General features: G+C 65.2%; 58 protein-coding genes, 1 tRNA gene and 1 pseudogene (2 of these 60 only partly in view). 36 read left to right on the forward strand and 24 right to left on the reverse strand.

The genetic code is table 11. From position 1 onward, the window contains the following. The 9 genes from CIHUM_RS01080 to CIHUM_RS01120 all read left to right on the forward strand — a co-directional run. Positions 1-1573, forward strand: the 3' portion of a protein-coding gene (locus tag CIHUM_RS01080; protein ID WP_034997025.1) for a hypothetical protein. 1298 nt of this gene lie to the left of the window's left edge; 1573 of the gene's 2871 nt are visible here — the last part of the coding sequence; its start codon lies off the left edge, out of view; it ends in the stop codon at positions 1571-1573. Between the two features lie 97 nt (positions 1574-1670). Next, positions 1671-2021 carry a hypothetical protein gene (locus CIHUM_RS01085; RefSeq protein ID WP_034997026.1) on the forward strand — a complete coding sequence of 117 codons (351 nt, stop codon included), beginning with the start codon at positions 1671-1673 and terminating at the stop codon, positions 2019-2021. A 21-nt stretch (positions 2022-2042) separates the two neighbouring features. Further along, entirely contained in the window at positions 2043-2423 is a 381-nt protein-coding gene (locus CIHUM_RS01090) for a hypothetical protein (RefSeq protein WP_034997028.1), read from the forward strand. A gap of 16 nt (positions 2424-2439) precedes the next feature. Beyond that, on the forward strand, positions 2440-2793 hold the full coding sequence (locus tag CIHUM_RS01095) for a hypothetical protein (RefSeq protein WP_034997029.1): 354 nt from the start codon (positions 2440-2442) through the stop codon (positions 2791-2793). 41 nt (positions 2794-2834) lie between these two features. Further along, positions 2835-3512 carry a hypothetical protein gene (locus CIHUM_RS01100; protein ID WP_034997031.1) on the forward strand — a complete coding sequence of 226 codons (678 nt, stop codon included), beginning with the start codon at positions 2835-2837 and terminating at the stop codon, positions 3510-3512. Between the two features lie 68 nt (positions 3513-3580). Then, a complete protein-coding gene (locus tag CIHUM_RS01105) occupies positions 3581-5020 on the forward strand; it encodes a peptidoglycan DD-metalloendopeptidase family protein (protein ID WP_074431960.1) in 1440 nt (479 codons plus the stop codon). A 2-nt stretch (positions 5021-5022) separates the two neighbouring features. Beyond that, the gene (locus CIHUM_RS01110; RefSeq protein ID WP_034997032.1) at positions 5023-5367 is read left to right on the forward strand and encodes a hypothetical protein; all 345 of its coding nucleotides are present in this window, start codon (positions 5023-5025) and stop codon (positions 5365-5367) included. Between the two features lie 22 nt (positions 5368-5389). Beyond that, a complete protein-coding gene (locus tag CIHUM_RS01115) occupies positions 5390-5809 on the forward strand; it encodes a hypothetical protein (RefSeq protein WP_051106238.1) in 420 nt (139 codons plus the stop codon). Next, positions 5799-6203: a hypothetical protein gene (locus CIHUM_RS01120; RefSeq protein WP_034997034.1), complete on the forward strand. Its 405-nt coding sequence runs from the start codon at positions 5799-5801 to the stop codon at positions 6201-6203. The genes CIHUM_RS01115 and CIHUM_RS01120 overlap by 11 nt, the downstream gene beginning before the upstream one ends. 60 nt (positions 6204-6263) lie before the next feature. Here the strand turns inward: CIHUM_RS01120 and CIHUM_RS01125 are convergent, their stop codons facing one another. Then, positions 6264-6755 carry a hypothetical protein gene (locus CIHUM_RS01125; RefSeq protein WP_034997036.1) on the reverse strand — a complete coding sequence of 164 codons (492 nt, stop codon included), beginning with the start codon at positions 6753-6755 and terminating at the stop codon, positions 6264-6266. Positions 6756-6800: 45 nt separating this feature from the next. After that, on the reverse strand, positions 6801-7229 hold the full coding sequence (locus tag CIHUM_RS01130) for a hypothetical protein (RefSeq protein WP_034997037.1): 429 nt from the start codon (positions 7227-7229) through the stop codon (positions 6801-6803). 263 nt (positions 7230-7492) lie between these two features. On the opposite strand from CIHUM_RS01130, the gene CIHUM_RS01135 reads away from it, so the two are divergent. Next, positions 7493-7592: transfer RNA gene (locus CIHUM_RS01135), tRNA-Thr, on the forward strand. Here CIHUM_RS01135 and CIHUM_RS01140 read toward each other — a convergent pair. Next, positions 7592-9217, reverse strand: a complete 1626-nt coding sequence (locus tag CIHUM_RS01140; RefSeq protein ID WP_051106239.1) for an AMP-binding protein — start codon at positions 9215-9217, stop codon at positions 7592-7594. The genes CIHUM_RS01135 and CIHUM_RS01140 overlap by 1 nt on opposite strands. A 53-nt stretch (positions 9218-9270) precedes the next feature. Here CIHUM_RS01140 and CIHUM_RS01145 point away from each other — a divergent pair, with 53 nt between their 5' ends. From CIHUM_RS01145 to CIHUM_RS01155, 3 genes are read left to right on the forward strand one after another with little or no spacing between them, the layout of a single operon-like run. Further along, positions 9271-10095, forward strand: coding sequence for a GDSL-type esterase/lipase family protein (locus tag CIHUM_RS01145; protein WP_034997039.1), 825 nt, complete (start codon positions 9271-9273; stop codon positions 10093-10095). Between the two features lie 10 nt (positions 10096-10105). Next, the gene (locus tag CIHUM_RS01150; RefSeq protein WP_034997040.1) at positions 10106-11200 is read left to right on the forward strand and encodes an S-(hydroxymethyl)mycothiol dehydrogenase; all 1095 of its coding nucleotides are present in this window, start codon (positions 10106-10108) and stop codon (positions 11198-11200) included. Next, the gene (locus CIHUM_RS01155) at positions 11201-11821 is read left to right on the forward strand and encodes an MBL fold metallo-hydrolase (protein ID WP_034997042.1); all 621 of its coding nucleotides are present in this window, start codon (positions 11201-11203) and stop codon (positions 11819-11821) included. Here the strand turns inward: CIHUM_RS01155 and CIHUM_RS01160 are convergent. From CIHUM_RS01160 to CIHUM_RS01210, 11 genes are all read right to left on the reverse strand, one after another. Continuing rightward, entirely contained in the window at positions 11818-12162 is a 345-nt protein-coding gene (locus CIHUM_RS01160; RefSeq protein WP_034997044.1) for a DUF2304 domain-containing protein, read from the reverse strand. The genes CIHUM_RS01155 and CIHUM_RS01160 overlap by 4 nt on opposite strands. Next, the gene (locus CIHUM_RS01165) at positions 12159-12848 is read right to left on the reverse strand and encodes a glycosyltransferase family 2 protein (protein ID WP_034997046.1); all 690 of its coding nucleotides are present in this window, start codon (positions 12846-12848) and stop codon (positions 12159-12161) included. Before CIHUM_RS01165 ends, CIHUM_RS01160 begins: the two co-directional genes overlap by 4 nt. A gap of 14 nt (positions 12849-12862) precedes the next feature. Next, the gene (locus tag CIHUM_RS01170; RefSeq protein WP_034997047.1) at positions 12863-13660 is read right to left on the reverse strand and encodes a glycosyltransferase; all 798 of its coding nucleotides are present in this window, start codon (positions 13658-13660) and stop codon (positions 12863-12865) included. Continuing rightward, a complete protein-coding gene (gene rfbA / locus CIHUM_RS01175; protein ID WP_034997049.1) occupies positions 13660-14526 on the reverse strand; it encodes a glucose-1-phosphate thymidylyltransferase RfbA in 867 nt (288 codons plus the stop codon). Before rfbA ends, CIHUM_RS01170 begins: the two co-directional genes overlap by 1 nt. 15 nt (positions 14527-14541) lie before the next feature. Then, complete coding sequence (locus tag CIHUM_RS01180) at positions 14542-15870, reverse strand: sugar nucleotide-binding protein (protein WP_034997051.1); 1329 nt, start codon at positions 15868-15870, stop codon at positions 14542-14544. Between the two features lies 1 nt (position 15871). After that, entirely contained in the window at positions 15872-16855 is a 984-nt protein-coding gene (gene rfbB, locus CIHUM_RS01185) for a dTDP-glucose 4,6-dehydratase (RefSeq protein WP_034997053.1), read from the reverse strand. 6 nt (positions 16856-16861) lie between these two features. Continuing rightward, complete coding sequence (locus CIHUM_RS01190; RefSeq protein ID WP_034997054.1) at positions 16862-18040, reverse strand: hypothetical protein; 1179 nt, start codon at positions 18038-18040, stop codon at positions 16862-16864. Continuing rightward, positions 18037-19284, reverse strand: a complete 1248-nt coding sequence (locus tag CIHUM_RS01195) for a M1 family metallopeptidase (protein WP_034997056.1) — start codon at positions 19282-19284, stop codon at positions 18037-18039. The genes CIHUM_RS01190 and CIHUM_RS01195 overlap by 4 nt, the downstream gene beginning before the upstream one ends. A gap of 13 nt (positions 19285-19297) precedes the next feature. Next, the gene (locus tag CIHUM_RS01200; RefSeq protein ID WP_081634354.1) at positions 19298-21265 is read right to left on the reverse strand and encodes a prolyl oligopeptidase family serine peptidase; all 1968 of its coding nucleotides are present in this window, start codon (positions 21263-21265) and stop codon (positions 19298-19300) included. Position 21266: 1 nt separating this feature from the next. Further along, positions 21267-22388: an alpha/beta hydrolase gene (locus tag CIHUM_RS01205; protein WP_034997058.1), complete on the reverse strand. Its 1122-nt coding sequence runs from the start codon at positions 22386-22388 to the stop codon at positions 21267-21269. Between the two features lie 346 nt (positions 22389-22734). Next, positions 22735-24171, reverse strand: a complete 1437-nt coding sequence (locus CIHUM_RS01210; protein ID WP_051106240.1) for an alpha/beta hydrolase — start codon at positions 24169-24171, stop codon at positions 22735-22737. A gap of 80 nt (positions 24172-24251) precedes the next feature. Here CIHUM_RS01210 and lpdA point away from each other — a divergent pair, with 80 nt between their 5' ends. Beyond that, entirely contained in the window at positions 24252-25664 is a 1413-nt protein-coding gene (gene lpdA, locus CIHUM_RS01215) for a dihydrolipoyl dehydrogenase (protein WP_034997060.1), read from the forward strand. A 407-nt stretch (positions 25665-26071) separates the two neighbouring features. Here the strand turns inward: lpdA and CIHUM_RS01220 are convergent, their stop codons facing one another. Then, positions 26072-26536: an SRPBCC family protein gene (locus tag CIHUM_RS01220; RefSeq protein ID WP_034997061.1), complete on the reverse strand. Its 465-nt coding sequence runs from the start codon at positions 26534-26536 to the stop codon at positions 26072-26074. A gap of 265 nt (positions 26537-26801) precedes the next feature. On the opposite strand from CIHUM_RS01220, the gene CIHUM_RS01225 reads away from it, so the two are divergent. The 7 genes from CIHUM_RS01225 to CIHUM_RS01255 all read left to right on the forward strand — a co-directional run bounded on the left by CIHUM_RS01225 (position 26802) and on the right by CIHUM_RS01255 (position 33126). Next, positions 26802-27575: a succinate dehydrogenase cytochrome b subunit gene (locus tag CIHUM_RS01225; RefSeq protein WP_034997063.1), complete on the forward strand. Its 774-nt coding sequence runs from the start codon at positions 26802-26804 to the stop codon at positions 27573-27575. 21 nt (positions 27576-27596) lie between these two features. Further along, on the forward strand, positions 27597-29675 hold the full coding sequence (locus CIHUM_RS01230; RefSeq protein ID WP_034997065.1) for a fumarate reductase/succinate dehydrogenase flavoprotein subunit: 2079 nt from the start codon (positions 27597-27599) through the stop codon (positions 29673-29675). Beyond that, on the forward strand, positions 29675-30424 hold the full coding sequence (locus CIHUM_RS01235) for a succinate dehydrogenase/fumarate reductase iron-sulfur subunit (RefSeq protein WP_034997066.1): 750 nt from the start codon (positions 29675-29677) through the stop codon (positions 30422-30424). The genes CIHUM_RS01230 and CIHUM_RS01235 overlap by 1 nt, the downstream gene beginning before the upstream one ends. 100 nt (positions 30425-30524) lie before the next feature. After that, positions 30525-30893 carry a hypothetical protein gene (locus CIHUM_RS01240; RefSeq protein WP_034997068.1) on the forward strand — a complete coding sequence of 123 codons (369 nt, stop codon included), beginning with the start codon at positions 30525-30527 and terminating at the stop codon, positions 30891-30893. A gap of 84 nt (positions 30894-30977) precedes the next feature. Next, positions 30978-32261, forward strand: coding sequence for a DUF445 domain-containing protein (locus CIHUM_RS01245; RefSeq protein ID WP_034997812.1), 1284 nt, complete (start codon positions 30978-30980; stop codon positions 32259-32261). A 14-nt stretch (positions 32262-32275) separates the two neighbouring features. After that, complete coding sequence (locus CIHUM_RS01250; RefSeq protein WP_034997070.1) at positions 32276-32806, forward strand: CGLAU_01105 family protein; 531 nt, start codon at positions 32276-32278, stop codon at positions 32804-32806. Between the two features lie 59 nt (positions 32807-32865). Then, positions 32866-33126 carry a DUF2516 family protein gene (locus CIHUM_RS01255; protein ID WP_034997814.1) on the forward strand — a complete coding sequence of 87 codons (261 nt, stop codon included), beginning with the start codon at positions 32866-32868 and terminating at the stop codon, positions 33124-33126. Here CIHUM_RS01255 and CIHUM_RS01260 read toward each other — a convergent pair. The 3 genes and pseudogenes from CIHUM_RS01260 to CIHUM_RS01270 form a co-directional block, all read right to left on the reverse strand. Beyond that, positions 33114-33881, reverse strand: a complete 768-nt coding sequence (locus CIHUM_RS01260; protein WP_034997071.1) for an LmeA family phospholipid-binding protein — start codon at positions 33879-33881, stop codon at positions 33114-33116. The two genes, CIHUM_RS01255 and CIHUM_RS01260, sit on opposite strands and share 13 nt — an antisense overlap. Positions 33882-33890: 9 nt before the next feature. Continuing rightward, positions 33891-34696, reverse strand: a pseudogene (locus CIHUM_RS01265) (class I SAM-dependent methyltransferase). Further along, positions 34696-35187, reverse strand: coding sequence for a DUF2505 domain-containing protein (locus CIHUM_RS01270; RefSeq protein ID WP_034997073.1), 492 nt, complete (start codon positions 35185-35187; stop codon positions 34696-34698). Before CIHUM_RS01270 ends, CIHUM_RS01265 begins: the two are co-directional and overlap by 1 nt. A gap of 18 nt (positions 35188-35205) precedes the next feature. On the opposite strand from CIHUM_RS01270, the gene CIHUM_RS01275 reads away from it, so the two are divergent. Then, entirely contained in the window at positions 35206-36213 is a 1008-nt protein-coding gene (locus tag CIHUM_RS01275) for a UDP-N-acetylmuramate dehydrogenase (RefSeq protein ID WP_034997075.1), read from the forward strand. Between the two features lie 303 nt (positions 36214-36516). Here CIHUM_RS01275 and CIHUM_RS01280 read toward each other — a convergent pair whose 3' ends face one another. Further along, positions 36517-38253 (reverse strand): long-chain-fatty-acid--CoA ligase, encoded by a 1737-nt coding sequence (locus tag CIHUM_RS01280; RefSeq protein WP_034997076.1) that lies wholly within the window; start codon positions 38251-38253, stop codon positions 36517-36519. A gap of 33 nt (positions 38254-38286) precedes the next feature. Beyond that, the gene (locus tag CIHUM_RS01285) at positions 38287-39981 is read right to left on the reverse strand and encodes a long-chain-fatty-acid--CoA ligase (RefSeq protein ID WP_034997078.1); all 1695 of its coding nucleotides are present in this window, start codon (positions 39979-39981) and stop codon (positions 38287-38289) included. A 142-nt stretch (positions 39982-40123) separates the two neighbouring features. Between CIHUM_RS01285 and CIHUM_RS01290 the strand changes: the two genes are divergently transcribed. The 4 genes from CIHUM_RS01290 to mshA all read left to right on the forward strand — a co-directional run bounded on the left by CIHUM_RS01290 (position 40124) and on the right by mshA (position 44342). After that, the gene (locus CIHUM_RS01290) at positions 40124-41110 is read left to right on the forward strand and encodes a MinD/ParA family ATP-binding protein (protein ID WP_126857397.1); all 987 of its coding nucleotides are present in this window, start codon (positions 40124-40126) and stop codon (positions 41108-41110) included. A gap of 165 nt (positions 41111-41275) precedes the next feature. Next, positions 41276-41962, forward strand: coding sequence for a hypothetical protein (locus CIHUM_RS01295; RefSeq protein WP_148363865.1), 687 nt, complete (start codon positions 41276-41278; stop codon positions 41960-41962). A gap of 71 nt (positions 41963-42033) precedes the next feature. Next, positions 42034-42954, forward strand: a complete 921-nt coding sequence (locus tag CIHUM_RS01300; protein WP_187370399.1) for a DDE-type integrase/transposase/recombinase — start codon at positions 42034-42036, stop codon at positions 42952-42954. 125 nt (positions 42955-43079) lie between these two features. Then, positions 43080-44342: a D-inositol-3-phosphate glycosyltransferase gene (gene mshA, locus CIHUM_RS01305; RefSeq protein ID WP_034997080.1), complete on the forward strand. Its 1263-nt coding sequence runs from the start codon at positions 43080-43082 to the stop codon at positions 44340-44342. On the opposite strand, the gene CIHUM_RS01310 is transcribed toward mshA, so the two are convergent. Both CIHUM_RS01310 and CIHUM_RS01315 read right to left on the reverse strand, forming a co-directional pair. Then, on the reverse strand, positions 44343-45440 hold the full coding sequence (locus tag CIHUM_RS01310; protein WP_051106242.1) for a chymotrypsin family serine protease: 1098 nt from the start codon (positions 45438-45440) through the stop codon (positions 44343-44345). It lies immediately after the preceding gene. A 232-nt stretch (positions 45441-45672) separates the two neighbouring features. Next, entirely contained in the window at positions 45673-46785 is a 1113-nt protein-coding gene (locus CIHUM_RS01315; RefSeq protein ID WP_051106243.1) for a hypothetical protein, read from the reverse strand. Between the two features lie 199 nt (positions 46786-46984). Between CIHUM_RS01315 and CIHUM_RS01320 the strand changes: the two genes are divergently transcribed. From CIHUM_RS01320 to CIHUM_RS01330, 3 genes are read left to right on the forward strand one after another with little or no spacing between them, the layout of a single operon-like run. Then, entirely contained in the window at positions 46985-47731 is a 747-nt protein-coding gene (locus CIHUM_RS01320) for a phosphoglyceromutase (RefSeq protein WP_034997081.1), read from the forward strand. Between the two features lie 12 nt (positions 47732-47743). Further along, positions 47744-48925: a sensor histidine kinase gene (locus CIHUM_RS01325; RefSeq protein ID WP_034997083.1), complete on the forward strand. Its 1182-nt coding sequence runs from the start codon at positions 47744-47746 to the stop codon at positions 48923-48925. A gap of 1 nt (position 48926) precedes the next feature. After that, a complete protein-coding gene (locus tag CIHUM_RS01330; protein ID WP_034997084.1) occupies positions 48927-49616 on the forward strand; it encodes a response regulator transcription factor in 690 nt (229 codons plus the stop codon). A gap of 16 nt (positions 49617-49632) precedes the next feature. Here the strand turns inward: CIHUM_RS01330 and CIHUM_RS01335 are convergent, their stop codons facing one another. Then, positions 49633-50547, reverse strand: a complete 915-nt coding sequence (locus CIHUM_RS01335; RefSeq protein WP_034997086.1) for a DUF3109 family protein — start codon at positions 50545-50547, stop codon at positions 49633-49635. A 33-nt stretch (positions 50548-50580) separates the two neighbouring features. Here CIHUM_RS01335 and CIHUM_RS01340 point away from each other — a divergent pair, with 33 nt between their 5' ends. The 5 genes from CIHUM_RS01340 to CIHUM_RS01360 all read left to right on the forward strand — a co-directional run bounded on the left by CIHUM_RS01340 (position 50581) and on the right by CIHUM_RS01360 (position 53953). Then, a complete protein-coding gene (locus CIHUM_RS01340) occupies positions 50581-51546 on the forward strand; it encodes a Ppx/GppA family phosphatase (protein WP_034997823.1) in 966 nt (321 codons plus the stop codon). Then, positions 51546-52430 carry a hypothetical protein gene (locus CIHUM_RS01345; protein ID WP_034997088.1) on the forward strand — a complete coding sequence of 295 codons (885 nt, stop codon included), beginning with the start codon at positions 51546-51548 and terminating at the stop codon, positions 52428-52430. The genes CIHUM_RS01340 and CIHUM_RS01345 overlap by 1 nt, the downstream gene beginning before the upstream one ends. Next, complete coding sequence (gene proC, locus CIHUM_RS01350; RefSeq protein WP_262360348.1) at positions 52402-53271, forward strand: pyrroline-5-carboxylate reductase; 870 nt, start codon at positions 52402-52404, stop codon at positions 53269-53271. The genes CIHUM_RS01345 and proC overlap by 29 nt, the downstream gene beginning before the upstream one ends. 178 nt (positions 53272-53449) lie before the next feature. After that, positions 53450-53641 carry a helix-turn-helix domain-containing protein gene (locus tag CIHUM_RS01355; RefSeq protein ID WP_034997092.1) on the forward strand — a complete coding sequence of 64 codons (192 nt, stop codon included), beginning with the start codon at positions 53450-53452 and terminating at the stop codon, positions 53639-53641. A 210-nt stretch (positions 53642-53851) separates the two neighbouring features. Then, positions 53852-53953: a 30S ribosomal protein bS22 gene (locus tag CIHUM_RS01360; RefSeq protein ID WP_003855542.1), complete on the forward strand. Its 102-nt coding sequence runs from the start codon at positions 53852-53854 to the stop codon at positions 53951-53953. A 151-nt stretch (positions 53954-54104) separates the two neighbouring features. Here the strand turns inward: CIHUM_RS01360 and CIHUM_RS01365 are convergent, their stop codons facing one another. Then, a complete protein-coding gene (locus CIHUM_RS01365) occupies positions 54105-55112 on the reverse strand; it encodes an HAD family hydrolase (RefSeq protein ID WP_034997093.1) in 1008 nt (335 codons plus the stop codon). Between the two features lie 84 nt (positions 55113-55196). Between CIHUM_RS01365 and CIHUM_RS01370 the strand changes: the two genes are divergently transcribed. Both CIHUM_RS01370 and CIHUM_RS01375 read left to right on the forward strand, forming a co-directional pair. Next, positions 55197-55433 carry a glutaredoxin family protein gene (locus CIHUM_RS01370; protein WP_034997095.1) on the forward strand — a complete coding sequence of 79 codons (237 nt, stop codon included), beginning with the start codon at positions 55197-55199 and terminating at the stop codon, positions 55431-55433. A 46-nt stretch (positions 55434-55479) separates the two neighbouring features. Then, a protein-coding gene (locus tag CIHUM_RS01375) for a glutamyl-tRNA reductase (RefSeq protein WP_074431962.1) crosses the window boundary here: on the forward strand, positions 55480-55850 show its 5' portion. It continues 955 nt past the right edge of the window; only the first 371 of its 1326 coding nucleotides appear in the window; it begins with the start codon at positions 55480-55482; its stop codon lies off the right edge, out of view.

Genomic DNA, 55850 nt, shown 5'->3' on the forward strand with positions numbered 1-55850 from the left:
CGAGCAGTCGCACGAGTTTTCCGAGCTGTCGCATCAGTATTCGTTGGATTCGCAGGACCATAGCCAGAAAGCGAAAGACCATTCGGATCGGTCCGTCACGGCGTCGGACGCGTCCTCGTCGGCGTCGAAGCGGTCGCAGGACGCCTCGGCGAAAGCCGTTGAAGCGCAGGGCTTCTCGGAGGGTGCTGCGCGCGAAGCTGAGATTGCGCGTAGCGAAGCCGAGGGGCTTCGTGATGATGCGGAGCAGGCCCGCAAGGACGCAGAGATAGCCCGCAAGGATGCAGAAACGGCACGGTCGAAAGCAGAAGGGGCGCGTGACCGGGCGGAGGGCGCTCGCGACGATGCGGAGACTGCACGTAGCAAGGCCGAAGGCGAGCGCGACAAAGCGGAGAAAGCCCGTGACCGTGCTGAGGGCGCTCGCGACGATGCGGAGCAGGCCCGTGCTGACGCGGAGTCTGCCCGCGCCGAAGCCGAGGGCAAGCGTGACGAGGCGGAAACGTCACGCCGGAGGAGCTTCTCGGCGATGGCCGCGTCGCATGCCAGCATGTCGATGGCGGAGCAGGAGCGCGCCCTGGCCGAGGCTGCGCGTGATCGGGCTGAGCAGTCCCGTGCGGACGCGGAGGATGCGCGCCTGGCCGCGGAGACCGACCGCGACAAGGCCGAGAAAGCTCGTGATGCTGCGGAGCGGCACCGCAATGATGCGGAGCGTGGCCGCGACGAGGCGGAGACGTCGCGCCGCAGGTCGTTTTCTGCGATGGCCGCAAGCCACGCCAGCATGTCGATGGCGGAGCAGGAACGCGCTGCCGCGGAGTCTGCCCGCAACGAGGCCGAGCTGAAACGTGCTGCCGCGGAGGATTGGCGCGCCAAAGCCGAGGAGGACCGCAAAATTGCGGATACCGCCCGCCAAAAGGCGGAGGAAGCGCGCCAAGAAGCATTCGAAGCACGGAATGAAACACTGACGGTGCAGCAGTTCTACACCGGCGAGCAGGCTTTGCTCACGCAGGGCATGGTGCATTGGACTCGTGAGCAACGCACCCGCGTGTACAACCACCCGGGGGCTGGCACAAAAACGCATGAGGGTGGGCTGCTGAAAACGTGGGACTACAACAGTCAGCGCGGGTTGTCATTCCAGGCGCTCGGGAACTGGTGGGGCAAGGTGACGTTCCAGGTCGAGTTCAAGGGTGGCACGGATTCGGCGGTTGACCTGCACACCTACAACGTCGGCTTCGATAAGCGCAGCGACACCTTCAAGCAGGGCGCTATTCACATGGCGTTTATGAATGCGCAGATGCAGGTTGAGGTGTGGAAGCCGAATAACGCGGTGTTTTACCTGCCTGTGGATACGGAAACGGGGAAGGTGACCAGTGTGTCTTCCTACGAAACACCGATTGGTAACCCGTTTTTGCTGCATTCGGATGGCAGTTTCAGTGTGTCGGGGATTAAGGCGAGCATTTTCGATGTCGGTAAGAAAACTGTCAACGGTATGGAGCGGTTCTACCCGAAGAAACGCAGGATTCCAGGCACGAAAATCTCTGTGTGGCCCGCGTTTATTGAGGTACGCGAGGTCGCGTAATTCCTTTGTGACCGTCGTGAGATGGCCACACACCAACCATCAATAAGGAGGAAACAATATGTCGATAATCAGTATCCATGCGGGGGGGGCTTTGTAAATGAGCTCACCCGTCAACATCGACCTGGACGCATTGCCGGAGATCAAGTCGTACGCGGCCACCACCAGCACAGCAGGCAGTGTGAACCTGACCGACTCGGGCAGCTCGTACGAGAAGCTGCCGGTGGGTGTGTCCACCATTTCGGTCTCCTCAAAACAGTCCAAGCTGTACGTGTACCTCACGACGGACATGGGCGCGGCGTACCGCTATGTCACCAAGGAACCCGAGGCGGGGGAGACGGTCGTGATTTCGAATGTGGCGGTGCCGAAAGGCGAAAAACGCTACCTGCAGATTCGCTGCGACAACCCGTGCGATGTGGGCGTAACCATCATCACCTACCCACTCGCGTAGCTGCGGGGGGGGGTGCGCTAAATGACCACCCCGAACATCGAACTGATCATGCCCACCACAACCCTGTTCACCGGAAGGGAGGGCAGTGGGCAGTACCTCAGAATCGACGGAGGTCTGAACTACGTGTATCTGCCGATGGGTGCGAGTCTGGTGCAGATCGTTGCTACGGGCATGAAGGATGCGCGGATTCGCATCGATTTGGTGAAGTCTGGGGGCAACTCTACCGCGCTCAAGCTGCATACTGTCGCTGCGGAGACGGAGCGCATATTCACCGACACATTCGCAAACGCCAACTCCCAATCTTCCGGCATGTGGATCAGGATGTGGTGCTACGGACTCACGGCAGACCAGGCAGCAACCGGCACCGTCGGTGTGACCATCACGCCGCTGCAGTTCGAGTAGCGCAGGGGGTGGCCGCATGACCACCCCAAACATTGACGTGGACCTTGGTGCGCTGCCGGAGCTTCGCTCATACGCGGCAACATCGTCCAGCGCGGGTGTTTTCCTAACGGGAGGCTCCATCTACACGCAGCTTCCCGAGGGCGTTTCGATGATCACCGCCACCATCCAGGAAGGCGGCGGGACGGTGTACCTGGCGAAAGAGCCCAGCTACAGGGATCGCTACGTCACCCGCGCTGCAGAAGCAGGGGTGCCCGTCTCGCTCTCCAACGTCGCAGTCGCCAAGGGCGAATCGCGGTATCTCAATATCGCAGCCGACAAGGAGGGCGTGGACGTGGGCGTAACCATCATCACCTGGCCGCTGACAACCTAACCCCGCATGGTCGCGGGGCAACCCATTGAAAGGACAACACAGTGGAACAATTCACCGCAGCGCTCGACGCGCTCACCCCCGACCAATACCCAGAAGCAGCACGCGAAATCGTCATGCGTCTCACCGACCGCGAACTGCGCGACCACCGCCTCTACTGCTCCGACGAGGAACCGAAGCGGCGCCAACGCGAGCAGGATAAGGCCGAAGCGCAGGCGGAGCTGGTGGCGGAGCTGCAGGAGCAGCACCCGGAGCTGGCCCCCAAGTACGCTACCCAATTGGACGAAGTGGGTACGCTCGAAGATTTGTTCGCCAAGCTGCCCGACTGGGTGCAACCCACCAGCAAGGCCAGCTCCTACCCGCCCATGTCGCTGGTGAAACACCAGGAGAAGGCCTACCGGGCGCGCAGACTCACCGACAAGGAACCGGACACGCCGTTCTCCGGCTGGGAGGATGTGACCGCCGACTTCCTACGCCCTGAGCCTATCGCGGACGGCAACGCCGACGAGGTAGGCGCGGACGCGCCAGGGCTAATCACCGAGCCAGAAGAGCCGGAAAACATCACCCCCGCCCCGCAGGTGGAGGAGTGGAAGGCAGGCGAACTCGTCACCAAGGGCACCACCCGACTCCACGACGGCGCGCTCTACGTCAGCCGGCGCCTCCACACCACCACCCAAGACAAGGCGCCCGGCAACGAGACGTACTGGCAGAAACTCGACTAACCCCCAACCACTCCGAAGCCCCACGCGCATTGTGTGGGGCTTTTCTCATGCCCAAAAGGAGGCACACGATGGCCAATCGCTGCTGGCCACTACCCAAGAACAAGATCAGAATCACCAGCCGGTTCGCCGGACGCATCAACCCCGTCACTGGCAGGCGCGAGACACACTCCGGCACGGACTTCGGCGCGCCGGACGGCACACCGTTCTACGCCGTGGCCGACGGCACCGTGCAGCACGTCGGGCCCGCCAGCGGCTACGGCCACATGATCGTAATTGACCACCCGGCGGAGGTCGGCGGTGGCTGCTCCGAGTACGGACACATGTGGAACGCCTACGCCACCGGCCTGAAAGTCGGCGACAAGGTACACAAGGGGCAGCTGATCGGCTACGTCGGCTCCAACGGCCAATCCACCGGCCCACACCTGCACCTAACCATCTACGAGCTCGGCTACCGCTCGAAACGAGTGGACCCCGAAACATGGCTCGCCGGGGCGGACTACCCCGACGAGAACAGCGCACCAGCGAAGCCGTGGGCACCACCGGAGGTACCGGGCACCATCTTCGGCATCGACATTTCCAGCTGGCAAAAGGACTACCCCATGTCCCGTGTGAAGGCGGATGGCATGGAGTTCGTGATCATCCGCCTGTGCGACGGCACCTACGCCGATCCGCTTTTCACATCGCACCTGGCGGACGCGGAAGCGCAAGGCCTGCTGGTGTCCACCTACTGGTATCTGCGCGCCCCCTCGGAGGGCACCACCATCGCCCAGCAGGTCGACGTGATCGACAAGCAGCTCGGCGGGCGTAAAGACCTCGGCGTGTGGATCGACGTCGAATCCGTCGGCCCCGGAGATGTAAAGCTGCTCACCAAGGACGATGTGTGGGCGGCGAAGCGCGAGCTCGAAGCCCGCGGCTACCACGTCGCCGGCATCTACTCAGGCGCGTGGTACTGGGAAAACATGCCCGGCGGCGAACCATCCATGGACGGCCTGGGGCACCTGTGGGTGTCGAACTACGGGAGCAATAGCAAGGGCGACCCCCGCGACACCTACCTCGCCGACGGCGGCGATCAGCACCGCGGCTGGACATACCCCCTGGGCGACCGTAAGCCCGACATTCTCCAGTTCGGCTCCGAGGGCGTGGTGGGGGACAAGTACCCCATCGACGTCAACGCGTTCCGCGGAACCCGCGCCGAACTTGCCCACATCTTCCACCCCAACCATGCCCCGAAGGAGGAACCAGTGAGCTCCACCGCAATCACCCAATCGTGGCCGGACGGGCCCGAAGCACTCAACGACGCCAAGAACGCGGCCCAGGCCAACCAGGCCGTGCTCACCGAGCCGATCACCTCACTGATCGACGACACCAAGCGCTTCGAGCCGCGCACCATGATCGCGCTCATCGACGCCGCGACATGGCGTCAAAACGTGCTCATGGAAGCAATCTGCCGCAAGGTCGGCCTCGACCCGGAGCAGATCATCGCCGACGCCACGAACGGAGGAAAATAACCATGACCAACAAGCAAACCCCGCGTGCCGTGATCGGCACCTCCTGGTTCATCCGCAAGGCCATCTACCTCGTCGTTACCGTCGTCGGCCTGGTCGCTGTCGTCCTCGGCTGGGTAACCCCCGGCGACGTGGACATGTGGCTGTCCCAGGTTGGCTCACTCGCCGCCGTGGTCGGCGGTGGTATGGCCGCGATGAACACCGGCCGCGCCTCGGACAAGTCGCCCGCGGAGGAAATCGCCGACAACGCCGCGGCCACCACACCCGCATACGCGGTGTCCCAGCCCCAGCGGGTAGGTGAGACCTACCAGGACATTCGCGAGAGGGTGGCGATTCACAATGCGGAGTAGCTGGTCTTGGGGGCGCATTAGCGTGTGGGTGCAGTGTTACCTGCCGCGTTTCCTCGCCGTCGCCTGGGCCGCATTCGCAGCTGCCACCGCCGCCGCTTACATCGGTGTTGTTCCGCCGCAGCTCGAAGCGGTGGACGGTGCGCTCTCCGCCCCGATGTGGCTACTGTGGGCTGTCGCCGCGACAGCACTGCTTTTCGGGTCGCTCGTGCCGTCCGGCGCGCCGGAACGCGCCCGCGATGTGGCCCGCTGGTCGCGCATTATCGGCATGGGCATCATCGCTGCCGAGCTGTCGATATGGACCATCGCGTTTTTCGTTGACCAACCCCGCGGGTGGGTGACCGGCAAAAACTACCTCATGCTCCTAGTCAGCGCTTTGTTCTGCACGTGGACTGTCGCCCAGACAAAGGCGCGGGGGAAGCGGGTGGTGCCCGGTGGCGACTGAAATCATCGTCGGCATAATCGCAGGTATTGCGGGTGTTGCCGGGGCGATAGTCGGGTTTCTTGGTAAGCGTGACGAGACGAAGCAGTCCGCGACGGAGGCGTTGATTAATGGGCAGGCAACCCGTATCGACCGGCTGGAAAACCGCCAGGACACGACTGAAGCTGCGCTGCGGGAAACGCGCCAGGAGTTGCAGGATACCCGCAACCAGTTGAACGAGATACAATCCCACGCGGGCGACCTCCGGGACGCGCTCCGGCGTGCCCTCACATGGATAGGTGAAGTGCTCGAACACCTCGCGTCGCCGGACACTATAGCCCCACCACCGGCACCTGATGTGGAGGCGTGGCAGCAGCTCGTGGACACCCCACCGAGGGCACGCAACCCGCCGACCTGACCCCCAACAACACTTGACCCCCATCTTGGCTACGGCCAGGGTGGGGGTCTTTTCTCATGCCTACTTCACGATTCGCTTGATAGTCGGCTGGGAAAAGCCAGTCGCCTTGGCGAGCTTGTACATTGTCACGCCCTGCTTGTGCGCGGCACGGATAGCATCGTCAAGCTTGCCGCGCTGGATGCGAGCTCTCCTCTCTGCCTCCTGCAGCTGCATATTCTGAGAACGCACGTCTTGGAGTGCGTGCTTAGCCTCGTACTCCCAGGCACTAGAGAAGTCCACCAGGCGCTCTGCCAGCTCGTCCCACCCGTGGCCGTCGTCCAGTGGGACGGTAAGGGTCTCTCCGTCGGGGCGGATAGCGACCGCCTTGCCCGGGTGCCCTGAAATAGGCGCGTCCCACATTGGCGTTCCATCTCCGCGTGTGCACCATTCGAGCGTGAGTTTCAGCGGTGGCAGCTCGCATTCGATGGTGGTGGAGGTAGCCCCGTCGAGGGCGGCGCGGATGGCTGGCTCGACGTGTTCGACCTCAAGGTCTGGTATTTGTGTGTCTCTCATAGCGTCTCCTAGAGGGGGCTGGTCTGCGCCTGCCCCGGGTTGTGGCTAGTGCTGGTCTTCGGCGATAGCGCGCTCCTCAGCGGCGCGCAGCTTCTCGTATTTGGCGACTGCCTCCTTGACCTTGCTGTCGATGAGCTCGCGCAGGGTGCCGTCATTGAGCACCTTGAGGAAGGCCTGTTCCTGCTCTTCGATCCATTCTCCAGTGCGAAGCTCGGCGCGGGTGGTGGGCTTTTCGTAAATGCCGGACAGGATCTCTTCCCACGCGCCTAGGGCGATGCCATCTGCGAGGCTGTTGCCGATGAGCATGCGGTGGGTCTCGGCTGCGCCGGTAGCCTGATGGAAGGCGCTGCGCCAGATCTTTTCAAGGCCTGCGCTTTCATAGGGATTGGCGCCCGTGTTGTCTTCGATGGTGAAGGCGAAGTTGCTTGCTTGAGCGGTGATGATGGCTTCGATGCGGTGGGCGATGGGGTTCATTGTGGTCTCCTTGCGTGTTGCCCTCTTGCTTACACCCCTATAGTAACACGTCGTTAGTAGTAATGTAACTTTAGTACCGTTAGCGAGTATCGCCCACAGTTTCGCCACGACAGGCCACCTACGACTGGGACGGTGACGACCTGCGCTCCGAATGGCGCTACCCCCTCAGTGGCCGCCGACCTGACCTGCTGCAGGAGAATGTGCAGCCGTTGGGAAACGTGACCCCATTCGGCGCGCCGGGCGGGCCGGTTCAATCTTCGTCGGCGCACACAGAGCGCACACACACCTAGAAAACGCTGGTCATCGACGTTTAGCACCTCACTCGTAATGAGAAGGTCGCGAGTTCGATTCTCGCTGGTGGCTCAATTTTTTTGCCCTAAACCGGGAAGAAACCGCGGCACGACCTTGCCAACAGCGTTGCGCGGCAGCTCGTCCACGAAGTGCACGTCCCGGGGGATCGAGTGGTCGGCCAGGTGGGCGCGCACCCAGTCGCGCACCGCATCGGCGGTGAGGTCGGCGCTTTTTACCACCCACACGGCGATGCGTTTGAACATCTCGTCGTCGTCGACGCCGTGCGCGTACACCTCGCCGACTCCCGGCATGTCCTCGAGCGCTTCCACCACGGATTGCGGGTGGACGTTTTCGCCGCCGACGATGATCATGTCGTCGTTGCGTGACTGCACGTGCAGGTACCCTCGGTCGTCGAGGTAGCCGAGGTCGCCCATTTCCACCAGGCCGTCGATCTCCACCATTTCGGTCGCCGGGTTGGTGTAGCCACGCAGCGCAGTTTCGTTGTGCAGGAAGATTCGGCCGGTTTGGCCGGGGCGGACTTCGTTGCCGTGGTCGTCGTAAAGCTTGAGCACCGTGCCGGGCGGGATTTTGCCCACGGTGGTGGGGTCGGCCTGCATCTGTTCGGGCGAGGCGGCCGCGGCGAGGGCGAGTTCGGTGGAGCCGTAGATGTTGGCCAGAATCGGGCCGAAGCGCTCGGTGGTGCGGCGCAGCAGCGACGGGGTGACGGCGTTGCCGGCGGAGGCGAGGTAGCGCAGCGTGGACGTGTCGTAGCTTTCCTCCAGGTCCAGCATCTGTTTGAAGAAGATGGGTGAGGAAATCAGCCCGTCGCAGCGGTATTTCTGGATGTCGCGGAAGCAGGCTTCCGGGTCGAAGATGCGGCGGGTGACGATGGTGGAGCGCGTCGCCAGCGCCACCTGGAGGGCGGACCAGCCCCAGGTGTGGAAGATCGACGCGGTTAGTTGCACGGTGTCGCCGGCGCGCCACGGGATGGCTTCGAGGTAGCCGGCGACCACGAACGGCATGCGCGGTTCGGGCCGCACGATGCCTTTGGGGATGCCGGTGGTGCCGGAGCTCATCAGGACAAGGTTGCCGTGTTGCGGCCAGCGGGGCAGTTGCCTATCGACGTCCATCCGGACCACCTGCCCAATAGAGAGCCCGGCGCCGCCGTCCTCGTGTGCGCGCACGATGGTGATGCCGGCGGTGTTAGCGGGGAGGCGGTCGGCGAACTCGTCGTCGATGAACAGGACGTTGATGTCGTTTTCGGCGAAGATGCCGGCGAGCTGTTCGGGCGAGGAGCCGATGTTGAGCAGGAAGATGTGCGCCCCGGCGTAGCCTTTGGCGGCCAGCGGCAGGATGATGCCGCGGCCGTTGCGGGCCATCACACCGATGCGCAGCTCGTCCAGGCCGCGTTCTTCCTGCACGTCGAGGAGCCATGCGGCCAGGGTGCGTGAGTCGTCGCGGAGTTGGCGGTAGGTGGTCACGCCCGTGTCGTCGATAAGCGCGATGCGCTCCGGTGCGGCGGCGGCGCCCTGTTCGACTTCGCGGGCGGTGGTGAACCAGTAGCGCGCGAGGTTGGGGGTGAGTGCGAGGGCCGCGCGGGGGCCGCCTTCGGCGCTGACGATGCCGGCGCGTGTAACGGCGGGCACGAAGCGGGCGAAAGACTTGAGTAAGAACAGCGGACGGTGAGTGGGTCGCATGTGGATAATGTAGCCTACTGTTACGCAAGAAACCTCTGTGAAAGGATTTCGCCGTGTCATTTTCCCGCCGCCTTGCCGCTATTTTCGTTGCGGCGGCCGCGCTTGTCGCCCCGCTCGCCACGGCGGCGCAGGCGCAGGACCGCAACATGGTCATCTTCGGCGACTCTGTCATCTCCGACCCGAACATGGGCCAGTGGGCCGCCGGCAAGCTGGGGCTGGACCCGCGCGGGCGCTCGGATAACGGCACATGGTGCCCGACCTCCCCCACGAACTGGGGCAAGCGCTCCGCCGCCAAGCTCGGCCTGGCTGCGCGCGACTACTCCTGCACCGGCGTGGTGACCATCTCCAAGGGACCTGGTTTCTTCCAGCAGGTGGACCGCGCGATCGCGGACCGCGGCCTGTCGCCGGCGACGGCGCGCGTGATCATCTCCGCAGGCTTCAACGACACGTACAACAACAACTCGCGCCCGGACGGCGACATCCGCCGCGACTTCACCCGCTACATGGTCCCGCAGATCAACCGCATCCGCGCCGCCGCGCCGAACGCGCGCATCCAGATCGTGGGCTACCCCAAGATCACCGCCGGCGACCGCGTGTGCCTGTTCCACATCGCCCCGAACGTCGCAGACGCCACCCGGTTGGTGGAGGCGCAGCGCTGGGAGAACCTCGCGCAGTGGATGCAGGTCGACGCCGCCCGCGCCGCTGGCGTGGAGTTTTTGGACCTGAAACCCTCCACCTGGCACAACAATATGTGCGCCCCGGACAACAAGCGCATGTGGGCCGGGCTGGTGGACTTCTACGGCGGCCCGGGCAACCTTCCTATCCACGTCAACCAGCGCGGCCACGAGCACGTGGCAAACGTCATTGCCCGCTCCTAGTCTTGGGGGCATGACACAGACTGTTCAAGGAGTAATCGCCCGTTCCAAGGGCGCCCCGGTCGAGGTCGTGGACATTGTGATCCCGGAACCCGGCCCCAACGATGTGGTGGTCAAGGTCCAGGCCACCGGCGTGTGCCACACGGACCTGGCCTACCGCGACGGCGACATCGAGGACGCCTACCCGTTCCTCCTCGGCCACGAAACTGCCGGCATTGTGGACCAGGTCGGCGAGGACGTCACCCACGTTCAGGAGGGCGATTTCGTGGTGCTGAACTGGCGCGCGGTGTGCGGCGAGTGCCGCGCCTGCCGCAAGGGCGACACGAAGAACTGCTTCAACACCCACAACGCCTCGCAGAGCATGACGCTTGACGACGGCACTCCGCTCACCCCCGCACTCGGCATCGGCTCCTTCGCGGAGAAGACCCTCGTGCACGAAAAGCAGTGCACGAAGGTCGACCCGGACGCCGACCCGGCGGCGGCGGGCCTGCTCGGCTGCGGCATCATGGCCGGCCTGGGCGCCGCGGTGAACACCGGTGACGTGCAGCGCGGCGAGTCCGTGGTCGTGTTCGGCCTCGGCGGCGTGGGGCTTGCGGCTGTGGCCGGTGCCGCGTTGGCGGGGGCGACAACGGTGGTGGCTGTAGACGTCGATAAGCGAAAGTGCGACGCCGCTGCCAAGTTTGGCGCCACCGACGCCATTTGCGCCAAGGACATGAGCGAGGACGAGGTGATCGAGGCCGTGCGCGAGCTCACCGGCGGCTTCGGCGCCGACGTGGCCATCGACGCGGTGGGCATCCAGCCCACCTGGCGCCAGGCGTTCTACTCGCGCGACTTCGCCGGCCGCATGGTCATGGTCGGCGTGCCCAACCAGACCGACCACGTGGACATCCCCGCGATCGATCTCTACGCACGCGGCGGCTCCATCAAGCCGGCCTGGTACGGCGACTGCCTGCCGGAGCGCGACTTCCCCGCGTACGTCCAGCTGTACAAGCAGGGCCGTTTCCCGCTGGGCGAGTTCGTCTCCGAGCGCATCGGCGTCGGTGACATCGAGGAATCCTTTGAAAAAATGAAGCACGGAGACGTGCTGCGAAGCGTGGTGGAGTTCTAAATGCGCATCGACAATGTAGTCACATCCGGCCTGTTCAAACTCGACGGCGGCGAGTGGGAGGTGGACAACAACGTCTGGATCGTCGGCGACGATTCCGAGGTCTACATCATTGACGCCGCCCACAACGCCGAAGCCATCGCCGAGGCGGTGGGGAACAGGCGCGTGAAGGGCATTTTGGCCACCCACGGCCACTCCGACCACATCGATGCCGCGCCCGAGCTGTCGCGGCTTGTGGACGCCCCGGTGTACCTGCACCCCACCGACGGGTTTTTGTGGCAGCGCCAGAACCCGGGCGCGCACTACCGCCAGCTTCTCGACGGCGCCACGTTCACCATCGCCGGCACCGACCTGCGCGTGATGTCCACCCCGGGCCACTCGCCGGGCTCTGTAGTCATCTACGCCGAGGAGGCCGGCGAGCTGTTCTCCGGCGACACCCTGTTCCAGGGCGGGCCGGGCGCGACGGGACGGTCGTTCTCCTCCTTCGACACCATCATCCACTCCCTGCAGAAGTCCGTGCTGGACCTGCCGGCGGAGACGGTGGTGCGCACCGGCCACGGCGACCACACCACCATCGGCGCAGAGGCGCCGCACCTGGAGGAGTGGATCCGCCGCGGCTTCTAACGCTCCGCGTCCTGTTCCGGCGCCTGTGCGTTCTGCAGCGCGACGGCGCGGGCCAGGCGCGCGTAGCGCAACTCCTGCTCGCGGAAGCGCGTCCACGTGGAGACGGTGACGAAGAAGAACGCCACCACCAGCACGTACAGCATCAGGTCGGTGCCGCGGGCCACACCCAGCCAGTTGGCAACCACCGTGACATCGTCGGGGCGCGCAATCGCCCACACCGCCGCCACCATCATGAGGGCGAAGCCGATTTTTACCCAGGCTTTGGCGTTAGCTTTTCGTCGATTAGCAAAGAAATACCAGGCCAACGCAACGATGGCGAGCAGCAACAACGCTTGGATCATGGCAACCTCCTTGCAACGAGCCCGTCGGCGAGGATGTTCACGCCGTTGATCAGCGACTGGCCCTTCGACATCGAGTACTCCGTGTAAAGGATGTCCACCGGCTCCTCGTCCACGCGCCAGCCGTGCTTGTCAATCATGGAGACGATCTCCGAAGCGTGCGACATCCCGTTCATGCGGATGTTCATCTCCTCGGCCACCGTGCGGTTGAAGGCGCGCAGCCCGTTGTGGGCATCCGTGAGCCCGAGCCTCTTCGTGCGCGGCGACAGCATCACCACCGTTTTCAGCACGGCGCGCTTGATCCACGGCACCTGCGAGTTCTCCTGGCCGGCGAAGCGTGTGCCGACGACGATGTCCAACGGCTCAGTGCGCAGCCGCTCAATCATGCGCACAACGTCTTTTTCCTGGTGCTGGCCGTCCGCGTCGAAGGTGACGAAGAACTCGGCGCCCGGCTGTTTGCGCGCGTATTCCACGCCGGTCTGGATCGCCGCGCCTTGGCCCAGGTTGACCGGGTGGTCCACCAGGTGGGCGCCGGCGGCGCGGATCTGCTCCGCGGAGTTGTCGCGGGATCCGTCGTTAACGCCCACGATGTTGGGGAACGTCTCGCGCGCATTCGTGAGCACGTCGAAGATGACCGTGCCCTCGTTGTAGCAAGGCACGATCAGCCAGGTGTCTGAAAATCGGGTCATCTTGCTTAGTGAGGTTACCCTCCGCGGTGGAACAGCACGGAGTAGACGCGCTTGGTCAGGCCTATGGGGAGGGCGCGGTATAGGTTGCGCACGGCGAGGTTCAACAGCGCGCGCGGGCGTGAGATCAGCCCGTATTCGACGAGGTTGGCCTGCATGGTGCGCTCGGCGCGGCGGGTGTCGGCGCTGGCGCGGCGTCGCAACTGGTCGTCGGTTACGCGGAAGTAAGTCAGTGGCTCGTCGAGGTTGGCCAGGGTGTGGCCGACGGCGATGAGGCGCGCCCACAGGTCGTAGTCTTCCATGAACGGCACGTGTTGGTATCCGCCGACGGCTTTCACGGCGTCGGTGCGGAACGTGACGGCGGGGTGGTTGAGCGGGGAGTTGATCTTCACGTACGTGCTTGGGTCGCGTGGCAGCGCGCGGATGGTGCCGCGGTCGCCGGGGGTGTGCTCGAACTCTTCCATGGCGCTGCCGAGCGCGGCCACGTCCGGGTGCGCCTCCAGGTAGGCGAGCTGTTTAGCGAAGCGTTCCGGTTTGGCGGCGTCGTCTGAGTCGATGCGTGCGGTGTAGGTGGCGTTGATCGTCGCTAAGCCTGCGTTGAGTGCCCGGCCGAGGCCGACGTTTTTGGGCAGTTCGACCACGCGCGCGCCATGCTTTTCGACGACCCCACGCACCGCCCCCGACACTTCCCCGTCAAAGACCACCACTACCTCGTCGGCGGGGCGCGTCTGGTCGTCGAGGGAGTTCAGCGTGAGTTCGAGTTCGTCGGCGTCGGTGGCGTGGTAGATGCTCATGAGGGCGGAAAGGGTGGGCATTAGGCCTCCTCGGCGGCGTCGATAAGGTAGCGGCCGTAGCCGGATTTGAGCACGGCCTCGCCGCGTGCGCGCAGTTGGGTGGCGTCGATGAAGCCTTCCCGGTAGGCGGCGACTTCCGGCGAGCCGATGACGGTGCCGGTGCGTTTCTGCAACACTTCGACGTAGGCGCTGGCCTCGCTCATCGAATCAATCGTTCCCGTGTCCAGCCACACATCCCCGCGGTGCAGGCGGTGCACCTTCAGGTCGCCGCGGCGGAGGTAGGCCTCGTTGACGGAGGTGATTTCCAGCTCCCCGCGCGCCGAGGGGGTAATGGATTTGGCGATGTCCACAACATCATTGTCGTAGAAGTACAGCCCCACCACGGCGAAGTTGGACTTCGGCTCGTCGGGTTTTTCCTCGATGGAGAGCGCGGTGCCGTCCGCGTCGAACTCGACTACGCCGTAGCGCTGCGGGTCGGAGACCTCGTAGGCGAAGATGGCGCCGCCGTCGATGTCGCGCACCTGGCCGAGCACCTGGGCGATGCCGCTGCCGTCGAAGATGTTGTCGCCGAGCACCAGCGCTACCGAGTCGTCGCCGATGAACTCCTCGCCGATCAAAAACGCCTGCGCCAGTCCCTCCGGGCGGGGTTGTTCGGCGTAGTGGAGCATGATGCCGAGGCGTGAGCCGTCGCCAAGCAAACGCTCAAAGTTCGGCCGATCCTCCGGCGTGGTGATGATCAAAATCTCCCTGATACCCGCGCTGATCAGCGTGGATAGCGGGTAGTAGATCATCGGCTTGTCGTAGATGGGCATGAGTTGCTTCGAGATGCCCTGGGTGATCGGGTACAGGCGCGTGCCCGAGCCGCCAGCGAGGATGATGCCCTTCATGGAAACGAAGTGTAGCTACCGCAGTGCCACGTAGAGCGCGAGCGCGGCACGCCAGTTCGTCGGCGCGAAACCGGTGGCCTTGATCTTGTCCAGCGCCAGGGTGGATTCGCGCGGGCGTGGCGCCTCCACGCCGAATTCGGCGCCGTACTGCTCGGTGGTCACGGGGTGGACGTCCGCCGGGTCGCCGCCGACGGCCACAAACACCGCCATGGCGATCTCGTCGCGGGTGACGGCGTCGCCGTCGGAGGTGACGTTGTACACGCCGTATTCGGCGCCGGTGTCGAGCAGGTGCGCAATACCTTTGGCCAGGTCTTCGGCCCAGGTGGGGCGGCCGCGCTGGTCGCAGACCACCTTCGGCGCTACACCCCGATCGGCCAGGTCGGCCATGACGGACATGAAGTTGCGGCCGTCGCCGAACACCCAGCTCGTGCGCACCACGTAGTGCTTGCGAGCGACCTGTGCGGCGGTGTCGCCCGCGGCCTTCGAGGCGCCGTACGCGCTCAGCGGCGACGGCACCTCAGCTTCGTCGTGCACCTCGACGTTGCCGTCGAAGATGTAGTCGGAGGAGACATGGACGAAGGCGAGGTCGTGGGCATTGCTTATCGACGCAAGCTCCGCCGGCGCCGCCGCATTCACCCTCCATGCCCCGGCTCGGTCGTCCTCCGCGCCGTTGACGTCGTTGTAGGCGGCGCAGTTCACAATCGCCCAGTAGTCCGCCCAGTTGATGCCGGCGCGTTTCGCTGAGTCGGCGGCGTGGCAGATGTCGAACTCGTCGTGGCCCACGAAGTGGGCTTCTTTGTCCGACCAGATTTGGCGCAGCGCGCGCCCCAACTGGCCGTTGGCGCCGGTGACGAGGATGCGGCGTGGGGGAAGCGGAGTGGCGTCGATAAGCAACGGATGCTCGAGGTCTTTGGCGGACAGCTCGGTGGGCTCGAGCGGCCAGTCGATTTCCTTGTAGGAGCAGAACGCGCCGCCGGGGGAGTAGCGCTGGTTGACCAGGTAGATGTAGGTGGTGTCGTCCTCGAGCGCCTGGAAGCCGTTGGCCACGCCGCGGGGGACGAACACGGCGGTGTCCGGGCCGATCTCGCAGGTGAATTTCTCGCCGAACGTGGCGGAGCCTTCGCGCATGTCCACCCACGCGCCGAACACGCGGCCGGTGGCCACGGAGACCCACTTGTCCCACGGCTCGGCGTGCATGCCGCGGGTCGCACCGCGGCGGGCGTTGAAGCTGACGTTGTGCTGCTTCGGGGTGAGTTTTTGGCCGGACCAGTTCTCTTTGAACCAGCCGCGGTTGTCCTCGTGGACGGTGAGCCGGTGAACCTCGAGGCCGTCGATGGTGGTCATTTCACTGTCCCCTTTCCGCGTACCCGCGTTCAATGCCTGCCTTGTCGTCTTCCCACCACCAGCGGTTGTCGGTGTACCAGTCGATCGTCTGCTGCAGCCCGCTGCGCAGGTCCGTGTGCTGCGGTTGCCAGCCGAGCTCGCGGCGCAGCTTGGCGGCGTCCATGGTGTAGCGCTGGTCGTGGCCGGGGCGGTCGGCGACGTGGACGTATTCGCCGCCCATGAGCTCGCAGATGGTCTCGATGACCTGCTTATTCGTGACGTGAGCGTCGCCGGGGTTGCTCGCACCGATGTTGTAGGTCTCGCCGATGCGCCCGCGCTCCAAGATGGCCAGGACGGCATCGTTGTGGTCGTCCACGTGGATCCAGTCGCGCACCTGCGCGCCGGTGCCGTAGAGCTTCGCGGGCTGGCCGGTGAGGATGTTGGTGATCTGGCGGGGGATGAACTTCTCTATGTGCTGGTAGGCCCCGTAGTTGTTGGAGCAGTTCGAGATCGTGGCGCGCACCCCGAACGAGCGCACCCAGGCGCGCACCAGGTGGTCGGAGCCGGCTTTCGTCGCCGAGTAGGGCGAGGAGGGGTTGTACGGCGTGGTCTCGGTGAACGCGTCGGTGCCGCCGAGCTCTAGGTCGCCGAAGACTTCATCGGTGGAGATGTGGTGCAGGCGTTTGTCGAACTTCCGCACCGCCTCCAGCAGCGCGAATGTGCCGTTGATGTTGCTGTGCACGAACGCGGACGGGTCCCTCAGTGAGTTGTCGTTGTGCGATTCGGCGGCGAAGTGGATGACGGCGTCGGTGGCGGACACGAGCTCGTCGATAAGCGGTTGCTCGCAGATGTCCCCGCGCACGAACTCAATGCCCTCGGGCAGGTTCGCGCGGTTGCCGGCGTAGGTGAGCTTGTCCACGACGGTGACGCGGAAGCTTTGCGACGCCTGACGGACAAAATTCGCCCCAATGAACCCCGCACCGCCAGTGACTAGCAAACGTTCCATGGCCAGCTACCTTACAAGGCCCGCCAGGTGCACGAGCGCACCGACGATCGGCCCGGCGAACAGCGCCACCACAACGGTCGTGGCGACGCCCCACGGCGCGAGGAACAACACGGCGAACGCGGTGGCGGTGGCGGCGAGCCAGCCGGCAACGTAGAACGCGTGGCGCTCCAAGGCGAGCACGGCCACGCCGGTGATCATCAGCATGCCCATGAACGCGGAGGCGAAGGTGAGCAGGCCGAGCGTGAGCCCGTCCACAAACAGCTCCGGTTTGTACGCCACCCGCAAAATCCACGGGCCGATCAGCCAGGCGGCCGCGAAGCCGACGATGCCGACGCCCATGATCGCGCCGACGGGCGCGGCGAGCGCCCTGTAGACAGTGTCGCGGCGCTCCACGAAGCGCACCACCAGCGCCGATTGGAAACGCTGCAGCGGCACCAGCACCGGCGCGCGAGTGAGCATGACGGCGTTGTTGATCGCGGCGACAGCAGCGCCAGCAGTTGCCGCGGGGAAGGCGGCGGAGGCGGCGGTGGGAAAGCCCGTGATCAGCGCGGCCGACGCCCCGGAGGCCACCATGGCGGAGCCGACGCGGCGCACAAACGCCCCGCGGTCCACGTCCAGCTGCACGCGCACCGGCGCCAGCGCCAGGACCACGGCCCAGCTCAGCGCGCCGATGACGGTGATGGCCAAAAACTCCATCAGCCCGCCGCCGAGCGCCCACACCACCACCGCAAGCACGAGGCGCACACCGGAGTCCAGGGCAACCAGCGCGGCGTAGCGGTTCCACAGCCCGGAGCCGCTCAAGATGCCGGAGAGCACCGCCTGGAAGGCGTAGCTGAGCAAGCCGAACGCCAACAACCCCGTGGCGGTGCCCGGGTGGGTGGGCACGATGCGACCCATGGCGAAAAGCCCCACAAGCAGCACAACTGCAGCTAGTGCCACGCCGATCGCCGCGCCGAACTTCCACGGGTTGGCGCTGCCACGCGCCTGCGTCTCGCGCGAGGCTGCCACGGCGCGGGTGGTTTCCTGCGTGATGCCGTCGATGAGCCCAGTGCAGGCGAAAAACAGGCCCCAGTAGGCCAGGAAAGAGTTGTAGCCGTGCTCGGCGTCCAGGGCCCAGCTGGCAATCCACATGACCACAAAGCCGCTGGCAGCGGCGAAGATGGTGGCCAGGGAGAGGTTCTTCACGGGCACTCCGGAAGCTCGGGGTGATGGATCCACGCGTCCAGGATCGGGGAGATGTCCACACCTTGGCGCTTAAACGCGTTGACCAGGTCGAAGGTTTCCACGATGCCGTGGGCGTTGGTGGCCACGTAATCGCGCACCGCGTTGAAGAACACGGCGTCGCCGAAGGCGCGGCGTAGCGCGTGGAGGGCGATGGCGCCGCGTTTGTACACGCGGTCGTCGAACATGTCGCGCGGTCCCGGGTCGGCCAGGGTGAACTGCATGGGCGTGATTTTGGCGTAGTGGGTGCGCACGGAGACGTCGATAGGCATTCGCCCCGTAAAATCCGCCCACAGCCACTCGGCGTAGCAGGCGAAACCCTCGTTGAGCCAGATGTCCTCCCACTGCGCGATGCCCAGCGAGTTGCCGAACCACTGGTGCGCCAGCTCGTGCGCGATGAGGCGCTCGTTGCCCTGCAGGTGGTTCACGCCGAAGATGGACAGCCCCTGGGCCTCGAGCGGGATCTCCAGTTCATCTTCATGCACGACCACCTGATAGTCCTCAAACGGGTAGTGGCCGAAGACGGTTTCGAAGTAATCCAGCATGGCCTGCTGCTTGTCCAAGTCGCCCATCTGGGTCGCCGGCGGCAGCCACGCCACCGTGTTGCGGCCCAGCGCCACGCGGTGGAACTGGCCCACCTGCACCGTGGCCAGGTAGGTGGCCATGGGGCGGGCGGTGGTGTTGGTCACCGCCACGTACCCGCGGTCCGCGCGCACGTTGAAGGTGTAGGTGGCTTTCTCGTCCGGGGTGTCGTCGCAGGGGAACCAGGACGGCGCGCCGTTGGGCTGGTTGGCGGTCAGCGCGCCGTTTTCCAGCTCCTCCCAGCCCAGCAGGCCCCACGCGGTGCGGCGGGGGCGCGGGGAACCGGCGTAGCGGATGGTCAGCTGCATCTCCGTGTCCACCGGGATGAACTGGTCGAAGGTGATGCGCAGCTTGCCGCCGTGGTGGCGGTAGCGCTTGATGCCGATGCTTCCGGATACCTCCACGCGGCGCACCGACAGACCTTGGGTGAGGTCGAGGGTGAGGTGGTTCAGCTCCCGCCAGGTGCTCAGCGTCAGGGTCGCAGTTGCTTCGAGACGGTTCGGGGCAACCTTGTAGTCAAAATCCAGGTCGTAGTGCGTGACGTGGAACCCCAGGTTGAACTCCACGCCGGTGTAGCGGTCGCGGGTGCCGGGGATGGGTGTGGAGCGAAGCCTCAGGTTTCTCATATCGCGGGGAAGTCTACGCCAGGGGTGTGCCGATCTTGTCGTCGATCCACAGGTAGATCAACGCCTCCACCCGCGACACCTGTGCATTATCGGCGGCACCTGCGTGACCGCCTGCGGTGTTTTCGAAGTAGTCCACCGGCTGGCCAGCCCGCCACAGCGCGAGCGCGAAGGTGCGGGCGTGGGCGGGGTGGACGCGGTCGTCGCGCGTGGAGGTGGTCACCAGCGCCGGGGGATAGGCCACCTCGTCCCGCGGGCGGACGTTGTGCAGCGGCGACCAGGTTTCGATCGCGGCGCGCTCTTCGGGGTTGTCCGGGTCGCCGTACTCCGCCATCCAGGACGCGCCGGCGGACAGGGTGTGGTAGCGCAGCATGTCCGTCAGCGGCACCTGGATCACCGCCGCGCCGAAGCACTCCGGGTACTTCACCAGCGCGCCGGAGGTGAGCAGCCCGCCATTCGAGCCGCCACGGATGGCAATCTGCGCAGGCGTGGCGTAGCCGCGGGCGACGACGTCCTCGAGCACCGCCTTGTGGTCCTCCCACACCTTGTGGCGGTTGGTCTTGACCACCTGCGAGTGCCACTCGGGCCCGAATTCGCCGCCGCCGCGCAGGTTGGGCTGGACGTAGAAGTTGCCCTGCTCCAGCCACGCGATGCCGCGCACGTTGGAAAACGCGGGCGTAAGCGAGACCTCGAAGCCGCCGTAGCCTCCCACCAGCGTGGGACGGGGACCACCGGAGAAGTCGCCGGTGATGAAGTACGGCAGGCGCGTGCCGTCGGCTGAGGTTACCCAGTGCTGGCGGGTTTCAAGCCCGCTCGTGTCGAAGTGGGCGGGGGCGCGCTTGGCTTCGGTGAGTGCGCCGGAGGCGTCGCCGCGCAACAGTGTTGTCGGCGTGGTGAAGGAGGAGGCGGCGACCCAGAACTCGTCGCCGGCCACCGGGTTTGCGGCCACCACGTGGGCGCTGGCGGCCTCGGGCAGGGTGAGTTCGGTGCGCTCCCAGGTGCCCAGCGTGAGGCGGGAGATGCTGGTGGCCACGTCCACGAGGCAGGTGATAAGCAGCGCGTTTTCCGTGAAGGTGATCGCTTCGACGGTCGCGTCCTGCTCGAGCACGGTGAAGTCGCGGGCGCCTTTATGGAACGCGTCGAGGTCGATCACGCCGAGGGCACCTGCGGGCACGCCCGCGAACTCGGTGCGCGGCTGGATGAACAGCCACTTCCGATGGGGGATGGCGTCGCAATCGTCCGGCACGTCGAGAAACTCGCCGTCTACCCACGTGCGTGAGGTGTAAAAATCGAGCGCCCGCGTGACGACGGTCCTCCGGTCCACCACGTCATAGCCCGCCCCGACGGCCACGTCGCCGGGCTCGCCGGTGAAGATGACGGTTGTGTCGCCGCCGCGGGTCCAGCGCGCCACCTGCATGGGGTAGCCGGAATTGGTGACCGTGCCCGGGCCTTCGTCGGTGCCCACCAGGATGGTGTCGCGGTCTACCCAGCTGACATTCGTTTTCGCCTCGTCGATGGTGAAGCCGCCCTCTGCCGGATCCACGAAGGCGCGGGTTTCAAGGTCGAACTCGCGCACCATCACCGCGTCCGCGCCGCCTCGCGACAGGCGGATCAGCGCCCGGTCCCAGCTCAACGGCAACACGGTTGCGCCCTTGTACACCCAGTCCTCGTCCTCGTCGGCGGCGAGCGCGTCGACGTCGAGGAGGACGTCCCAATCGGTTGCTCCCTCGCCGAGGAAGGAGGAGAGGGACGTTCGGCGCCAGATTCCGCGCTCGTGCTCGGCGTCGCGCCAGAAGTTGTACAGGTCCTCGCCGCGCCGGGTGACAAACGGGATCCGGTCGTCCGAATCCAAAGCGGCGCGGATCCGCTTACGCAGCGCGGACGAATCGAGCCGCGCTTCTGTCGCGTCGGACCACTCCCGGGCCCATTTCAGGGCGGGGGCGGCCGTGAGGTCGTCGAGAAGCTTGGGCTCGATATCGCGCACGCTAAGCCCCCAGAGCAGGCTTGATTGTGGTGTGCCAGGCGCGGTCCATGTCCTCGGTCCAGTACGGCCAGGAGTGGGTGCCCACGTTGCGCAGCTCGAAGTGCGCCGGGATGCCCAGCCCGTCCAGCTTGGCCTTCAGGTCGTGGGTGCATTTGTTCACCGCGGCTTCGATCACGCCGCCTTCGACCTGCAGCACACCCGCGCTGAGCTGCGCCGCCGGCATCGGGGCGCCCTTGCCCAGCAGGTAGCTGACCTGGTCCGGGTGGCCCGCCAGCCCCGTGCCGGAGGAGATGTACAGACGGGTGCCGCGCAGCTTCTCCGCGCCCAAAAGCGCGTCGTTGTAGCGGTTGTACGGCCCGTTCATCGGCCCCCACATCATCTCCGGGGTGACCGTTCGGAAATTCGGGTTGCCCGCGCGGTTGACGGTCACGCGCGCGAAATTGTAGCCGTGCGGCGAAGACGTGGACGCGCAGCCGGAAAACGCCGCCACGGCCTGGTACATCCCCGGATTATGCTGCGCGAACAGCAGGGCGGAGGTGGCGGACATGGACACGCCGGTCACGGCGCGGCGGCCGTTGGCGCCCACCACGCGCTCGATCGGGCCGGGAAGCTCCTTGGTCAAAAACGTCTCCCACTTCTGCGGGCCGTTGATGTAGTCGGAGGCGACGTCGTTTTTCACCCAGTCCGTGTAGTAGGAAAACGCGCCGGCCTGCGGCACCACCACGTTGACGCCTTTGCCGGCGAAGTAGTCCTTCACCGGGTAGAGCTTCAGCCAGTCCTGGTTCTGCTCTGCGCCGCCGGCACCGTTGAGCAGGTACAGCGTCGGTGCGTTGCGCACGCGGTTGCCGGCGGCGTCGGTGGCCGGCACCACTGCGACCGGGATGTCGCGGCGCATGGAGGGGGAGTACACGTTGTAGGACAGCACCGTCTTGTGGTCCACCTGGTTGGCCCACTCCTGCGGCTGGCCGGTGCGGGTGATCCGCGGCGGGTTCGATCGTGCGTCCCACGCCTTCACAACGCCTTCCTGGCCGGCTGGCTGCTGGGCGGAGGTCGCCGGTGCGCTGGTGCCGGCGAGGGAGACTGCCGTGAGGGCGGCAAGCGCCGCCGCCTTGATCTTCTTCATGTGTGTATCCAGTCCTGGGGGAGGGGGTTAAACTGACAGGCAATTATTGCGCCATTCTATGGGACATTCGTTACTGTAGTGGCCAGCGTTACGCGTGTGGCGTGTTGCGCCGCCCGCCCGGAAACCCCGAAAGGATCCCCAAAAAATGAACCCCATCGAAACCGCCCAGGTGCAGATCAACCAGCTTCTCGGCGAGCTCGTGCACGCAGGCTCCTCCATGTCCTCCACCATCGCCTACGGCATGGGCATGTTCTAAGGGCAATGTTCTAGCGCGCTGCGCAGCGAAAAAGGTGCCTCCCCGGACTGTTGTCGGGGAGGCACCTTTGGTTCGTCGACAAGCAGGTGCCTACTGCTCCAGGCCGAGCGCCTTCTTGAACACCTTGTCAAAGGAAAGCTGCACGTCGTTGCCCCAGGACGCCCAGCTGTGGGTGCCCACATTGCGCAGCTCAGCGTGGGTGACCTCCACGTCGTTGGCGCGCATCTTCACCATCAGGTCGTGGGTGCAGGCGTTCATCGCAGCCTCGATCACGCCGCCTTCGACCTGCAGGGTCATCGCGTTGGACAGTGCGCGGGCCGAAGCCGAGTCCGGGTCCACGCCGTACTTATCGATCAAGCGGTCCTTCAGGTAGCCCGGCGTATCGCTCGCGCCCGCCAGACCGGTGCCGGTGGACAGGTACACCGCGGTGCCCTTCAGATCTGCGGCGTTGACCAGCGCGTCGTAGTGGCGGTTGTAGTCCGAGCCGCGCTCTCCGAAGATGTACTCCGGCGTCATCACATTCGGCGCGCCGCGGCTGACGGTCAGGTCCAGGAACGCCCACGGGATCGGCCGGGACGTCGCCGCGCAGCCGGAGAAGGAGCCGACCGCGTCGTAGAAGCCCGGGTTGTGCTCCGCCAGCAGCAGCGCGGAGGTCGCGGCCATGGACAGGCCGGCCGCCGCGCGGTGCTCCTCGTCGGCGTTCATGTACGGCTCAACCGCCTGCGGCAGCTCGTGAGCCAGGAAGGTCGACCACATCTGCTTGCCGTGGAAGAACGGGTTCGTGTCCGTGTCCACCGGCGGCTCGGCGGCCCAGTCCACGTAGTAGGAGAACGCGCCTTCCATCGGGATGACAACGTTCGCGCCGGAATCCTTGTAGGTCTCTTCCAGCTCGTCGTAGGCCTGCGCCACCCAGTCGGTGTCCTGCTCGGATCCGCCGGCGCCGTTGAGCAGGTAGACCGTCGGGGCGTTCTCCTTGCGGTCGCCGTTTTCGTCGGTGGCGTAGAAGATCGCCACCGGGATGTCGCGCTCCATGGACTCGGAGTACACGGAGATTGCCTCGTTGTCCCAGGTGTCGCGGTGGCGAGCGAGGATGCGCACCCACGCCTGGTCCTTGCCCTGGTACGTCTTCGGCGCCTCGTCGAGCGGGCGGACGTTCGGGTGCTCGTCCGTCGGCTCTGGGTCCTCGGTGGTCTCCACGACCGTTACGGTCGGGCTCGTGCTAGTCAGCGTCGCATCCGTCGCCGCCGTCGTCGCCGCCGTTGTCGCTGTGGTGGCCGTTGTGGCCGTCGTGGACATCGGCACAACCTTCGGCTTCTCCGACGTGGTGGTGGTCGGGCTCGTGGTCGAGTTCGCGGTGGTGCTGGTTGTTGGGGTGGGAAGCGAGGTCTGCACGGTCGTCGCCGCCGGGGACAGGGTGGTGACCGGCTTGTCGGCGCCGCCCTCCGCGAAGTGCTGGACGGCGGGCACGGAGCCTGCGGCGATAAGGGCGGCGGCGCCGAGGGCTACCGCCGTGCGAGTGAACTTCACAGTGAACCGCTCACTTTCATTCAAAGAAGAAACAAGATGCTCCGCAACATTTTGCCAGACGGACACGTACGATATGCAGCGTGAGTAAAGAACATTTTGACGTTGTTGTCCTCGGCGCTGGCCCCGGTGGCTACGTCGCCGCCATCCGTGCAGCTCAGCTGGGTAAAAAGGTAGCTGTTATTGAGAAGCAGTACTGGGGCGGTGTCTGCCTCAACGTGGGCTGCATTCCCTCCAAGGCCCTGATCAAGAACGCTGAAGTGGCTGAGATCTTCAACCACGAAGCCAAGACGTTCGGCATCAAGGGCGACGTGGAGTTCGACTACACCGATGCCCACAAGCGTTCCCGCAAGGTCTCCCAGAAGATCGTCGGCGGCGTGCACTACCTGATGAAGAAGAACAAGATCCAGGAGATCAACGGCCTGGGCACCTTCACGGACGCCAAGACCATCGAGATCGCCGACGGCGACGACAAGGGTATGACCGTCACCTTCGATGACTGCATCATCGCCACCGGCGCCGTTGTGCGCACCCTGCCGGGCATCGAGCTGTCCGACAACGTGGTCTCCTACGAGGAGCAGATCCTCAACCCGGAGGCCCCGGAGAAGATGGTCATCGTCGGTGCCGGCGCGATCGGCATGGAGTTCGCCTACGTGCTGTCCAACTACGGCGTGGACGTCACGGTCATCGAGTATCAGGACCGCGTCCTGCCCAATGAGGACAAGGACGTGTCCAAGGAGATCGCCAAGGCATACAAGAAGCTCGGCGTGAAGCTGCTCACCGGCCACGCCACCACCGAGGTGCGCGACAACGGCGATTCCGTCGAGGTGGACGTGAAGAAGAACGGCTCCGACGACGTGGAGACGCTCACCGCGGATCGCGTGATGATCTCCGTCGGCTTCGCCCCGCGCACCGAGGGCTACGGCCTGGAGAACACGGGCGTCGAGCTCACGGACCGCGGCGCCATCGCCATCGACGAGCGCATGCGCACCAACGTCGACGGCATCTACGCCATCGGCGACGTGACCGCGAAGCTGCAGCTCGCGCACGTGGCTGAGGCCCAGGGCATCATCGCCGCTGAAACCATCGCGGACGCGGAGACCCTCGAGATCGAGGATTACATGATGACCCCGCGCGCCACCTTCTGTAACCCGCAGGTCGCTTCCATGGGTTACACCGAGGAGCAGGCGAAGGAGAAGTGGCCGGACCGCGACATCAAGGTCGCCACCTTCCCGTTCACCGCAAACGGCAAGGCAGTCGGCCTGAACGAGACTGCCGGCTTTGGCAAGCTCGTCGCGGACGCCGAGTTCGGCGAGATCCTCGGTGCGCACCTGGTTGGCGCCAACGTCTCCGAGCTGCTTCCGGAGGTCGTGCTGGCGCAGCGCTTCGACCTCACCGCAGGCGAGATCGCGCGCTCCATCCACATCCACCCGACCCTGTCCGAGGTGCTCAAGGAGATCGCGCACGGCGTCGAAGGCCACATGATCAACCTCTAAGCCTTCGCTTTACGACGCACCAAAGGCGGGCCCCGCTTTCCTGCAGGGCCCGCCTTTTTGCGTGCGCATTCGGCGGGGCCAGGCTGGGGCAGTCTTGAAATGCCCTGATCGGCCGCGCCGGCGGCAGATCTGCTAGTTCACCTGCGGAGGTGCGGTGCCGGAACTAGCAGATCAGGCTCGTAGTGAAAGCCGTTGCCGATATCACCTGCGGGAATGAAAAGTTGGGGAAGCGATCTGCTAGTTCGGTTCTGGGGGTTGCTAGCAGATCTGCAATTCGAAGTACTGCAGCGCGGTGCTGGACTGGGGGATGGGGGCGGTCGCGCCGGCGAAGCGGCGGGCATGCGAAAGGCGGCCGACCGGGCGCTGGGTCCGGCGGGCCGCCTTTGGTGACGTCGAGAAGCGAAGGCTTATGCGCCTGCGACTGCCTCTGCGAGGGAGTCGAGGGACTTAGCCAGGAAGTCGTCGTCGAACTTCTCGGTCATTGCGAGGAGGTTCTCCTCCAGCTCATCGCGCTGGTAGGTGAGGGTGACGTTGGTGTTGTCAGCGTCGATCGGCTCGAGCTCGTAGAGCCACTTCGCGCCGACCTTCACCTCAGCAGTGGTGTTCTCCACGTTCTTCCAGCCGATGACGCGGTCGTCCTGGATGGCGAAGACCTCGTTGACGGTCTGGTAGTCGCCGTCCTCCTTGGTCATGTTCATGGTGAAGGTGTCGCCGACATTCTTCAGACGCTCGCCCTGGTCGGCAGAGACGACCATGCCGGAGTTGTCCGTCTCGGCGTGGCGCTCGGGGTTGGAGAGGATGTCGAAGATCTCGGCTGCGGGAGCGTCGATCTGGCGGGTTGCTTTGTTTTCAGTGTTCTTGTCGATAGCCATGGCAGCCAGGGTACCGATTTTCCGCAGATGGAGTCGGTTCCGGAGTTAGGTCCAGCTAACCAACCAAAGATTGACACTGAACGGGGTGGAGAATGTGGGATTCGAGGCGGATTGCCGCGGTGGTGCCGAAGGTCACAATCGGTGTGGCGTGCTGGATGAATGGCTCAAGTGGGGGTTGAGGTTGGGGGAGTGTGGGGTCAACCTGGCAATCCAGTGTGTGTGAGCGGGGGCTTTCTCCTAGAGTATTAGCGACACTGGAGGTGCCATGACTGTACAAAACGCAGACCGTGAAGCCATTCGTCACGGAAAAATTACCGAGAAGCCGCTGCGCGAGCGGCCGTCCTACCCCACGTGGGCCATCAAGCTGACCATGGCGATCACCGGCCTTATCTTCGGCCTGTTCGTCCTTGGCCACATGGTGGGCAACCTGAAGATCTTTATGCCGCTGAACGCCGACGGCTCCGCGCCGATCGACGACTACGGCGAGTTCCTGCGCACGATCGGCGAGCCGCTGTTCCCGCGAGAGGGCTTCCTGTGGATTCTCCGCATCGCCCTGCTGGTCTGCCTCGTGCTGCACGTGTGGGGCGCTTTCGCCCTGCGCGCCCGCTCCAGCGCATCCCGCGGCCGCTTCAAGCGCACGAACCTGATGGGTGGATGGCAGTCCACCGCCACCAAGTCGATGATCTGGACCGGCATCATCTTGCTGCTGTTCATCATCTTCCACCTGCTGGACCTGACTCTTGGCCAGGCTGTCGCCTCCGACGAGTTCGTCCACGGTGCGGTGCGCAACAACCTGCTCGCCACCTTTGCCCCGGGCCGCTGGTGGGTCACGCTGGTGTACGTGGTTGCCAACCTGGCGCTGCTGCTGCACCTGACGCACGGTATCTACCTTGCGGTGTCCGACCTCGGTTGGCTGGGTAAGCGCGGCGAAGGCCTGATGGTCATCCTCGCGTACATCCTCCCGTTCATCGTTGTCGCTGGCAACGTTGTCATGCCGCTCGCTATCGCGTTCGGCTGGGTCCCGGATTTTTCCAGGTAACGGCTTTTTAGGAGAACAACTATGACTACCTCTATTTCCGGTCTTTCCGGGGCCCAGGGTTCCAACGGCGGGGAGCAGACCTCCGCTCAGTCCAAGGGCCAGCAGAGCACCGGCGGCTTCCGCCAGCCCGAGTCCGTCGCTGCAGGCGTGACCCCGGGTAACGTCCTCGAGTCCCACGAGCCGAACCGCGACGAGGTTCGGATGAAGGACATGTGGCAGTACCAGAAGGACCACATGAACCTGGTCTCGCCGCTGAACCGCCGCAAGTTCACCGTGCTGGTGGTCGGCACCGGCCTGTCCGGCGGCGCTGCGGCTGCCGCGCTCGGCGAGCTGGGCTACAACGTCAAGGCATTCACCTACCACGACGCTCCGCGCCGTGCGCACTCCATTGCGGCCCAAGGCGGCGTGAACTCCGCCCGCGGTAAGAAGGTGGACAACGACGGCGCCTACCGCCACACCAAGGACACCGTCAAGGGCGGCGACTACCGCTGCCGCGAGTCCGACTGCTGGCGCCTGGCCGTTGAGTCTGTCCGCGTGATCGACCACATGAACGCCATCGGTGCCCCCTTCGCCCGCGAGTACGGCGGCACCCTGGCCACCCGCTCCTTCGGCGGTGTGCAGGTCTCGCGCACCTACTACACCCGCGGCCAAACAGGCCAGCAGCTGCAGCTGTCCACCGCGTCGTCGCTGCAGCGTCAGATCCACCTGGGCAACGTGGAGATCTTCACCCACCACGACCTAATGGACCTGATCATCACCGAGAAGGACGGCAAGAAGCACTGCGAGGGCATCGTCACCCGCAACCTGATCAACGGCGAGATCGCGCCGTTTACGGGACACGCTGTCATCCTCGCCACCGGCGGTTACGGCAACGTGTACCACAAGACCACGCTGGCCAAGAACTCCAACTCTTCCGCCATGATGCGCGCCTACGAGCGCGGCGCGTACCTCGCGTCCCCGTGCTTCGTGCAGTTCCACCCGACCGGCCTGCCAGTCAACGCGAAGTGGCAGGCGAAGACGACGCTGATGTCCGAGTCGCTGCGTAACGACGGCCGCATCTGGACCCCGAAGGAAAAGGGCGACGACCGCGACCCGAACACCATCCCGGAGGAGGAGCGCGACTACTTCCTGGAGCGCCGCTACCCGGCCTTCGGCAACCTCGTGCCCCGCGACGTCGCGTCGCGTGCGATCTCCCAGCAGCTCAACGCCGGCTACGGCGTGGGCCCGCTGCACAACTCCGCGTACCTGGACTTCAAGGATGCGATTGAGCGCCTCGGTGAGGACACCATCCGCGAGCGCTACTCCAACCTGTTCGAGATGTACGAGGACTCCACCGGCGAGGACCCGTACAAGGCCCCGATGCGTATCGCCCCGACTGTCCACTTCACCATGGGCGGCCTGTGGACGGACTTCAACGAGATGACCTCCATCGACGGCCTGTTCGCCGCCGGTGAGTGCTCCTGGACCTACCACGGCGCGAACCGCCTGGGCGCGAACTCGCTGCTGTCCGCTTCTGTGGACGGCTGGTTCACCCTGCCGTTCACGGTGCCGAACTACCTGGCCGACCACCTCGGCGAGGAGAAGCTTCCGGAGGACTCCCGCGAGGCCCAGGACGTGGTGGCTGACGTCACCGAGCGCATCGAGCGCATCATGTCCATCCGCGGTCCGGAGCCGCACGGCCCGGAGCACTTCCACGAGCAGCTCGGCGACATCCTCTACGAGCACTGCGGCGTGTCCCGCACCGTGGAGGGCCTGGAGGAGGGCATCCGCAAGATCCGCGCCCTGCGCGAGGACTTCTGGACCAACATCTCCATCCCGGGTTCCCCGAACGACATGAACCAGACGCTGGAGGCTGCGCTGCGCCTCGTCGACTACATCAACCTCGGCGAGCTCATGTGCATCGACGCTCTGGACCGCGACGAGTCCTGCGGTGCGCACTACCGTATGGACCACCTCACCGATGACGGCGAGGCAGAGCGTGACGACGACAACTGGTGCTTCGTGTCGGCCTGGGAGCCGGCCGGTGAAGGCCAGTTCATCCGCCACGCAGAACCCCTGCACTTTGATTCGATCCCGCTGATGGCAAGGAACTACAAGTAATGAAACTGACACTTGAAATCTGGCGCCAGGCTGGTCCTGACACCGAGGGCAGCTTCGAGACCGTACAGGTCGATGACGCTGTGGAGCAGATGTCCATCCTGGAGCTGCTCGACCACGTGAACGAGACCTACGTCGAGCAGGGCAAGGAGCCGTTCGTCTTCGCCTCCGACTGCCGCGAGGGCATTTGCGGCACCTGTGGCCTGCTGGTCAACGGTCGCCCGCACGGCGCAGGCCAGAACACCACTGCGTGCCTGCAGCGTCTGTTCAACTACAAGGACGGCGACACCCTGAAGATCGAGCCGTTCCGCTCCGGCGCGTTCCCGGTGATCAAGGACCTCGCCGTGGACCGCTCCGCGCTGGACCGCGTGATGGAGCAGGGCGGCTACGTCTCCGTCAACGCCGGCACCGCGCCGGACGCTGACACCCTGGCCGTGAACCACCACGACGCGGAGACCGCGCTCGACTACGCTGCCTGCATCGGCTGTGGCGCATGCGTGGCCGCGTGCCCGAACGGCGCCGCGCACCTGTTCACCGGCGCGAAGCTGAAGCACCTGAAGCTTCTGCCGTTGGGTAAGCAGGAGCGTTCCCGCCGCGCCCGCAAGATGGTCGACGAGCTGGAGACCAACTTCGGCCACTGCTCGCTGTACGGCGAGTGCGCTGATGTGTGCCCGGCTGGCATCCCGCTGGATGCAGTTGGCGCGATCAACGCCGAACGCGCCCGCGCTGCCTTCAAGGGCGGCGACGACTAGAGGCGACAACTAGAGCCAACAACGAAGCCTGTCGTATACTCGAACTATCGCAGCAGCTCACGCTGAAGCCACACCGAAGCTGAAGAAGGAAGCAAGAACAATGGGTTCCACCGCAGTTGCAGATATCCGCAACGAGTCCTACCCGGAGTACGCTGGCCGCATCGATGACACGTACATCGAGGGCTACGATCCGGTGTCCCTGGGTGCTCCGCACTCCTCCCTGTCTCGGATCCCGACCTGGGTTGCAATGGGCCTGATCCTGTCCACCCTCTTTGGCATCGGTCTGGCCGTGTGGGGCGCCGGCGCGATGGTGTACGGCTTCGGCTCCCAGACGCACGGTCTGGCGGAGCGCCTGCTCATCCTCGGCGTTATTGAGGCAGTGGTCACCGCAGTCCTCGGCGCCATCCTGATTGTCGTGGGCCGCAAGGACTACAAGGCGTACCGCAAGCGCACCGGCCGCGTGAACTAACCGCGCAGCACCGAAATTGCCCTCTCCACCTGCGGAGGGGGCATTTTTCGTGCCCGTGTCGGCACGCCTGCTTTAATCATGGTCATGAGCGAGCAGCTTTCCATGATGCCCACCCCCACGAACGAGGAGGAGCGCCGCCGCGTGCTGCGCAAGCACAAGATCGCGGTGACCAGTCTCCTGGGCCTGATGGCGGTGGTGTTTTTGTCCTGCTCGTGGGCGCAGTCCCAGGGCAATGACGCCGCCTGGATCGGCTACGTCCGCGCCGCGGCGGAGGCGGGCATGGTCGGCGGTCTGGCGGACTGGTTCGCTGTCACCGCGCTGTTTAAGTACCCAATGGGCATTCCCATCCCGCACACCGCGATCATCCCCAACAAAAAGGACCAGGTTGCCGGTGTGCTCAGTGATTTCGTGTCCGAGAATTTCCTCAACGCCCGCACCATCACGGACAAAGTGATGGCCGCCGGCATCCCGGAGCGCGTTGGGCGCTGGCTGGCCAAGCCGGAGAACGCGGAGCGGGTCAGCGAGGAGGCCGGCAAGTTCACCGTCCGCATGGTGGAGGGCATTGACCCGGCTGAGGCGGAGACGTTCATCAACGCCCAGCTCGTTGACCGCCTGGCCGAGCCGATCTGGGGCCCGCCGCTGGGCCGCACACTGGAGGGGCTGATCGCGGACGGCAAGGTGGATCCGGTGGTCGACGACATCGTCGCCTGGGGGCGCCGCAAGGTCGACAACATGGAGGCCACCGTGGTCACCATGATCGACGAGCGAATGCCGCGCTGGGCCCCGCGGTTTGCAAAGGAGCTGGTGGGCCAGCGCGTCTATGACGAGATGGTCGCGTTCATGGAGGACGTGGACACCAACCCGCACCACGAGGCGCGCCGCGGGATCCGCCGCCAGATCACCCAGTTCGCCCAGGACCTCCAGTTCGACGGGGAGATGATTTCGCGGGTGGAGGCGCTCAAGGCCGACATCATGGGCTCCAGCGCGGTCACGTCCGCCGCGGCCAGCATCTGGGAGCAGGTCTCGGCGTCGATTGTGGCGCAGGCGTCGGATGGGGGAAGCGGGCTGCGTCGTAAAGCAGCTGCCTCGGCGCGTGAGTGGGGGCAGAAGCTTGTCGACGACCCTGCGGTCCGCGCCGACGCCGAACGAGCCCTGGAAAAGGCCACCCGCTTCGCCGCGGACAACGGCGCCGACCAGATTGTGGGCATCATCGCGGAGACCATCGAACGCTGGGACGGCGAAGAAGCGGCGGAGAAAATCGAGCTCATGGTGGGCAAAGACCTACAGTTCATCCGCCTCAACGGCACGATTGTCGGTGCACTGGCCGGGTTAGCTATTTACACTGGTTCTCAACTGATCTTCTACTAGCGAAGGAGCGAATGATGACCGAGAAGAACAACCTCAACAACAACACCGGCGACGAGGTGCGCAACAACCTGCGTGAGGCCGGCGACGCGCTGCTGTCCGCCGGCGCCGCTATCGGCGCGGCGCTGAGCAAGGCCACCGGCGAGCTGTCGGACCGTTTCAAGACCGCCACCGAGGACGCGCGCCAGAACCTGAGCAACGCGAACACCGAGGGCGAGGTGCGCGGCGCCGCTACCAACTTCACGGACGAGGCCGAAAAGCTCTTCAACAGCCTGCGTGAGGGGGACCTGCAGTTCACCGACGACGTGAAGGCGAAGCTGCGCAGCACTATCGACGAAGCACGCGCCGCGTTCAACGAGCGCCTCGACGGCACCCAGACCGAGGGGATTGAGGGCACCGTGGACGACCTGCGCGCCCGCTTCGAAGGTTTGGTGCAGCGCATCCAGGACCAGTTCGCCGGCGAGAAAACCGACGGCGATATCATCGACGGCGAAATTGTGGACAACTCCAACTCCACCACCGTCAACGTTGAGGATCTGAAGAAGTAAACGCCATGGAAACCGCCGCAGTCAGCCAAATTCACCAGATTATGTTGCTGCCGTCCCGTATGGGGATGGTGCTGATGATTGTGGTGGGCGTAGCCGGCATCGTCGGCGCTGTGATGGCGGCCACCACCCGCGCGGACGCCTTCGAGGCGGCGAACCGCCAGTCCAAGGGCGCCTGGGTGGGCATCCTGGCGCTGGCGGCGCTGGCGTGCCTGCTGCGCTTCCCCTTCATCGCGTGGTTCGGCGCGGTGGCGATTGGCATTTACTTTTTCGACGTGCGCCCGCATATCCAGCGCATCGTAAACGGCGACTACGGCTGGTAGGCGGGCTCCGCCGGCTGCAGCTCAGGCTGCTGGGGCTGCTGCATCTCCTGCAGCTCCTTGAAGTTCACGTCGTTGCCGGAAACCGTTACCCGGAGGCCACCGGGGATTACCGTGAAGTCTTCCACGCTCATCCCGCCGGTGGCCTCTTGCGCGACGCCCTGGGACATGGCGGAGCTGATCGCGTCGGCGACGTCGTCCGGCAGGGCGAATCCGAATAGCTCGGTGCTGCGCGCCTGGAACGTCAGCTGGCCGTCCTGCATCACCGGCTGCAGCTCAATCCCGGCCGCACCTGAGGTGAACACGATGGAAAACGTGCCGGCCTCCTCGTTGGATACCACGTCGGACACTGTGATCACGTTGGCGAGGAAGTTGTCGCCGATCTGATCCTGGATCTGCTGGTTCAGCATGGCGCGCACGAAGTCGTTGGGCAGCTCCGTGGTCAGGCGCACGGACTCGGCCACCGGCTCGCCGCCATTCAGGCGAACGTTGTCCATGTCCACCACGGACGCCGGGGTGCCGGTGATCTGGTCGCCGTTGACCTGAAGGTTGGACTGCTGGTCCACCGTCATGTGCGGGAATTTCCCGCCGAGCAGGCCAATGGTCACGGGGCTGGCGCCGAAGGACACTGAGGTGCCTTCGGGGGACTGGGAGGTGACCTGGTGAGCAACGAACGCTCGGATGCCTGCCTCCGCCACGATGAACAGCAGCAGCACCGCCACGATGATCGACAGGACAACTTTCCACGCAGTTTTCATGCGGCCAGTTTACGAAGCAGGAGCGACTGCCTGCCAATCCACAGTGACAAAGTTGTCGGCGAGGCGGCGCTGCTGCGGGTGCACCGGCCAGTCCCGGGCGAGGTCTTCGAGGGCGTGGCGCCACCGCACCCGGGGGCCGTGCGGGTCCCAGCCGCTGGCGCGTTCCCAAGCGGCGTCGGCAAGAAACTGGTGGATCGGTTCGCCCGGCACGTTGCGGTGGATCAGCGCCTTGGGCAGCCGCTCCGCCACCCTCCGAGGGCTTCGAGGTGTGGAAGGGGCTCCAGGTCAGGGTGAGGGTGCGGGGACCGGAGGCGTCGAGAAGCAGCCATGCGTAACGCCGCCCCAGCTCGTCGCAGGTGCCCTCGACGAAGAGGCCGCCGGGGGCAAGCCCCGCGCACACCGTGCGCCACACGTCGGGGACCTGGTCCACGTCGTATTGCCGCAGCACGTTGAAGGCGCGCACCAGGTGGGGGCGGTAGCCGGCGAGTTCGAAGCCGCCGAGTTCGAAGCGGACGCCGTCGCGAGGCGGCAGGACGCGCTCCGGGTTGATCTCTAGGCCCACGACCTCAATGTCGGGGCGGATTTGGCGCAGCCACCCGGCCCACTCCACGGTGGTGGTGTGGGACGCGCCGTAGCCCACGTCCACCGCCAGCGGCGCGGCGGCGGAGCGCAATAGGGACTGGACCCCGCGGGTTAAAGCGGGTCCAGCGATCTGACCTGCGCAAACGATTTACTCCGGTGGTGCCGCGGGTGATTACCCCGTAGGGCTTGCCGGCGGCACCCGGGGTGGCGCGCAGGTTGTGGTAGTGGGGAATTAGAGGTTCTCGCTAATCCACTGCTCGGTCAGCTTCGCCTCGTTTTCCACGATCTCCTCCAGCGCGTCGGCCACCTTCGGCTCCAGCGCGGCGCCCATGAACGGGATGTTCACCTTCGCCTCGAGCTCGTAGTCCAGCTTGGTGTTATCGCCGTCGCGGGTCGCGGTGTACTCGGCGCCCAGGTCCACCGGGGTGCCCTTCACGTCGCCGGTCATGGTGTGCTTGGCGGTGTCGCCGTCCAGCTCGCCGACGGTAACCACGCGCTTGAGCTTCAGGTCTTGGGAGACCATCGCCTGCGCGGCCTCCGGGAGGATGGACTTGGGCAGGATCTCAAACAGGGTGGCGGTGTTGTCCGCGAACTCGTTGAGCTCGCCCGGCTCCGGGGAGAGCTTCTCGGCGATGAACTCCCAGTATTCGCGGGTGCTGTAGGCCTGCGCGACCTTCTCGATCGGCTGGTTAATGGTCACGGTGATCTCACTACGTGCAGTCATGGCTCACAGACTACCGTTGTGGGCGTGACTGCCCCATCATTCGCCTCCCTGACCACGCTGCGCGTCGGCGGTACCCCGGCCGCGGCCTACGAGTGCACGAGCGCCGAGGAGCTCGCCGAAACCGTGGCTAAGCTCGACCGCGACCAGTCCCCGCTGCTGGTCGTCGGCGGCGGCTCCAACCTGGTCGTCGCGGATGGTGATCTCGATCTCGCGGCGGTCCTCGTGCGCAACGAGGGCATCTTGCCTATCGACGACCACCGGTTGCGCATCCAAGCCGGCACGGAATGGGACGCAGTGGTCGCCTACGCGGTGGAGCACGGACTGGGCGGCATTGAGGCCCTGTCCGGCATCCCTGGCTCCGCGGGCGCGACCCCGGTGCAGAACGTCGGGGCCTACGGCGCGGAGATCGCCGACGTTCTGACCCGCGTGCGCCTGCACAACCGCGAGACGGGTGTGGACGAGTGGGCGCCGGCGTCCTCGCTGGACCTGGCGTACCGGTACTCCAACCTGAAGTTCACCTCGCGCGCCGTCGTGTTGGAGATCGAGCTGCAGTTGGAAAAGACCGACGAGTCCATTCCTCTGCGCCACCTGGGCGGGGCGCGCGTGCCGCTGGCGCAGGCCCGCGAGTCCGTGCTGGAGACGCGCCGGGCGAAAGGCATGGTGCTGGATGCCTCAGACCACGACACGTGGTCCGCCGGCTCGTTTTTCACTAACCCGGTGGTGCCGTCGGCGCTTGCAGACGAGATCGCCGCGCACGTGGGCGAGGACGCCATGCCGCGCTTTGCCGCCGGCGACGGCAAGGAGAAGCTGTCGGCGGCCTGGCTCATCGAGCGCGCAGGCTGCCACCGCGGTTTCCCCGGCGATGACGCCCCGGCCCGGCTTTCCACCAAGCACACCCTCGCGCTGACCAACCGCGGCAACGCCAGCGCGGCCGATATTGTCGACCTGGCGCGCCGCGTGCAGGCCCAGGTCCGCGATGCGTTCGGGGTGGAGCTGCACCCCGAACCCGTCTGGGTCGGCCTCTAGGCACCGGGCGTGCCGGCCGTGCGTCGCTCAAGCTCTAGCGCTCGGCGCACCCGCGGCGGAGGGGCCGGCTCCACACGGGGAAGCCCGACGCGCCCACAGATGGTGAATTGTAAGTGGTGAAAACGCGAAAAATTTGGTCGGATTCACCATCCACGGTTCACCATTTGTGGGCCAGCGCGGTCCGATGCCGCAGCGCGGTTTAGGGGTGGGGGGACCTTGGAGCGGGGCCTCGGGGTGGCCGCGGCTACGCGCTGAGCGCCGGCCGACCGCTGGCCCGCGCTCGAGCACACCGCCGCCGAAGCGCTAACGCTCGGCGAGCTTGGACAGCAGGTCGTCGCGCACTTCGCGGCGGCGGATCTTGCCCATCTGGTCTTTCGCCAGCTCGTCGAAGTGGTAGAAGGTGCGCGGGACCTTGTAGCGGGTCAGGCGCTCGCGGGCGAAGTCTTTGAGGCCGTCGGGGTCGAGGGCGGAGCCGTCGTTAAGCACGATGCATGCGACGACATCCTCGGAGCCGTCTTCGCGCGGGCGGCCCACGACCGCGACATCGGCGACGTCCTTGTGGGTGCGGATGACCTCCTCGACCTCGGCCGGGTAGACGTTGAAGCCGCCGGTGATGATGAGCTCCTTGATGCGAGAGACCAGCTTGATAAAGCCGTCTTCCTCCATGATTCCCATGTCGCCGGTGCGGAACCAGCCGTTGTGGAAGACCTTTTCGGTGGCTTCGGGGTTGTTGAAGTAGCCGGAGAAGACCTGGGGGCCCTTGGCCAGGATCTCGCCGGCTTCGCCGAACGGCATGTCCTCGTCCGGGTTGTCGGGGTTGACAATGCGGATCTGGGTGTCGGGGAAGGGAATGCCGATGTAGCCGGGGCGGCGGTCCGAGGATTCGGGGTTGCCCACGATGATGGGGGAGGTTTCGGTGAGCCCGTAGCCCTCGACGAGGCGGCCGCCGGTGGCGCGCTCCCATTCCTCGATGACCTCGGCGGGCAGGGACGACGCGCCGGAGAAGCCGATTTTGACGTCGGAGAGGTCCACGTTTTTCTTCTTCGCCGTTTTCACGATGCGCTCGAAGACGGTGGGCACGCCCGGGATGAAGGTGGGCGGGGTGATGCGGATGGCCTTCATGATCAGGTCCATCTTCGGCGCCGGCAGCAGCACGAGTTCGGAACCGACCAGCATGGTCAGCGTGAGCGAAAACGTCAGGCCGTAGGCGTGGAAGAACGGCAGGGTGGCCAGCATGCGCTGGTTGCCTTGCTGCAGCTCGTTGACCCATGCCTGGCCCTGCAGCGGGTTGGCAATGAGGTTGCGGTGCGAAAGCGCCGCGCCCTTGGGGGCGCCGGTGGTGCCGGAGGTGTAGAGGATCACGGCGGTGGAGTCCGCGGTGACGTCCTCGGGGACGTGCAGGTCCGCGCCTAACCCGCCGATGGCGGAGCTGGTCAGCGACTCCCAGGGCACGGTGTGCAGGGAGGTGTTCTTGCTGGTGGCGGTGAGTGCTGCGCGGGCCTCCAGGATCTTCGGCAGCGGGATGCGCAGGGTGAGCTGCTGGGCGCGCGGCATGGCCTTGGTCATGTTGACGCTGACCACGGTTTCCAGCGGGGTGTCCGCGCGCAGTTTCTCCAGTGTGTCGGCGGCTTTGTCCCAGGCGATGGCGATGCGTGCGCCGTGGTCGATGAACTGGGGGCGCAGCTCGTGGGCGGTGTAGAGGGGGTTGTGCTCAACCACCACGCCGCCGATCATCTGCACGGCGAAAAACGCGGCGACGTGCTGGGGGCAGTTGGGCAGCATGATGGCCACGCGGTCGCCGGGGCGCACGCCGAAGGCTTTCAGCCCGGCGGCGGCGCGGCGCACCTCGCGGTCGAGCTCGCCGAAGGTTTGGGTGCGGCCGAAAAACCGGGTGGCGATGCGTGAGACGTTCTTTGACAGGTTTTGCTGGTACAGCTCGCCGAGGGTTTTCTCGCAGTAATCGAGCGAGTGCGCGGTCCACTCGGGGTAGTACTGCAGCCAGGGTTTGACGTCGTTGACGTTGGATGGGGTGAGAGCCATGCGCACCACCCTACGCTTTACCGATCCGTGAACCTACGGTTGCGTAAGCAATTGGAGCAGCGTGTCGCGCACCTCCCTCCGCCTGATCTTGCCGGTCTGGTCCCGGTTCAGCTGGTCAAAGTGGTAAAAGTCCCGCGGGACCTTGTAGCGGGTCAGGCGCTGCCGGGCGTAGGCCTTGAGGCCGTCGGGGTCGAGGGCGGAGCCGTCGATAAGCGTGATGCATGCGACGACATCCTCAGAGCCGTCCTCGCGCGGGCGGCCTACGACCGCGATGTCCTCGATGTCCGGGTGGTTGCGCATCACGCCTTCGACCTCGTCGGGGTAGACGTTAAAACCGCCGGTGATGATCATTTCCTTGATGCGCGCAACCAGTTTGATCCAGCCGTCTCTTTCCATCACGGCCATGTCGCCGGTGCGGAACCAGCCATCGTGGAACGCGCGCTCGTTGGCCTCGGGGCTGTTGAGGTAGCCGGAAAAGACCTGCGGGCCGCGCGCGAGCAGCTCGCCGGGCTCGCCGTCGGGCATGGTGCGCGACGGGTCGTGCGGGTCGGCGATGCGGATTTCGGTGTTGGGAAACGGCAGGCCGATGTAGCCGGGGCGCCGCGTGCCGTCGAGGGGGTTGCCAGCCAGGATCGGGGCGGTCTCGGTCAGCCCGTAGCCTTCGATCAGGCGCCCGCCGGTGGCGTTTTCCCAGCGCTCGATGGTTTCCACGGGCAGAGTGGACGCGCCGGAGATGGAGGTGTGGATCGACGACAGGTCCGCCTTGGATTCCACCGCCCACTCGATGATTTTGTCGTAGAGGGTGGGCACACCCGGCAGCACCGTGGGGCGCGTTTTGGTGATCGCCGCCTGGTACAGCTTCGGTTTCGGCGCTGGCACGAGCACCATCTCCGCGCCGATGCTCAGCGGCAGCGCGTAGTTCAGCGCCAGGCCGTAGATGTGGAACATGGGCAGCACGCCGAGGACCTTTTCGCGCACCGCGCCCCAATCCTCCAGCCACTCCATGCCGGCTTTCAGCGCGGACACGATGTTGCCGTGCGTCAGTGGCGCGCCTTTGGGTTTGCCGGATGTGCCGGAGGTGTAGAGGATGAACGCGGTGTCGTCCTGGGTGATCTGCGGAAAGTGCACGGAGCGGGAGCGCTGCCGTATAAATTCGCGCCACGGCATCGCGCCGGGGGCGGGTTGTGTCAGCTCGGCGCGCAGCTTGGTCACCGGCGGGATGGGCAGCGACAGCGCGGCGCGCAGGTGCAGCGGGGTTTCCTCGAGCATGTTCACGGCCACCACGGTTTCAAGCTGGGTGCTTTTGCTTAACGACGCAAACGTGTCCGCCACCCGGTCAAAGACAATTGCTACCCGCGCCCCGTGGTCTTCGAATTGCGGTTGAAGTTCTGCCGCGGTGTAGAGCGGGTTGTGCTCCACCACGGTCGCGCCCAGGCGCAGGATGGCGGTGACGGCGATGACGTGCTGCGGGCAGTTCGGCAGCGCGACAGCCACGCGGTCGCCGCGGCGCACGCCCAGCTGCGTCAGGCCGGCGGCGGCACGAACGACCTGTTCGTTCAGGGCGGCGTAGGTGAGTGTTTTGCCCATGAACCAGGTGGCGGTGCTCTTCGGCTGCATGGCCACCGCCTGGTTGAACCAGCTGACCAGCGAGTCCGTCCCGATGGTGGGGTTGGGGTCGGTCCACTCGGCGTAGTGGTCGATCCAGGCTTTGGTGTCAAAGGCTCCCACGTAGATCCTCCTTGTTGTTAGTTTGACGAAACAAAGTGGCGACAAGTGTAACCTACGTTGCGGTAAGTCTGTTGCGCTGCGCCGTCTGCGGGTTTGCTCTAGGCTGTGGCGCGACACATTCAAGGGGGAATTGGGGGAAACCATGACTACCTATTTCGAGCCGTCCATCGACGCCGACGCTGCCTTTGAGCTCACCCCGCCGGCGGGCCTGGACCAGTCCAACCTCGTGGACCCGGTAAAGGCGCCGCCCAAGCAGGGCTGGCGCAAACTCGTCCACTCCGTCACGCGCGGCCGCATCAACCCGGGCGGCTCCCGGCAGGAGCTGGAGCAGCAGCAGCTTTTCGACGCCATCCGGGCGCCCCTGCGCGGCGACTACCGCATCGCGGTGATGAGCCTGAAAGGCGGGGTGGGCAAAACCACCACCACGGTCGCGCTCGGCGGCGTGTTCGCCCAGACCCGCGGCGACCGCGTCATCGCCATCGACGCCAACCCGGACCTAGGCACCCTGGCCCAGCGCGCCGCCACCGCGCCGCCGGCGACCATCCGCGACCTGCTGCAGGCGCCGGGCACGGAACGCTACCCGCAGGTGCGCTCCTACACTAACCAGGCATCCTCGCGCCTGGAGGTCATCGGCTCTGAGCGCGACCCGGCCGTTAGCGAGGCGTTTTCTGAGGACGACTACCGCTGCGCCATCGACATCCTGCAGCACCACTACAACGTCATCCTCACCGACTGCGGCACGGGACTGATGCACTCCGCGATGGCTGGCGTGCTCGACCTGGCCAACGTGCTGGTGCTGGTTACTTCGCCGGCGCTGGACGGGGCCCAGTCGGCGTCGGCCACCCTGGACTGGCTCAACCTGCACGGCTACGACCAGCTTGCTGCCAACGCCGTGGTGGTCATCTCTGCTGGCGCGCCGGGCAAACCGACCATCGATATCGCCAAGGTCGCCGACCACTTCGCCTCCCGCACCCGCGCGGTGCACACCATCCCGTACGACCGCCATCTCGCCGAAGGGGCCGTCGTGGACCTGGAGCGCATCGCGCCTGCGACGCTGAAGGCCTACCAGCACCTGGCGGCGACGGTTGCCGCGGACTTTGGTTCCTGGCACCGCCACGCCGCCCACTGAGGTGGCGGCTATGCAAGATCGTTCATTCGCCCGTGAATTAGTTTGCTGTGACATTCTGGCGACCTGGGGATAGTGAATTATTCAACCGTCCAGGTGGGAACTAATTCACTGATCGGCTGTGCGGACTTCCTGTGAACCACCGGTTGTCGGGATCGGAGTTCGAGGATGAGTTATCCACCGGAGGTGAGGCAGCGTGCCGTTGAGCTTTCAGAGCAAGGGCTTGCTGCTTCGCAGATTCGTGCGCAGTTGATTCGGGAGGACTGTAGGTCTGTTCCTTCTGCAGCTTCAATTTCGGGATGGGTACGCAACGCCCGTCATGGCAACGGCGTCGATAAGGGTTGGCGTTGCGCCGAGTTGATCGCTGAGGTCGTCCGGGTGAATGTGACAACGTCGGCATCCACCCGCGAGATTGGATGGCGTTTTCGAGTCGCTGCGAGTTCCGTGGCGGCGTGGACGCACAAGTTCGCTCCGGATGCGGGTTCGCGGCGTGGGATGACGCCGCAGGAGATAGAACAGGCGACACTGGCGCGTGTGAAAGAACACCACGAAACCCAAAAACGCAAGCGCAAGCAGACCGAGACACAGCGTCAATCACAACGCACCCCGCGCGATGAGAGTGCGCATTTGCGCAACCATGAGCAGCCAACAACTCCGTTTGATGAGGCAGCGTTGCCGGATGATGTTGAGGCCCTCAAAGACCTGTTGCGTCAAGAGCGGTTTATGCGTCTGGCGGATAAAGCGCTGTTTGAGGCGGTGATGGAATCTGAGGGAAAAGCGCAAACCCGGAGACGCTCGACAGCGTGGTCGTCGCTACGGCTGTCAGACGACTCCGGGACGTCGGATACCAAGTAACACATTGCTGCGCCTACTACGGATTGAACTACAGCACGTACAAGTCGGCATGCCGACGGTTGGATCACCCTTTGGTCGACCGCAAAGCCCAGGCCAAGGCATTGGTTTCGGCTGTTTGTGAGGACAATCGCATGACCTACGGCTACCGCCGCGTGACTGAAGTATGCAAAGCGAACGGTCTTTCACTCGGTGAAAAATCGATTCGCACGATCATGAGCCAGGAACACCTGCAGCCGAAGACAAAACACACAAAGCGCTACAGCTCATATAAGGGTGAAACTGCCCATCGTCCAGCGAATCGATGTCTGGTTGGAGATATCGATACTGTCGTCAAAAATGGCACCCACGTCTCGCAAAGATATCGTTCGCAAGCGGATCGTCGCAGGCAGGCGGGCAGGAAGGATCTGGTGCACGACTTTTACGCCGACGCACCAAACCAAAAACTCGGCACCGACATCACCGAGTTTCAATGCGCTGACGGCAAGGTCTTTTTTAGCCCGCTAATCGACTTCCACGACAACATGCCCATCGCATACACCTGCGCAACACGACCAGCGGCGTTGCTGACCAACACCATGCTTGAAGCGGGGCTCGAGCAACTACAACCGGGGCAACGCCCCGGCTTGCACACCGACCGCGGCTGGCACTACCGCCACGCCGACTGGGTCGATCGACTCACCGACACCAGCCACGACAGGCAACAATGCGAACAATGCACGCAGGAAAAACCCTGCGATAACGCCTGGTTGATGGTGCCGTCCCTATCGCGGCTTGGCAACAGCGGCGACAACGCCCGAGTCGAGGGCTTCTTCGGCACCGTCAAGCGCGAACTTTATGCCAATGGGATTCGACCTGAAAAGCTCACGACCGAGGAGTTTATGGAGTATCTTGACGACTACCTGGACTGGTTCGTCTTTGACAGACTCACCACCGGACCAGACGGGCAATACACAACCCTGGCTAAGCAAAGAAACCTAGCCAAAACCACCTAGCCAACAACACAACGGCAACGAGTGGTTCACAGGAAGTCCGCAGACCCGATCGGCCCCCGGTGAGTGAATTATTCTGCCCCGGCGGAATCTGTCAGGAACCACACAGCCGCGCTAGTCTTGCCCGCATGCGCGTCGCCATGATTTCAATGCACACCTCCCCGCTCGAGCAGCCGGGGACGGGAGACGCGGGCGGCATGAACGTCTACGTCCACAACACCGCCACCCAGCTGGCCCGTCAGGGCACCACGGTGGACGTGTTCACCCGCGCGACCCGCCCCAGCCAGGGCGAGGTGGTGGAGGTGGAGCCCGGCTACCGGGTGGTCAACGTGGTGGCCGGGCCCTACGAGGGGCTGGAGAAGGACGACCTGCCCACCCAGCTCGCTGCGTTTTCCGGCGGGGTGGTGCAGTTCGTCCGCGCGAACAACCTGGACTACGACCTCATCCATTCCCACTACTGGCTGTCCGGCCAGGTGGGGTGGCTCTTGGCGGACCTGGCCGGCATCCCGCTGGTGCACACCGGGCATACCTGGGCGGCGGTGAAAAACGCCTACGCCACAGACGCTTCAGAGTCGGAGGCGCGCCGCATCTGCGAGCAGCAGTTGGTGGACAACGCCGGGGTTCTGGTAGTCAACACCGAGGACGAGACCAATGAGTTGGCGCGCTTCTACGACGTGGATCCGGGGAAGATTTCCGTGGTCAGCCCCGGCGCGGACACAGAGTTGTACACCCCCGGCACGAACCGCAACACGGAGCTTGCGCGGCGCCACCTGGGTATTCCGCTGCATGCGAAGGTGGTGGCGTTTGTGGGGCGGCTGCAGGATTTCAAGGGCCCGCAGGTGCTGATTCGGGCGATGGGGGAGGTGGTGCGCCGCGGCCGCGTGGATGGCCCGTTGCGTGTGATCATCTGCGGCGGCGCGAGCGGTGCGGGGTCGTCGGTGGAACGCTACCGCGAGCTCGCGGCGTCGGAAGGCATTGGCGGCTGCACCCGTTTCCTCGGGCCGCGGCCGCCGGAGGAGCTGGTGAGCATTTACCAGGCCGCGGATATTGTTGCGGTGCCCAGCTACAACGAGAGTTTCGGGCTCGTGGCGGTGGAGGCGCAGGCGACGGGCACCCCGGTTGTCGCGGCGCGCGTCGGCGGCCTGCCACTCGCGGTCGCGGACGGTGAGACTGGCTTGCTAGTCAACGGCCACGGCCACGAGGACTGGGCGCGGGCCTTAGAGCAATTGCTTATCGACGATCCCACGCGCATCCACATGGGCGAACAAGCCGTCGCCCACGCAAAAGCGTTTAGCTGGTCCGCCTCGGCGGAGAAACTGCTCGGTGTCTACGCCGACACCCTAAACGGCTACGTCCCGGGCGAAGCCACCCGGGACGCCGGCGGAATGTAGCTAGAGGCGCTTGGCGATCTCCTCGCCGAGGGAGGCGCCGCCCCAGTAGCCGATGCGGTCGGAGTGGTGGTTGATGGCGCGGTTGACCTCTGCCGGGTCGAACTGGCCCTGCGAAGCCTTCTGCGCCAGACCGGCGGCCTCTTGCTTGGCGTTGTCGACGGCTTTGCGCAGCTCCTCGCGAGGCGCTGGCGGCTTGAGGTTGGAGTTGAGGCGCTCGATCTCGGCGGAGACGCGTTCCTCCTCTTCGCCGGAGGTGGTGAAGTTCTCGCGCGGCGCGGTGGAGTCGGTGGGGGTGAACGCTTCGTTGACCTTGCCGTCGGGGATGCCGTAGGCGTCCTCGATAATGCGGTCCACCGGCTGCGCCTTGCCGAGTGGCCCGAGCGTCATGGAGGACACACCGACGGCGGCGCCGTCGCGCGGGTCGTAGTTCACGCCGCCGGAGTCGCCCTGCACGTAGTTCAGCCCCCAGCTGTAGATGCCGTTTCTGGTGCGGCCGATCTGCTTGGCGCAGGTGCGGCCCGTGGTGGCGCCGTCCTTGCATATGGGCTGGCCAAAGTTGTCGACCGACACCTCGCCCGGGGCGAGCGTGCGGAAGTCGCGCACACGGGTGATCTTCACAGGTTCGCCCTGCACACCGCCGTTGAAGTCGCGGGAGTGGGACAGGCCGGTTTCGGTCACGCCGTCGTCGATGCGCACCACGCCCCAGTCGGCAGTGCGGATGGACTGCATCGGGTCGCCCAGGTTCATGGCTTCCGGGGTGACGTGGTTGGACGCCACGCGCTCGCCGAAGCGCTTGTACTCGGTGCCCACGGGGGCGTAGAACTCGTTTTTCACCTCTGGGAAGCCGGGCATGGTGTTCACGCAGTGGGAGGCCGTGAGCATCACGCGCTGCGGCTCTTTGCCAGGCAGGTGCAGGGTGCCGTTGGGGCCCTGGGAACAGGTGCCCACCCAGCCGTCGCGCGGCATGGTCAGCTTCTGGCCGGTAGGCAGGTCGATCGTCTTCGGCGGGTCCTGCGGGAACACACGCATCGGCGCGCCGGGTGCCACGAGGGCGGGCGCGGCTTCCGCCGGCGCGGGGAGGACCTGAAGTGCGAGCATGCTGGCTGCTGCAAGTGCTGTTGCTGGTGTTCGAAGACTCAATCGCATGAGAATTACCTTAACGCGAACCCGCCCCAAAGGGCGATGTCGTTGCCATGCTTATCGACGAGCCGCTGGACCTTTGAGCTCTCACGTGGCCTGGTCGATGCGCTCGCTTTCCGCGCCGGTGGTGGTGAATTCCGCACGCGGGGCGAAGCGTGCGGTAGTCGCGGATGCCGGTCAGCAGTGTGTTTTAGCGCAGGAACGCGTCGACGGCGCCACGCACATCGCCCGCGTGCTGCTGCGCCGCCGCGCCCGCGCGACCGGCGAGGTCCTGTGCTGCTGCGACCGGATCGGCGGCCTGGGGGAGCTGCGCGGCCTCCGCGCTGAAACGCGCCGCGTCCGCCTGCGCGCCTATGACGGCGCGGTCGAGCAACTCGCGTGGCTGGGGGCCGTCGACAAGCTGGGGTGCCTGAGGGGAGGACTGCGCAACTTCCTCGTACAACGGCGCGAAGTCGGCGCGCTGCGCGTCGGCTGCCGGGGTGAACGCCTCGTTGACTTGGCCGTCGGGGATGCCGTAGGCGTCCTCAATTGCTCTGTCGACCTGCTGCGAATTCCCCAGCGGCCCGAAGCCGATGATGCTCAACCCCACAGCCTCGCCGGTGCGCGGGTCGTAGTTGATGCCGCCCGAATCGCCCGATTCGTAGCCCACGCCGAAGTGCCACACAAAGTTCTGGGTGCGAAACATCTGCACGCCGCAGGAGCGGCCGGTGCGCATGCCGTCCTTGCAAATGGGTTGGCCGGCATTGTCGAAGCTGATCAGCTCGTCTCCGCGCAGGTTGCGGTAGTCCTTCACCCCTGTGATCGCCACCGGCGCGGACGGGCCGCGACCCTTCTGATCCACTGACGACGACACGCCCGACGCTTCCACACCGGGCGCGAGGCGCACCGTCGCCCAGTCGGGCTCGTCGATGATGCGGTAGAAGTCCATCAACTCCCCGTTGCCGAGTTCAAACGGGGTGCGCTGCTGATCCACGTCACCCACCCGCGGGTACCCCACCTTCCCGTGTTCGCGCACCGGCGCGAACACGACAGGGCGGACAGTTTTGCCCTTGACCTCGAAACAGTGCGCCGCGGTGACCATGACCTGCTTCGTTTGCCCGTCCGGGGTGCGGACGGTGCCAGCCGGGCCCTGGCTGCATCGCGCGCTGTGGGCGAAGGAGTCGGAGCCGTCGTTGAGCATGGCGATCGGTGCGCCGGGGGCGGCGAGTGCGGGGGCTGCTGCGGCGGCGCTTGGGGCGCCGAGGGTGGCGCAGGCAGCTGCGAGGGCTGCTGTGAGGGTGGCTGCGAGGCGTGATTTCAACATGTCTTCAAACTCTAAACCCCTGCCCGTCCTCTCCCCGGCACACCCTTCCGGTTGCGGATCCAGCTAATCGGCTCCTGGGGACGAAAAACGAGGTCCAACTAGCTGGATCTAGCGACCGGGCGGCGGCGAGGCAGCGGAGATTCCGCAACCGCCCGGCAAACCGCCGACAGTTGTCCCCATCCGTGGCATGCTTGGAGGTATGGGTAACGGAAAGCTGATTCTCGTTCGCCACGGGCAGAGCGAGTGGAACAAATCGAACCAGTTCACCGGCTGGGTGGACGTGGACCTCACCGAGCAGGGCGAGGCCGAGGCTGTGAACGCCGGCACGCTCATGGTTGAAAAAGGTGTCCTCCCGGACATCCTGTTCACCTCGCTGCTGCGCCGCGCGATCCGCACCGCGAACATCACGCTGAACGCGGCGGACCGCCACTGGATCCCGGTGGAGCGCAACTGGCGTCTCAACGAGCGTCACTACGGCAAACTGCAGGGCCTGAACAAGGCGGAGATCCGCGACGAGTTCGGCGAGGAGCAGTTCATGGAGTGGCGCCGCTCCTACGACACCCCGCCGCCGGAAATCGACACGGACAACGAGTACGCGCAGACCAATGATCCGCGCTACGCATTCCTGCCGGAGGTGCCGCGCACCGAGTGCCTGAAGGACGTGGTGGAGCGCTTCCTGCCGTACTACATCGACGTCATTGCGCCGCACGCCATGGCCGGTAAGAACGTCATGGTCGCAGCGCACGGCAACTCGTTGCGCGCGCTGGTGAAGTACCTGGACAACATCTCGGACGAGGACATCGCGGGGTTGAACATCCCGACCGGCATGCCGCTGGTTTACGAGATTGACGAAAACGGCAAGGTGCTCAACCCCGGCGGCACCTACCTGGACCCGGAGGCCGCCGAGGCCGGCGCCGCTGCTGTGGCGAACCAGGGGCAGAAGTAGCACACTGTCCCCGTGACGCCGATTCTCGCTTTTCTCATCGGTGCCGCGCTGACCGTGCCCGCTGTGCTGCTCAGCCAGTGGGTGCTTCGCTGGCGCGCCCGGAACCGGGCTGACGATGGCGTGCAGGACGATACTGTCGCCGCGGTCAGCCAGGTGCTGCACCTGGTCACCCAGGGCTCGCCCACCGGCATCGCGGTGATCAACCGCAGCGGCAACGTGATGCTGTCCAACGCGCGGGCCCACGACATGTCCATCGTGCATGACGGCAGCGTCAACCCCCGCGTGCTGGAGGTGGCCAAGGCGGTGCTTGAGCAGCAGGAAGAGCATGTCCTCGACCTGGATCTGCCGCAGCGCACCACCGGCAGCCGCATCCGGAACGTGCGCGCGCTGGTCGCGCCGCTGACGTTGACGGACAACTCGTACGCCATTGTGTACGGCTCGGACGAGTCTGAAAACGTGCGCATGGAAAACGCGCGCCGCGACTTCGTGGCCAACGTCTCCCACGAGCTGAAAACCCCGGTGGGCGGTATGGCGCTTCTCGCGGAAGCGCTGCTGCAGGACCCCACGGACCCGGAGATGGTGGAATACTTCGGCAACAAACTGCAGAAGGAAGCTCACCGCATGGGGGAGATGATCACGGATCTGATTTCCCTGTCCAAGCTCCAGGGCGCGGAGGCATTGCCGGACATGGCACCGGTGCGTGTGGACGACATCGTGGACGACGCGGTGGCGCGCAACCTGGTCGCCGCCGAGAACCACGGCATTGAGCTCAACCGCGGCCAGCGCCTGGGGCTGCGGGTGATGGGGGAGCGCGCCATGCTTACCGTGGCGGTGTCTAACCTGATCACCAACGCGATCAACTATTCGCCGAGCGGGCAGCCGGTGAGTGTGACGCAGAGGCTGGTGCGCGACAACGTGGTGTTGATCAGAGTCACGGACCGGGGCATCGGTATTGCGCCGGAGGATCAGAAGCGCGTGTTTGAGCGGTTCTACAGGGTGGACAAGGCGCGCTCGCGCTCCACGGGCGGCACGGGGCTCGGGTTAGCCATCGTGAAGCATGTGGTGGCCAACCATGGCGGTACCATTAGATTGTGGTCGAGACCTGGGACAGGCTCAACGTTCACTATCGAGCTGCCCCTGTACGACCCTGAGGCCGCTGGCGGAACAGGAACAGGAACAGAAAAGGAAGAGTGAAGTGACAACCATTCTTATCGTTGAAGACGAGGAATCGCTGTCGGATCCTTTGGCCTACCTGCTGCGCAAGGAAGGCTTCGAGGCCGTCGTGGCCGCCGACGGGCAGGAGGGGCTAGACCTGTTCGCCTCCCAGGACATCGATTTGGTGTTGCTGGATCTGATGCTGCCGGGCATGAGCGGCACTGACGTGTGCAAGAAGCTGCGTGCGGAGTCGTCTGTGCCGATCATCATGGTCACCGCCCGCGACAGCGAGATCGACAAGGTTGTCGGCTTGGAACTGGGCGCGGACGATTACGTGACTAAGCCGTACTCCACGCGCGAGCTTGTCGCCCGCATTCGTGCGGTGCTGCGCCGCGGGCCGGAGACTGAGGTGGTGGAGGAGGTCGACGACCAGCTGCTGCAGGGCGGCCGCGTGACCATGGACGTGGAGCGCCACACGGTGGTTGTGGACGGCCAGCCGGTGCCCATGCCGCTCAAAGAGTTCGATCTTCTGGAGTACCTGCTGCGCAACGCGGGTCGTGTGCTCACTCGTGGCCAGCTGATCGACCGTATCTGGGGCGCGGATTACGTCGGCGACACCAAAACCCTGGACGTGCACGTCAAGCGCCTGCGCACCAAGATTGAGGCGGAGCCGTCACGCCCCACCCAACTCGTCACCGTCCGCGGCCTCGGCTACAAGTTCGAGGCGTAAGCGCGTAAACGCGCGGTTATGAGTGCGCGGCTTGGGTTGCGGGGTGGGTGGCCCGGAGGTCGTCGCTAAGCTGGGCGCGCTTTTCGCAATGCTTCGCGACGACACCGTACGGCTTTTCCCCGATCAGTGCGATGAGCTCGTCTTTCATGGACTGCCAGATTGGCGTGCCGCCGGTGTGGCAGTTGGGCGCGGAGGTGCACCACCAGTCGAAGTCCTCTCCGCCGCCGCCCCACTGACGGCGGTGGTACTCGCCGATGGTGGTGCGCAGAATTTCTTGGCCGTCTGAGCGCTCCTCCCACGCGTCCTCGCGGGAAAACGGCACCTGCCAGCACACCTCCGGTTTCGTGCCCACGATGTTGCGTCCTTCCGCCATGGCGAACTGGTGGAACGCGCAGCCTGCGCCGGTGGGGTGGCCGGGGCGGTTGGCGAAGATGCAGGCGCCGTCGACGATCTTGGTCTTGATGTGGGGGCCGGCCTCCTCGTCGTCGGGGTCGGGCTCGGTGTCGAGCGCGTCTTCGTCTTCATCCCACTCCAGCCACGGCTCGAGCCAGGTCGGGTCGTTGGCGGCGAAGTAGGCGTCCGTCTCAGCGGGGCGCAGCTGCCAGTACTTCGCCGGCATCTCCTTGACGGCGTTGTAGACGGTGTCGCGGTCTTCCTCGTCCGCGATGTAGGCGCCGTGGATGCAGCAGCCGACAGCCGGGTTGGATTCGTCGATGCCGTGGCACTCGGGAGTGCCGAAGCGGCAGGACCAGGTCGCTTCCGCCCAGGTCAGGTCGATGGAGAAGATGTGGTTCGGATCATCCGGGTGGACGAATTCGAACCACTCGCGGGGGAAATCGGGGCGGGTTTCGCGGCCTGCCAGGATGGAGCGGCCGGCCGGCGAGTCCGCGGGGAAGCCGAGAAAAACGGGTTTCGGGGCTGGTTGATTCACACCTGGACACGGTAGACCCGTTACCCTGGGGTGGTGCGATTAGGTGTATTAGATGTCGGCAGCAACACGATCCATCTCGTGGCGGTCGACGCGTACAGCGGTAGCCGCCCGACGCCGATGAGCGATTGGAAGCAGCCGCTGCGTCTCGTTGAGCTGCTGGATAAAAAGGGCAATATTGAGGACAAGGGCATAGCCAAGCTTGTCGACGCTGTCCAGGAGGCATCCGACCTCGCGGACAACCTCAAGTGCGAGGAGCTCGTGGCATTCGCCACCTCGGCGGTGCGTTCGGCCACCAACTCCCAGGACGTGCTCAAGCGCGTGGAGAAGAAGACCGGCGTGAAGCTGAACATCCTCTCTGGAGAAGAGGAGGCGCGCCTGACGTTTCTGGCGGCGCGTCGCTGGCACGGCTGGTCCGCCGGCCGCATCACTAACTTCGACATCGGCGGCGGCTCGCTGGAGATCTCCACGGGCACCGAAGAGGTACCGGATCTGGCCGTGTCTCTGAACCTGGGCGCGGGGCGCTTGACCCACGAGTGGTTCGACACCGACCCGCCGGAGCGCAAAAAGATCAACATGCTGCGCGACTACATCGACGCCGAGCTCGCCGGGCCTGCCGAGCAGTTCAAGGCGATGGGAGAGGCTGGTTTGGCCGTGGGTACGTCTAAGACGTTCCGCTCCCTGGCCCGCCTCACCGGCGCCGCGCCGTCGTCCGCCGGCCCGTTCGTGCAGCGCACGCTCACCGCGCCGGGTCTGCGCCAACTCATCGCGTTCATTTCCCGCATGACGGCTGCGGACCGCGCGGAGCTTGAGGGCATCAATTCGGACCGCTCCCACCAGATTGTCGCTGGTGCGCTGGTGGCGGAAGCTGCGATGCGTGCGTTGAATGTTGATAAGTTAGAGATCTGCCCGTGGGCGTTGCGCGAGGGCGTGATTCTTAAGCGCATCGACAAGGGGTCTTTGGACGCTGAGCAGGAAGCTAATAAAGGAGACGACAACTAATGGCCGACAAACAGCTCACTGTTGCCGAGCTCCTCGCGCGCGCCGAAAAGGAAAACCCGTCCGGCTCGCGCCGCCCGCGTCGCCGCCGCAGCCTCGAGGACGGCGGCGTCTCCGTCGCCGAACTGACCGACTCGTTCAAGAAGGTCGACGCGAAGCCGGCTGAGGTGAAGCACTCCAGCGTGCCTATCGACGCACCTTCGGATACCCCCAAAAAGACCCCCACCCAGGCGCCGAAGCCGGAGCCGAAGCCGGCCCCCGCACCGGCCGAGCCGAAGCCCGCACCAAAGCCGGCGGACAAGCCTGCCCAGGCCGAGTCCGTGAAACTGCGCCCTGCAGCGAAGCCAGCCGAGAAACCGGCAGCGAAACCGGCAGCACAGGTACCGAAGCCGGCGCCCGCGGGATCCTCGGTCACGAAGATCCAGCCGGCCACCGACGACACGACCGTGCTACGCAAGGTCGAGGGCACGGCTGAAGGAAAGGCCGAGGGCACGGCGGAGCCCGTCGACAAGCAAAAGTTCTCGCAGCCGGACGACACCGGCGAGATCCGCACGGTAGATACGCCGGAGCCGCAGCAGCGAGCAGACGTAGAACCCCTCGACGCTCCTGAGTACGACTCCGACTACGAGGTCGAAGAGGCAGCGGTCAACCCGATCCTGCTGGTCCTGCTGGTGTTCTTCGGCGTGTTACTGGGTGTGTTGGGCTTCCTGGCATTCAAGTGGCTGTGGGCCAACACGATGGCGATTGTGGCGGTGCTCGTCGGCGTCGGTGTGGTTGCCGCGGTGGTCGCCGCCGTCGGCGCCATGGCTAGCGGCCGCGACAAGGTCACCATGATCATCGCTGGCCTGGCCGCCGCGGTTGTGGCCTTCGGCCCGGCACTGCTGTAAAAACCTCCAAACGACCTTTTCCAGGAGCGACATGGAACGCATCGCCGTAATTGGGGCAGGCAATATCGGCGAGGCCTTCATCTCGGGTCTCGTTGCTAATGGGGTGGAGCCGGGCTCCATCACAGCGACAAACAGGTCCTCGTCGCGCAGTACCGAGCTGGCCGAGCGCTACGGTGTGCGCACCACCTCCAACAACCGCGAGGCCGTCCGCGACGCAGACTTGGCGCTGCTGTGCGTCAAGCCCGCGCAGATCTTGGACGTCATCGCGGAGGTGGGCGAGGAGCTGACAGACTCGGGCTCGTCTACTGTGCTGGTCTCTATGGCAGCGGGCGTGACTATCGCCGCGATGGAAGACGCCGTGTCCGCCGCCGGCACCCCGATTGTGCGTGTGATGCCGAACACGCCGATGCTGGTGGGCAAAGGCGTCCTCGCTGCCGCTTGCGGGCGGTTTGTCGGCGAGGAACAACGCGATGCTGTGGTGGAGCTGTTGTCCGCCGCGGGCCAGGTTGTCCAGGTCGCCGAATCTCAAATAGACGCCGTGACCGCCATCTCCGGATCGGGCCCGGCGTACTTCTTCCTCGTGGCCGAGGCACTGGTGGATGCAGGTGTGTCCCTTGGCCTGCCGCGCGACCTGGCCGAGCAGCTGGCCTGTGCCACCGCCGCCGGCGCTGGCGCGATGCTCGAGGGCGAGGACAGCCCCGTGCAGCTGCGGGCGAACGTCTCCTCACCGGCCGGTACCACCGTGCGCGCGATCCGCGAGCTGGAGGAGTCCGGCCTGCGTGGCGCGTTCTACCGCGCCACTGAGATCTGCGCGGAGCGTTCCGCCGAGCTGGGCAAGTAGCCCAAATCCCACCATTCACACCCGTTTCTGTGGGTTCACTGCCTGCACTTTGAAAATTTTCTTCCACTTAAGTCGCACTCGACGCTGGTTTCACGTTAGGGTGGTTCAAGCACGTGCGTGTTCGTCCTGCGGGAGGGGAAGCCTGCAGCGCGTTTGCGTGCCGAGAGGTATGAATTAAGTGGTTAACGAAGATAAAGGAAAGTTCCTGACGGTCGCCGAGGTCGCGGAGATCATGCGCGTATCCAAGATGACCGTTTACCGCCTCGTCCACTCCGGCGAGCTGCCCGCCGTCCGTGTGGGCCGCTCCTTCCGCGTGAACGAGACGGCAGTCAGCGAGTACCTGGAGTCCTCCGTCTACGACGTGGGATAGTCCAAGGTCTCGTTTACTGGGCCTCGAGAAGACACCCGCCGCACCGGTTTTCACGGTGCGGCGGGTGTTTTGGCACTGAAAAGGCCTGCCGGTATGCTTTGAACGATCAGGTCGGCCACCCCCCTGTGGGAGTGTGCACCTCCCGCGAGCCGCGGAAGCGGTTGCGCCGGCCGCGTACGTACGCACTTTGAACAGAAAAGAGGTAGCCCAATGGGTTCAGTGATTAAGAAGCGCCGCAAGCGCATGTCCAAGAAGAAGCACCGCAAGATGCTCCGCCGCACTCGCGTGCAGCGTCGTAAGCTCGGCAAGTAAGCCGTGAGCTTTACCCGCCCCATCGAGGGCGGGTTTTTCATTTCCGCGGGAGGATGCTTACCCCCAGATGCTTACTTCTCGACGAACCACCGGCCCCTCCCCGCAACAGTCCCCGGAAATAAGCATCCTGGGGTAAGCATCTAGCGTCGCGCTACCGGCGCCGGCGCCACCACCACAGGCCCGCGGCAGCCAGCACGGCCGGGACCACGCCGGCGCGCATTACCCGGCGCACGGAGCGGTAGTCGCGCACCGCCCAGCCCTGGGCCTTGGCGTGCTTGCGCAGCGCCCGGTCCGGGTTGACCGCCACGGGGGAGCCGACCATGTTCAGCATGGGTAGGTCGTTGACGCTGTCGGAATAGGCGGTGCACTTGGACAGGTCCAGCTGCTGCAGCGCAGCCAGGGCAGCCACGGCGTGTTTCTTGCCGGGGCCGTGCAGGATGTCGCCGACCAGGCGGCCGGTGAACTTGCCGTCTTCCTCCTCCGCCACGGTGCCCAGCGCCCCGGTGAAGCCGAGCGTTTCGGCCAGTGCCTGGCCGATCTGCACCGGGGTGGCGGAGACTAACCACACCTGCTGGCCGGCGGCGAGGTGCATGGAGGCCAGCTCGATGGTGTCGGCGTATGACTTTTGCAGCATCCGGTTGTCCACAATCTCCCGGCATGCCTGCTTGAGCTCCTCGACGCTTTTGCCCTTCACAATAGCCAGGGCTTGCTCGCGGCCCTCGGCGATGTCGTCGGCGTTCTCGGAGCCGGAGACGCGGTAGCGGATCTGCTTGCGCAGGGCAGGAGCCAGCTCGGACAGGGTGATGAAGCGCTTCTTAAACAGCCCCTGGGCGAGCAGAATCAGCGAGGAGCCCTGAATGAGCGTGTTGTCCACGTCGAAAAACGCGGCCGCTTCAGTGTCCTGGGGGACTTCCGGGTCGGGCGGGGTGATCTTTTGACGGCCGGCGGTTTCGAAGGCGCCGCCGACGGAGTCCACGCCGAGCGCGAAGTCGTCGATGTTGATGCCGAAGGTCTCTTCCACCGCAGCGGCTGCGGCGGCGCGACCGGCGGTGCGCTGCGCGTCGTCGTCGAGCGGCGGCATGACGCGCTCTTCGAGGAAACGGCGCAGGTTGCCCTGGGACTGGGACCACTGCGCGAGGAATTCGCGCTGATCAGACATGAAACTTCGGGCCCTTTCGGGTGGGGGTGTTAGCGTGTGCAATCGTACAACGCCCTGGCAACAGCACTCACAGGAGGAGCGGGGATGAAAAAGGTGGAGCTGATGGTGCGGTCCACGTGCGGTTCGTGCGAGCGGGTGGCCGGCCAGATCGCCCCTGTGGTGGCAAAGCACGGCGTTCAGCTCGCGCTGGTGGACGTGGACAATGACCCGGAGCTGGCCGCGGAATACGGTGACCGGGTGCCGGTTGTGGTCATCGACGGCGATGAGTTCGCCTGCTGGGAAGTTGACAACGACGACCTCGAAGCGGCGCTGTCCAACTAAAGGTCTATCCTTTAGTGTGATTTTCAACCGGACTGGAGGGTTTCGCGTGAGTGTTCTGCTTGTGGGGATGTCGCACAGGTCCGCGCCTGTGGCCCTGCTGGAGCGGCTCAGCATGGACACGGCGGTTCAGAATGGGGCGGTGGGCGCGCTGGTGAAGCAGCCGTCTCTGTCTGAGGCGATGATCATCTCCACGTGCAACCGCTTGGAGGTCTACACCGTCACCAACGCATTCCACGCCGGAGTGGAGGACGTGCTGCGCGTGCTTGCAGACGTCTCCGGGGTAGACACCGCCGAGCTGCGCCGCTACCTGTACGTGCGCTACTCGGACGCGGCGGCGGAGCACATTTTCACCGTGGCATCCGGCCTGGATTCGATGGTGGTGGGCGAACAACAGATCATCGGCCAGGTGCGTTCCGC

Origin of the sequence: Corynebacterium ihumii, from assembly GCF_028609825.1 — a bacterium.
Classification (GTDB): Bacteria; Actinomycetota; Actinomycetes; order Mycobacteriales; family Mycobacteriaceae; genus Corynebacterium; species Corynebacterium afermentans.

Excerpts from the sequence above, each read along its gene's own strand:
- CIHUM_RS01095 (WP_034997029.1), top strand. The coding sequence starts at position 2,440 with ATGACCACCCCAAACATTGACGTGGACCTTGGTGCGCTGCCGGAGCTT.
- CIHUM_RS01360 (WP_003855542.1), top strand. The coding sequence starts at position 53,852 with ATGGGTTCAGTGATTAAGAAGCGCCGCAAGCGCATGTCCAAGAAGAAG.
- CIHUM_RS01370 (WP_034997095.1), top strand. The coding sequence starts at position 55,197 with ATGAAAAAGGTGGAGCTGATGGTGCGGTCCACGTGCGGTTCGTGCGAG.
- CIHUM_RS01260 (WP_034997071.1), bottom strand. The coding sequence starts at position 33,881 with ATGAAAACTGCGTGGAAAGTTGTCCTGTCGATCATCGTGGCGGTGCTG.
- mshA (WP_034997080.1), top strand. The coding sequence starts at position 43,080 with ATGCGCGTCGCCATGATTTCAATGCACACCTCCCCGCTCGAGCAGCCG.
- CIHUM_RS01245 (WP_034997812.1), top strand. The coding sequence starts at position 30,978 with ATGAGCGAGCAGCTTTCCATGATGCCCACCCCCACGAACGAGGAGGAG.
- CIHUM_RS01170 (WP_034997047.1), bottom strand. The coding sequence starts at position 13,660 with ATGCCCACCCTTTCCGCCCTCATGAGCATCTACCACGCCACCGACGCC.
- rfbA (WP_034997049.1), bottom strand. The coding sequence starts at position 14,526 with ATGAAGGGCATCATCCTCGCTGGCGGCTCGGGCACGCGCCTGTACCCG.
- CIHUM_RS01255 (WP_034997814.1), top strand. The coding sequence starts at position 32,866 with ATGGGGATGGTGCTGATGATTGTGGTGGGCGTAGCCGGCATCGTCGGC.
- CIHUM_RS01160 (WP_034997044.1), bottom strand. The coding sequence starts at position 12,162 with ATGATCCAAGCGTTGTTGCTGCTCGCCATCGTTGCGTTGGCCTGGTAT.
- CIHUM_RS01270 (WP_034997073.1), bottom strand. The coding sequence starts at position 35,187 with ATGACTGCACGTAGTGAGATCACCGTGACCATTAACCAGCCGATCGAG.
- CIHUM_RS01195 (WP_034997056.1), bottom strand. The coding sequence starts at position 19,284 with ATGAGAAACCTGAGGCTTCGCTCCACACCCATCCCCGGCACCCGCGAC.
- CIHUM_RS01345 (WP_034997088.1), top strand. The coding sequence starts at position 51,546 with ATGGCCGACAAACAGCTCACTGTTGCCGAGCTCCTCGCGCGCGCCGAA.
- CIHUM_RS01155 (WP_034997042.1), top strand. The coding sequence starts at position 11,201 with ATGCGCATCGACAATGTAGTCACATCCGGCCTGTTCAAACTCGACGGC.
- CIHUM_RS01085 (WP_034997026.1), top strand. The coding sequence starts at position 1,671 with ATGAGCTCACCCGTCAACATCGACCTGGACGCATTGCCGGAGATCAAG.
- CIHUM_RS01365 (WP_034997093.1), bottom strand. The coding sequence starts at position 55,112 with ATGTCTGATCAGCGCGAATTCCTCGCGCAGTGGTCCCAGTCCCAGGGC.
- CIHUM_RS01290 (WP_126857397.1), top strand. The coding sequence starts at position 40,124 with ATGACTACCTATTTCGAGCCGTCCATCGACGCCGACGCTGCCTTTGAG.
- CIHUM_RS01250 (WP_034997070.1), top strand. The coding sequence starts at position 32,276 with ATGACCGAGAAGAACAACCTCAACAACAACACCGGCGACGAGGTGCGC.
- CIHUM_RS01220 (WP_034997061.1), bottom strand. The coding sequence starts at position 26,536 with ATGGCTATCGACAAGAACACTGAAAACAAAGCAACCCGCCAGATCGAC.
- CIHUM_RS01320 (WP_034997081.1), top strand. The coding sequence starts at position 46,985 with ATGGGTAACGGAAAGCTGATTCTCGTTCGCCACGGGCAGAGCGAGTGG.
- CIHUM_RS01280 (WP_034997076.1), bottom strand. The coding sequence starts at position 38,253 with ATGGCTCTCACCCCATCCAACGTCAACGACGTCAAACCCTGGCTGCAG.
- CIHUM_RS01310 (WP_051106242.1), bottom strand. The coding sequence starts at position 45,440 with ATGCTCGCACTTCAGGTCCTCCCCGCGCCGGCGGAAGCCGCGCCCGCC.
- CIHUM_RS01110 (WP_034997032.1), top strand. The coding sequence starts at position 5,023 with ATGACCAACAAGCAAACCCCGCGTGCCGTGATCGGCACCTCCTGGTTC.
- CIHUM_RS01235 (WP_034997066.1), top strand. The coding sequence starts at position 29,675 with ATGAAACTGACACTTGAAATCTGGCGCCAGGCTGGTCCTGACACCGAG.
- CIHUM_RS01165 (WP_034997046.1), bottom strand. The coding sequence starts at position 12,848 with ATGACCCGATTTTCAGACACCTGGCTGATCGTGCCTTGCTACAACGAG.
- CIHUM_RS01105 (WP_074431960.1), top strand. The coding sequence starts at position 3,581 with ATGGCCAATCGCTGCTGGCCACTACCCAAGAACAAGATCAGAATCACC.
- CIHUM_RS01225 (WP_034997063.1), top strand. The coding sequence starts at position 26,802 with ATGACTGTACAAAACGCAGACCGTGAAGCCATTCGTCACGGAAAAATT.
- CIHUM_RS01205 (WP_034997058.1), bottom strand. The coding sequence starts at position 22,388 with ATGAAGAAGATCAAGGCGGCGGCGCTTGCCGCCCTCACGGCAGTCTCC.
- CIHUM_RS01240 (WP_034997068.1), top strand. The coding sequence starts at position 30,525 with ATGGGTTCCACCGCAGTTGCAGATATCCGCAACGAGTCCTACCCGGAG.
- CIHUM_RS01090 (WP_034997028.1), top strand. The coding sequence starts at position 2,043 with ATGACCACCCCGAACATCGAACTGATCATGCCCACCACAACCCTGTTC.
- CIHUM_RS01130 (WP_034997037.1), bottom strand. The coding sequence starts at position 7,229 with ATGAACCCCATCGCCCACCGCATCGAAGCCATCATCACCGCTCAAGCA.
- CIHUM_RS01315 (WP_051106243.1), bottom strand. The coding sequence starts at position 46,785 with ATGTTGAAATCACGCCTCGCAGCCACCCTCACAGCAGCCCTCGCAGCT.
- CIHUM_RS01150 (WP_034997040.1), top strand. The coding sequence starts at position 10,106 with ATGACACAGACTGTTCAAGGAGTAATCGCCCGTTCCAAGGGCGCCCCG.
- CIHUM_RS01295 (WP_148363865.1), top strand. The coding sequence starts at position 41,276 with ATGAGTTATCCACCGGAGGTGAGGCAGCGTGCCGTTGAGCTTTCAGAG.
- rfbB (WP_034997053.1), bottom strand. The coding sequence starts at position 16,855 with ATGGAACGTTTGCTAGTCACTGGCGGTGCGGGGTTCATTGGGGCGAAT.
- CIHUM_RS01230 (WP_034997065.1), top strand. The coding sequence starts at position 27,597 with ATGACTACCTCTATTTCCGGTCTTTCCGGGGCCCAGGGTTCCAACGGC.
- CIHUM_RS01140 (WP_051106239.1), bottom strand. The coding sequence starts at position 9,217 with ATGCGACCCACTCACCGTCCGCTGTTCTTACTCAAGTCTTTCGCCCGC.
- CIHUM_RS01180 (WP_034997051.1), bottom strand. The coding sequence starts at position 15,870 with ATGACCACCATCGACGGCCTCGAGGTTCACCGGCTCACCGTCCACGAG.
- CIHUM_RS01125 (WP_034997036.1), bottom strand. The coding sequence starts at position 6,755 with ATGAGAGACACACAAATACCAGACCTTGAGGTCGAACACGTCGAGCCA.